Origin of the sequence: Herbiconiux sp. VKM Ac-2851 (assembly GCF_013205105.1) — a bacterium.
Classification (GTDB): domain Bacteria; phylum Actinomycetota; class Actinomycetes; order Actinomycetales; family Microbacteriaceae; genus Herbiconiux; species Herbiconiux flava.
On the sequence record NZ_JABMLJ010000002.1, the window covers coordinates 226,072 to 283,742 of the forward strand.

At 70.0% G+C, this 57,671-nt stretch carries 51 protein-coding genes (2 of these 51 only partly in view); 35 read left to right on the forward strand and 16 right to left on the reverse strand.

All coding sequences use genetic code 11. From position 1 onward, the window contains the following. Positions 1-304 carry the end of an L-rhamnose isomerase gene (rhaI, locus tag HQQ85_RS07725; protein WP_173181962.1) on the forward strand. Its footprint begins 863 nt before the window's first position, so 304 of the gene's 1,167 nt are visible here — the last part of the coding sequence; its start codon lies off the left edge, out of view; it ends in the stop codon at positions 302-304. A 224-nt stretch (positions 305-528) separates the two neighbouring features. After that, complete coding sequence (locus HQQ85_RS07730; protein ID WP_173181963.1) at positions 529-1,434, forward strand: EamA family transporter; 906 nt, start codon at positions 529-531, stop codon at positions 1,432-1,434. A gap of 15 nt (positions 1,435-1,449) precedes the next feature. Here HQQ85_RS07730 and HQQ85_RS07735 read toward each other — a convergent pair whose 3' ends face one another. The 3 genes from HQQ85_RS07735 to HQQ85_RS07745 are packed head-to-tail and all read right to left on the reverse strand — an operon-like array spanning position 1,450 to position 4,423. Continuing rightward, a complete protein-coding gene (locus HQQ85_RS07735) occupies positions 1,450-2,643 on the reverse strand; it encodes an ABC transporter substrate-binding protein (RefSeq protein ID WP_173181964.1) in 1,194 nt (397 codons plus the stop codon). Between the two features lie 51 nt (positions 2,644-2,694). Continuing rightward, a complete protein-coding gene (locus tag HQQ85_RS07740; RefSeq protein WP_216851584.1) occupies positions 2,695-3,321 on the reverse strand; it encodes a flavin reductase family protein in 627 nt (208 codons plus the stop codon). Then, the gene (locus HQQ85_RS07745; protein ID WP_173181966.1) at positions 3,314-4,423 is read right to left on the reverse strand and encodes a DUF1989 domain-containing protein; all 1,110 of its coding nucleotides are present in this window, start codon (positions 4,421-4,423) and stop codon (positions 3,314-3,316) included. The genes HQQ85_RS07740 and HQQ85_RS07745 overlap by 8 nt, the downstream gene beginning before the upstream one ends. A 99-nt stretch (positions 4,424-4,522) precedes the next feature. Here HQQ85_RS07745 and HQQ85_RS07750 point away from each other — a divergent pair, with 99 nt between their 5' ends. Beyond that, a complete protein-coding gene (locus HQQ85_RS07750) occupies positions 4,523-5,197 on the forward strand; it encodes a GntR family transcriptional regulator (RefSeq protein WP_173181967.1) in 675 nt (224 codons plus the stop codon). A gap of 23 nt (positions 5,198-5,220) precedes the next feature. On the opposite strand, the gene HQQ85_RS07755 is transcribed toward HQQ85_RS07750, so the two are convergent. Then, complete coding sequence (locus HQQ85_RS07755) at positions 5,221-6,789, reverse strand: PucR family transcriptional regulator (protein ID WP_173181968.1); 1,569 nt, start codon at positions 6,787-6,789, stop codon at positions 5,221-5,223. Between the two features lie 136 nt (positions 6,790-6,925). Here HQQ85_RS07755 and HQQ85_RS07760 point away from each other — a divergent pair, with 136 nt between their 5' ends. Genes HQQ85_RS07760 through HQQ85_RS07780 form a run of 5 tightly spaced genes read left to right on the forward strand, consistent with a single transcriptional unit; the run spans position 6,926 to position 12,110 of the window. Then, the gene (locus HQQ85_RS07760) at positions 6,926-8,053 is read left to right on the forward strand and encodes a BMP family protein (RefSeq protein WP_173181969.1); all 1,128 of its coding nucleotides are present in this window, start codon (positions 6,926-6,928) and stop codon (positions 8,051-8,053) included. Positions 8,054-8,059: 6 nt separating this feature from the next. After that, the gene (locus HQQ85_RS07765) at positions 8,060-9,631 is read left to right on the forward strand and encodes an ABC transporter ATP-binding protein (RefSeq protein WP_173181970.1); all 1,572 of its coding nucleotides are present in this window, start codon (positions 8,060-8,062) and stop codon (positions 9,629-9,631) included. Beyond that, positions 9,628-10,704, forward strand: a complete 1,077-nt coding sequence (locus HQQ85_RS07770) for an ABC transporter permease (RefSeq protein ID WP_173181971.1) — start codon at positions 9,628-9,630, stop codon at positions 10,702-10,704. Before HQQ85_RS07765 ends, HQQ85_RS07770 begins: the two co-directional genes overlap by 4 nt. Next, positions 10,704-11,603, forward strand: coding sequence for an ABC transporter permease (locus HQQ85_RS07775; protein ID WP_173181972.1), 900 nt, complete (start codon positions 10,704-10,706; stop codon positions 11,601-11,603). Before HQQ85_RS07770 ends, HQQ85_RS07775 begins: the two co-directional genes overlap by 1 nt. Positions 11,604-11,654: 51 nt before the next feature. After that, positions 11,655-12,110: a nucleoside deaminase gene (locus HQQ85_RS07780; RefSeq protein ID WP_173181973.1), complete on the forward strand. Its 456-nt coding sequence runs from the start codon at positions 11,655-11,657 to the stop codon at positions 12,108-12,110. A 44-nt stretch (positions 12,111-12,154) separates the two neighbouring features. Here HQQ85_RS07780 and xylA read toward each other — a convergent pair whose 3' ends face one another. Further along, positions 12,155-13,348 (reverse strand): xylose isomerase, encoded by a 1,194-nt coding sequence (gene xylA, locus HQQ85_RS07785; protein ID WP_173181974.1) that lies wholly within the window; start codon positions 13,346-13,348, stop codon positions 12,155-12,157. Positions 13,349-13,617: 269 nt separating this feature from the next. Here xylA and chvE point away from each other — a divergent pair, with 269 nt between their 5' ends. The 8 genes from chvE to HQQ85_RS07825 all read left to right on the forward strand — a co-directional run bounded on the left by chvE (position 13,618) and on the right by HQQ85_RS07825 (position 24,058). After that, positions 13,618-14,742, forward strand: coding sequence for a multiple monosaccharide ABC transporter substrate-binding protein (chvE, locus tag HQQ85_RS07790; RefSeq protein WP_173181975.1), 1,125 nt, complete (start codon positions 13,618-13,620; stop codon positions 14,740-14,742). A 98-nt stretch (positions 14,743-14,840) separates the two neighbouring features. Beyond that, positions 14,841-16,370, forward strand: coding sequence for a multiple monosaccharide ABC transporter ATP-binding protein (gene mmsA, locus HQQ85_RS07795; protein ID WP_173181976.1), 1,530 nt, complete (start codon positions 14,841-14,843; stop codon positions 16,368-16,370). Positions 16,371-16,375: 5 nt separating this feature from the next. Beyond that, on the forward strand, positions 16,376-17,596 hold the full coding sequence (gene mmsB / locus HQQ85_RS07800; RefSeq protein ID WP_173181977.1) for a multiple monosaccharide ABC transporter permease: 1,221 nt from the start codon (positions 16,376-16,378) through the stop codon (positions 17,594-17,596). A 129-nt stretch (positions 17,597-17,725) separates the two neighbouring features. After that, complete coding sequence (locus HQQ85_RS07805) at positions 17,726-18,928, forward strand: ROK family protein (protein ID WP_371741811.1); 1,203 nt, start codon at positions 17,726-17,728, stop codon at positions 18,926-18,928. A gap of 7 nt (positions 18,929-18,935) precedes the next feature. Next, positions 18,936-19,688: a DeoR/GlpR family DNA-binding transcription regulator gene (locus tag HQQ85_RS07810; RefSeq protein ID WP_173181978.1), complete on the forward strand. Its 753-nt coding sequence runs from the start codon at positions 18,936-18,938 to the stop codon at positions 19,686-19,688. 105 nt (positions 19,689-19,793) lie between these two features. After that, positions 19,794-21,830, forward strand: a complete 2,037-nt coding sequence (locus HQQ85_RS07815; RefSeq protein WP_173181979.1) for a bifunctional aldolase/short-chain dehydrogenase — start codon at positions 19,794-19,796, stop codon at positions 21,828-21,830. A 9-nt stretch (positions 21,831-21,839) separates the two neighbouring features. Then, on the forward strand, positions 21,840-23,279 hold the full coding sequence (locus tag HQQ85_RS07820) for a rhamnulokinase family protein (RefSeq protein ID WP_173181980.1): 1,440 nt from the start codon (positions 21,840-21,842) through the stop codon (positions 23,277-23,279). 95 nt (positions 23,280-23,374) lie between these two features. Further along, positions 23,375-24,058: an endonuclease/exonuclease/phosphatase family protein gene (locus HQQ85_RS07825; protein WP_254069293.1), complete on the forward strand. Its 684-nt coding sequence runs from the start codon at positions 23,375-23,377 to the stop codon at positions 24,056-24,058. A 21-nt stretch (positions 24,059-24,079) separates the two neighbouring features. Here the strand turns inward: HQQ85_RS07825 and HQQ85_RS07830 are convergent, their stop codons facing one another. Together HQQ85_RS07830 and HQQ85_RS20735 are read right to left on the reverse strand one after the other, a co-directional pair. Then, on the reverse strand, positions 24,080-25,021 hold the full coding sequence (locus tag HQQ85_RS07830; protein ID WP_173181981.1) for an NAD(+)/NADH kinase: 942 nt from the start codon (positions 25,019-25,021) through the stop codon (positions 24,080-24,082). 103 nt (positions 25,022-25,124) lie between these two features. Next, the gene (locus tag HQQ85_RS20735) at positions 25,125-25,712 is read right to left on the reverse strand and encodes a DUF1707 domain-containing protein (protein ID WP_216851585.1); all 588 of its coding nucleotides are present in this window, start codon (positions 25,710-25,712) and stop codon (positions 25,125-25,127) included. Positions 25,713-25,812: 100 nt separating this feature from the next. On the opposite strand from HQQ85_RS20735, the gene HQQ85_RS07840 reads away from it, so the two are divergent. From HQQ85_RS07840 to HQQ85_RS07870, 7 genes are all read left to right on the forward strand, one after another. Next, positions 25,813-26,718, forward strand: coding sequence for an aldo/keto reductase (locus HQQ85_RS07840; protein ID WP_173181982.1), 906 nt, complete (start codon positions 25,813-25,815; stop codon positions 26,716-26,718). Positions 26,719-26,777: 59 nt separating this feature from the next. Further along, positions 26,778-26,981 (forward strand): hypothetical protein, encoded by a 204-nt coding sequence (locus HQQ85_RS07845; RefSeq protein ID WP_173181983.1) that lies wholly within the window; start codon positions 26,778-26,780, stop codon positions 26,979-26,981. A 160-nt stretch (positions 26,982-27,141) separates the two neighbouring features. Continuing rightward, positions 27,142-29,679: a cell wall-binding repeat-containing protein gene (locus tag HQQ85_RS07850; RefSeq protein ID WP_173181984.1), complete on the forward strand. Its 2,538-nt coding sequence runs from the start codon at positions 27,142-27,144 to the stop codon at positions 29,677-29,679. A 124-nt stretch (positions 29,680-29,803) separates the two neighbouring features. After that, on the forward strand, positions 29,804-30,607 hold the full coding sequence (locus HQQ85_RS07855; RefSeq protein WP_173181985.1) for an SGNH/GDSL hydrolase family protein: 804 nt from the start codon (positions 29,804-29,806) through the stop codon (positions 30,605-30,607). Positions 30,608-30,718: 111 nt separating this feature from the next. Further along, entirely contained in the window at positions 30,719-31,471 is a 753-nt protein-coding gene (locus HQQ85_RS07860; protein ID WP_371741812.1) for a FadR/GntR family transcriptional regulator, read from the forward strand. A 31-nt stretch (positions 31,472-31,502) separates the two neighbouring features. Beyond that, positions 31,503-32,906, forward strand: coding sequence for an alpha-hydroxy acid oxidase (locus HQQ85_RS07865; protein WP_173181986.1), 1,404 nt, complete (start codon positions 31,503-31,505; stop codon positions 32,904-32,906). 89 nt (positions 32,907-32,995) lie between these two features. Further along, positions 32,996-34,330, forward strand: coding sequence for a glycerate kinase (locus HQQ85_RS07870; RefSeq protein ID WP_254069357.1), 1,335 nt, complete (start codon positions 32,996-32,998; stop codon positions 34,328-34,330). Positions 34,331-34,547: 217 nt separating this feature from the next. Here the strand turns inward: HQQ85_RS07870 and HQQ85_RS07875 are convergent, their stop codons facing one another. Beyond that, positions 34,548-35,828, reverse strand: coding sequence for an MFS transporter (locus HQQ85_RS07875; protein WP_371741813.1), 1,281 nt, complete (start codon positions 35,826-35,828; stop codon positions 34,548-34,550). 119 nt (positions 35,829-35,947) lie between these two features. Between HQQ85_RS07875 and HQQ85_RS07880 the strand changes: the two genes are divergently transcribed. Continuing rightward, on the forward strand, positions 35,948-36,817 hold the full coding sequence (locus tag HQQ85_RS07880; protein ID WP_173182867.1) for a LysR substrate-binding domain-containing protein: 870 nt from the start codon (positions 35,948-35,950) through the stop codon (positions 36,815-36,817). Positions 36,818-37,080: 263 nt separating this feature from the next. Here the strand turns inward: HQQ85_RS07880 and HQQ85_RS07885 are convergent, their stop codons facing one another. Beyond that, the gene (locus tag HQQ85_RS07885) at positions 37,081-38,115 is read right to left on the reverse strand and encodes a carbohydrate kinase (RefSeq protein WP_173181989.1); all 1,035 of its coding nucleotides are present in this window, start codon (positions 38,113-38,115) and stop codon (positions 37,081-37,083) included. A 102-nt stretch (positions 38,116-38,217) separates the two neighbouring features. On the opposite strand from HQQ85_RS07885, the gene HQQ85_RS21610 reads away from it, so the two are divergent. The 5 genes from HQQ85_RS21610 to HQQ85_RS07910 all read left to right on the forward strand — a co-directional run bounded on the left by HQQ85_RS21610 (position 38,218) and on the right by HQQ85_RS07910 (position 42,739). After that, positions 38,218-38,493, forward strand: coding sequence for a DivIVA domain-containing protein (locus HQQ85_RS21610; protein WP_173181990.1), 276 nt, complete (start codon positions 38,218-38,220; stop codon positions 38,491-38,493). Between the two features lie 75 nt (positions 38,494-38,568). Continuing rightward, on the forward strand, positions 38,569-39,417 hold the full coding sequence (locus HQQ85_RS07895; protein WP_173181991.1) for a DUF3097 domain-containing protein: 849 nt from the start codon (positions 38,569-38,571) through the stop codon (positions 39,415-39,417). A 168-nt stretch (positions 39,418-39,585) separates the two neighbouring features. Next, complete coding sequence (locus HQQ85_RS07900) at positions 39,586-40,488, forward strand: hypothetical protein (RefSeq protein ID WP_173181992.1); 903 nt, start codon at positions 39,586-39,588, stop codon at positions 40,486-40,488. Then, positions 40,400-42,211, forward strand: a complete 1,812-nt coding sequence (locus tag HQQ85_RS07905) for a hypothetical protein (protein ID WP_173181993.1) — start codon at positions 40,400-40,402, stop codon at positions 42,209-42,211. Before HQQ85_RS07900 ends, HQQ85_RS07905 begins: the two co-directional genes overlap by 89 nt. A 30-nt stretch (positions 42,212-42,241) precedes the next feature. Next, positions 42,242-42,739 (forward strand): hypothetical protein, encoded by a 498-nt coding sequence (locus HQQ85_RS07910; RefSeq protein ID WP_173181994.1) that lies wholly within the window; start codon positions 42,242-42,244, stop codon positions 42,737-42,739. A 227-nt stretch (positions 42,740-42,966) separates the two neighbouring features. Here the strand turns inward: HQQ85_RS07910 and HQQ85_RS07915 are convergent, their stop codons facing one another. Beyond that, entirely contained in the window at positions 42,967-43,566 is a 600-nt protein-coding gene (locus tag HQQ85_RS07915; RefSeq protein ID WP_173181995.1) for a hypothetical protein, read from the reverse strand. A gap of 193 nt (positions 43,567-43,759) precedes the next feature. Here HQQ85_RS07915 and HQQ85_RS07920 point away from each other — a divergent pair, with 193 nt between their 5' ends. From HQQ85_RS07920 to HQQ85_RS07940, 5 genes are all read left to right on the forward strand, one after another. After that, positions 43,760-46,261, forward strand: a complete 2,502-nt coding sequence (locus HQQ85_RS07920) for a penicillin-binding transpeptidase domain-containing protein (RefSeq protein WP_173181996.1) — start codon at positions 43,760-43,762, stop codon at positions 46,259-46,261. Continuing rightward, positions 46,258-47,217, forward strand: coding sequence for a hypothetical protein (locus HQQ85_RS07925; RefSeq protein ID WP_173181997.1), 960 nt, complete (start codon positions 46,258-46,260; stop codon positions 47,215-47,217). Before HQQ85_RS07920 ends, HQQ85_RS07925 begins: the two co-directional genes overlap by 4 nt. A gap of 74 nt (positions 47,218-47,291) precedes the next feature. Next, positions 47,292-48,020 carry a PP2C family serine/threonine-protein phosphatase gene (locus HQQ85_RS07930; protein WP_173181998.1) on the forward strand — a complete coding sequence of 243 codons (729 nt, stop codon included), beginning with the start codon at positions 47,292-47,294 and terminating at the stop codon, positions 48,018-48,020. Continuing rightward, on the forward strand, positions 48,017-52,345 hold the full coding sequence (locus HQQ85_RS07935; RefSeq protein WP_173181999.1) for a protein kinase family protein: 4,329 nt from the start codon (positions 48,017-48,019) through the stop codon (positions 52,343-52,345). Before HQQ85_RS07930 ends, HQQ85_RS07935 begins: the two co-directional genes overlap by 4 nt. A gap of 73 nt (positions 52,346-52,418) precedes the next feature. Further along, positions 52,419-53,585: an FHA domain-containing protein gene (locus tag HQQ85_RS07940; RefSeq protein WP_173182000.1), complete on the forward strand. Its 1,167-nt coding sequence runs from the start codon at positions 52,419-52,421 to the stop codon at positions 53,583-53,585. Positions 53,586-53,736: 151 nt separating this feature from the next. Here HQQ85_RS07940 and HQQ85_RS07945 read toward each other — a convergent pair whose 3' ends face one another. Both HQQ85_RS07945 and HQQ85_RS07950 read right to left on the reverse strand, forming a co-directional pair. Then, entirely contained in the window at positions 53,737-54,438 is a 702-nt protein-coding gene (locus tag HQQ85_RS07945) for a hypothetical protein (protein WP_173182001.1), read from the reverse strand. Between the two features lie 116 nt (positions 54,439-54,554). Next, entirely contained in the window at positions 54,555-54,866 is a 312-nt protein-coding gene (locus HQQ85_RS07950) for a hypothetical protein (protein WP_173182002.1), read from the reverse strand. Between the two features lie 50 nt (positions 54,867-54,916). Here HQQ85_RS07950 and HQQ85_RS07955 point away from each other — a divergent pair, with 50 nt between their 5' ends. Beyond that, complete coding sequence (locus HQQ85_RS07955) at positions 54,917-55,114, forward strand: hypothetical protein (protein WP_173182003.1); 198 nt, start codon at positions 54,917-54,919, stop codon at positions 55,112-55,114. A 109-nt stretch (positions 55,115-55,223) separates the two neighbouring features. Here the strand turns inward: HQQ85_RS07955 and HQQ85_RS07960 are convergent, their stop codons facing one another. The 4 genes from HQQ85_RS07960 to HQQ85_RS07975 form a co-directional block, all read right to left on the reverse strand. After that, entirely contained in the window at positions 55,224-56,129 is a 906-nt protein-coding gene (locus HQQ85_RS07960; protein WP_173182004.1) for a hypothetical protein, read from the reverse strand. A gap of 40 nt (positions 56,130-56,169) precedes the next feature. Beyond that, the gene (locus HQQ85_RS07965; RefSeq protein ID WP_173182005.1) at positions 56,170-56,508 is read right to left on the reverse strand and encodes a hypothetical protein; all 339 of its coding nucleotides are present in this window, start codon (positions 56,506-56,508) and stop codon (positions 56,170-56,172) included. 14 nt (positions 56,509-56,522) lie between these two features. Beyond that, complete coding sequence (locus HQQ85_RS07970) at positions 56,523-56,756, reverse strand: glutaredoxin domain-containing protein (RefSeq protein WP_173182006.1); 234 nt, start codon at positions 56,754-56,756, stop codon at positions 56,523-56,525. Positions 56,757-57,115: 359 nt separating this feature from the next. After that, positions 57,116-57,671: the 3' portion of a zeta toxin family protein gene (locus HQQ85_RS07975; RefSeq protein ID WP_173182007.1), read on the reverse strand. Its footprint extends 353 nt past the window's final position; the window shows 556 of its 909 coding nt (coding positions 354-909); the start codon falls outside the window, past its right edge — the gene reads right to left on this strand; its stop codon occupies positions 57,116-57,118.

A 57,671-nucleotide genomic window follows, 5' to 3' on the forward strand; every position in this document is an offset into this window, starting at 1 on the left:
CCACAACGTCGAGGAGAAGATCGTGGGCCAGATGCGCTCGGTGCTGAACGTGCAGGAGATGACGGCGCGCGCGCTGCTCGTCGACCGGGCGGCGCTGCTCGAGGCGCAGAACGCGAACGACGTGCTGGGGGCGAACGCCATCCTGATGGACGCGTTCTACACCGACGTGCGCCCCTCCCTCGCCGCCTGGCGCGAGTCCCGCGGCCTCGCGGGTGACCCGATCGCGGCCTTCAAGGCCTCGGGCTACCAGGAGCGCATCGTCGCCGAGCGCGTCGGCGGCGCCCAGGCCAGCTGGGGCGCCTAGCCCCGGTCCTCCGCGGCGCTCCGGCGCCGCACCCGCGGTCGCTTCGGCGCCCGCGCCCCCGAGCGGCGGCCCGGGTCTCCGGTGGTGGGAGACCCGGGCCGCTTTCGTGTCTCCTCACGATCGAGCCGTCACGAACCGCCCCCTGAAGGCCCGGAGAGGGCGTTCTGAGACGGTTCGATCGGAGCGGGCGCGGGCGCGGGGCGGCGAGGCCGTAGGGTCGGAGGGTGACGGACGAGGGGGGCGCGGCGGGGACGCGGGGGCGGACCGCCGTCGGGGCCGCGACGCAGCTCGGCACCGAGGTGAGCATCAACCTGGGGTCGGCGCTCGCGGGGCTCGTCATCCCCGTGGTGGGCGCGTTCGTCGTGGTGGCCGCGCGGCAGCTCGTGATGGCGGCCGTCGTGCTGCCGTTCTACCGGCCGAAGCGCGCCGGGCTGAGCTGGGCGCGGCTGTGGCCCGCTCTCGCCCTCGGCGTCGCCCTCGCGGTGATGAACGTCTCGTTCTACCAGTCGGTTCACCTTCTCGGCCTCGGCATCGCGGCGACGATCGAGTTCCTCGGGCCACTGACGCTCGCTCTGGTGACGAGCCGGCGGCTGCTCGACGTCGTCTGCGCGGTGGCCGCGGGTATCGGCGTGGTGATGCTGACGGGCCTCGACGGCACGATCGACGGCTGGGGCGTGCTGCTGGCGCTGACGGCGGCGGCGGCCTGGGCCGCGTACATCGTGCTGACGCGGCGGGTGGCCGTCGGCCTCCCGGGTCTGGAGGGGCTGAGCGTGGCGGGCATCGTCAGCCTCGTGCTCCTGCTGCCGTTCGCAATCGCCACGTTCGACCCGGCGGCGTTCGACTGGAACGTCGTCGCCCTACTGGTCGGGGTGGGCATCCTGTCGTCGGCCCTGCCCTACAGCCTCGACACGTTCATCCTGCGCCGGCTCACCCCGCGGCTCTACGCGATCATCACCGCGTTCGGCCCCGTGGTGGCGGCGGTGTTCGGCTGGCTCATCCTGAACGAGCGGTTCACCGTGCTGGAGGTGATCGCGATCACGATCGTCTGCGTCGCGGCGGGGACGGCGATCGCGACGCAGCGCGACCGCCCCCGCCCGCCGCTCGAGCGCGTGGCCGAGATCACCCCCTAGCGCGCGACGTCTAACTCAGAACCCGATCGACGGGTCGATGAACTCGTTCGTCACGATCGTCTCCGGCGCCACGTCGGGCGCGGTCGTCGCCCCCTGCTTCTCGAACAGCGGCGTCGTGATGTCGATGATCTCCTGCACCCGGTCGAGGTCGAAGTTGCCGACCGTGTCGTCGTCGCCGTTGCCCACGAGCCCGAGCGAGACCTGCGTCGCCGCCGAGTAGTCCGCCACGCCCTGGGTGTAGACCCACCCGTTGTCGAACTCGTCGACCGCCTTCAGGATGAGCGCGTTCGTCGCCGTCGGGTCGGCGTAGTAGTCGACCGTCGCCTGCTGGATCACCGGCACCAGCTTCGTCAGGCACGGCGAGAGCGACTCGAGGTCGCCGCTCCGCACCGAGAGCGCCGAGGCGTAGATCGGGTAGCCCGCGTCGTGGATCAGCTGGTACGCCACCGGCTTCCGCCAGTCCTCGAGCTCGTTCTCGTAGACGTAGGGCTCCACCGTGGCGAAGCCCTGCTGCGCGTCGGCGCCGTCGGCCGCCACGAAGCTCGCGGGCGTGCCGTCGTAGCCCCCGTCGACGTTATCCAGCGGCAGGATGCCCGACCCGGTCAGGTAGTCCATGTACGTCGCCCCGCCGAAGTACCGCACCACCGCATCCGTCTTGCCGAGCTCGGCGATGGTCTTCACGTCGGGGTAAGTCGCCGGATCCCACATGATGATCTGCGGCCCGACCTCGAACGGCGCGAAGACCGCCGTGGTGGGCATGTCGGCCGAGAGCTGCACGGCCTCGTCGGTGTTGGCGTAGCCGAGCGTGATGCTCGGGTCGGAGTACTGCTGGCTGGTCACGCTCTGGAAGCCGATCGCCGGGCCGCCCGAGCGCACCTCGACGTCGACGCCGGTGTACTCGCCCGAGGCGAACAGGGGGCCCGAGACCGACTTGGCCCCGGCGTCGACGCGGGCATCCGGGCCGATCAGCTGGTAGAGGTCGCCCTGCTCGGCCTCGGGGTTCCAGTCGGTCTGGATCACGACCGTCGCGGGGCAGTCGGCCGAGAGGTCGATCGATCCGATGGTGAACGAGGGGTCGGGGCTCGCCGAGTCGGTTCCGGATGCGGTGGCCGAGCAGGCGGTCAGTGCGGCCACCGAGACGACGAGCGCGCCGGCGGCGAGGGCGGTGCGGGCGGTTCTGGTGGGGCGGGTGGTGCGGATGCGGGACATGGGTTCTCCTGGGGGTGGGTGGAGCGCGAGGTGGAGCAGGGAGCGGAGGGGTCAGAGCTCGTCGACCGGGGTCGACGTCGCGGCGCCGCCGACCGTGAAGCGGTCGCGGGTGGTCGTGTAGAAGCTGGCGCCGAACCGCGCGACGGGCGCGTAGCCGGCGAGCCGCACCCGCCAGGTCTCGGTGTCGATCAGGTCGTCGCGGGTGTGCAGCGAGACGATCCGCCCGAAGAACACCTCGCGGCTCGCGGTCTCGAGCTTCTCGTGCAGCACGCACTCGAGCGCGACCGGGGCGGCCTGGATGGTCGGCGGCGCTACCACGAGCGACGGCGTCGTGGCGAGCCCCACCGCGGTCAGCTCGCTCACGCCGTGCGGCAGGTTCTCGCCGCAGCGGTCCGCGGCCTCGGTGAGCGGCTCGTCGACGAGGTGCACGACGAACTCCCCGCTCGCGTCGATGTTGCGCGCGGTGTCGCGGCGGCCGGTGGGGCTCGTGCGATTCAGGCTCAGCATCACGAGCGGGGGCTCCTCGCCGATCATCCCGAACATGCTGAAGGGGGCGGCGTTCACCACCCCGCCCGCGTCGACCGTGGTGACGAGGGCGATCGGGCGCGGCACGATCAGGCTCGCCATCAGCTTGTAGCGCTCGTACTCGCCGAGCACCGTGAAGTCGACGTCAGGCACGGTGCGCCGCCGCCCACCAGGCGAGCAGCACGTCGCGCAGGGCGTCGCCGGCCGAGGTGTAGAGGTCGCGCCGCCAGAGCCGCTCGAGCAGCTCGGCCGAGACATCCGAGAGCACGACGGGCACCGGCTCGTAGCGGATCGGCGTGTTCACGAACGCCGGCACGTAGGCCGGGTCGCGCGCCAGCGCCCGCTCGGTGCGGATGACCGGCTGCCGGAACTGCGCCACCGTGCGCTGCGTGTCGTAGGCCTTCAGCTCGGGCACGGCGGCGAGGTCGGCGGCCGAGGCCCGCCAGCGCGTGACCCGCACCGGCTTGATCGCGAAGTTGCTCGTCTTCATCACGTCGGCACCGCAGATGTTCGGCACCGCGAGCACGTCCATCACCGCGAGCAGCTCGACGTGGTCGCCCGGCTTCGACGACTGGTGGTGGATGGCGGGCATCCCCTCGTCGACCGTCGTGCTCATGAACAGGTTGAAGGAGTCGTGCACGTCGTCGGGGGTGAGCCCGTACTCACGCTGCGCCTCGGCCTGGATGTCGGCGCAGTTGGTGTGCACTGCGAAGCCGTAGGCCGTCTCGTAGAGGTTGGCGCTGCAGCGCGGGAACACCACGTCGTTGACGTGCACCGTGTCGGTGAGGATGAACATCATCGCCCGCTCGCGCGGTGGCGACGACCAGAGGAAGTCGCCCGGCCCGGGGTTGATGCCGTGCAGCGTGCGGGTGCGGCCGGTGTGGAAGAACTCGCGGTAGTCGTGCAGGTTGAACACGTTGAAGTCGACGCACTGGGCTCCGTCGAGCTGCTCGACGCGCAGCAGCTCGCCGGCCCGCACCTCGACCGCCTTGCCGGTTCCGGGCTCGAGCACGAACTCCTCGAGCAGCTCGCGCTCGTCGGTGACCGGATGCGCGATCCGGCTCGTCCAGTCGTCGACCCGCCCCGACACGGCCGGCACCGGCAGCGGCGCGATCGCGTCGTCGGCGCTCTCGCGCAGCGCCCGTGCCACCAGGCCGGACAGGTCGTCGGCCTCCCCGGCGGAGAGGCTGCGGTCGAGCAGCTCGCGCTGCTGCTGATTGAGGCTGAGCTCGAGGCGGGTGAGGAGATCGGTCATGACTTCAGTATGCGGTACTTAGCGTTTCGGTATACGTAAACTCTGTGTTTCGTGCACGTTACGCCCGGGGCACGCCTCCTCCCGCCGTATACTCGCTGCATGCCCCGTGCCGAGAACGCCTATGCCGCTCTGCGCGAGGCGATCATGGAGAACGCCCTGAAGCCCGGGACGAAGCTGCCCGAGAGCGACCTCGGCGAGCACTTCGGGGTCAGCCGCACGCTCATCCGCGCCGCCCTCGCACGGCTGGCCGGCGAGGGTCTGGTCGACATCGGCAAGACCAAGTCGGCGACGGTCGCGCAGCCGAGCCGGGAAGAGGCGCTCGACGCCTTCGAGGTGCGCCGCGCCTTGGAGCGGGAGGTGGTGCGACTCGTCGCCCTGCGCTGGAGCGACGAGGGCGAGCGCATCCTGAGCACGCAGATCGACCAGGAGCGGCTCGCCGCCGACGAGGGCGACCACAAGCGCTCGGTGCGGCTCGGGGCGGAGTTCCACATGCTGCTCGCGGGGCTGACGGGCAACGCACTGCTGCGCCGCTACCTCGAGGAGGTGGTGGGGCGCACGACGCTGATCCTCGCGGTGTACGGGCAGGCGCATCCGCAGCACGACAGCCTCGCCGAGCACGTGGCCCTCGTCGACGCACTGCGGGCGGGCGACGGCGACGAGGCCCAGCGGCTGGTCGACGGGCACATCGCCGCGGTCGAGCAGCGGGCCCTCACGCAGGACGCCGCCGAGCCCGACGACCTCGCGGGCATCCTGAGCCGTTTCACCCAGCGCTGACGCCGTGACCGACCCCGGCCGCCTCAGGCGCGGGTCGCCGAGAGCCGCAGCCGCCAGCTGACCAGGGCCAGGTCGAGGGCCAAACGGCGCTCGCGGTCGTCGAGGTCGAGACCGCCGAGCAGTGTCTCGATGCGCTCGAGCCGGCCGTAGAGGGTCTGCCGCCTGATGCCGAGCGCCTCGGCCGTGCGGGTCTTCGAGAGGCCGGCGGCGAGGAACGCGTCGAGGGTCATCACGAGCCCGGCGCCGGTGCGGGCATCGTGCTCGAGCAGCGGCCCGAGCTGTCCGGCCACGAATCCCTCCAGCGCCTCGTCGTCGACGAGCGAGACGAGCAGCTGGTAGAGCGCGAAGTCCGCGGCGAGCACCACGACGGCCGAGGGCGTCAGCCGCGCGGCCAGCCGGGCGGTCTCGCGCGCGCTCGGGAAGGCGCTGACGAGGGCCGGCACGTCGTCGACGGGCGGGCCGGCGCTCACCAGCACGCCGCCGCCGACGGTCGACCGCAGCTCGCGGCCGAGGTCGTCGGCGAAGCGGGCGAGCACGCTGCGCAGCTCGCGGGGCCGCAGCAGGGCACCGATCAGCACGTCACCCTCGTGCTCGGCGACGAGCGCGGCGCCGAGCAGGCGACCGGCCACGGCCCGGGCGGCGATCAGCACGTCGGCCGCACTCGCGCCGGCCGACCGGGCGCGCACGCAGAGGGCGACCGCGACCTGCCCCGGGCGGATGCGCAGACCGACCCCGATGGCCCGCGCCACCAGCTCCTCGGTCGACACGTAGCGGCCGGTGACCATGTCGCGGAGGAGCTCGGCCCCCGCCTGGCGCCGGCTCACCGGCGCCTCCCCCGAGCGGGCGACCTCGAGCGCGACGAGCGGAGCCGCCACGCCGAGCACGAGCCGCATCTGCTGCTGCACCGAGTCGGGGCCGTCGCCCTCCGCGGCCGACGCCGTCTCGCGGAGCACGAGCCGCCCCCAGGCCTCACCGCCGACGAGCACGGGTGCCTCCACCTCGACCGCGGCCCGGTCATCCGCCTCGGCCGGGTCGACGCCGGCCACCAGCTCACCGGCCGCCGAGTGCAGCGATGCCGCGAACCCCGACCCGGTGCTGATCGCACCGACGAACGCCACGAGTCCGCGATCGTCGCCGAGCGCCAGGGTGAGGCGCTCCTGGAGGCGCGCCGCGAAGCGCAGGCCGGTCAGCTCCCCGCCGAGGATCCGCGCGTGCGCGACCTCCGTCACCTCGATGAACGGTACGACCCCGTGCAGCAGCACGAGGGGCAGTCCGGCGCGCTCCGCCTCGTCGACGATCTCGGGCGGCACCGTCGGGAACGTGCGGCCGAGTTCGAAGAGCAGGGCGGCCACGCCCACGCGGGCGAGGTCGGCGATGTAGCTCCGCCGGGCATCAGCCGACACGGCGACGAGCCCGAGGCCGGTCGTCAGCAGCACCTCGCCGCCTCGGAGCAGCGGGGCGATCTCGAAGATCTCCGAGGTGTGCACCCAGCGCACCGGCCGCCGACCGAAGCCCTCGCCCCCGGCCGCCACCTCGGGCCGGGCGCGCACCACGGCGGGCAGCGCCATCAACTCGGCGACGGTGAAGATCATGCGACCACCGTACAGACCGTCCAGTGTTTACGGCGTCGAAATAACGGTCTGTCCCTGGAGCGCGACGAGCGGATGCCCGTAACCTCGGGTGAATCCTGCACCACCCGGCACCGACGACCCCCTTGAGAGGCACCCGATGACTCGCGGCCCCAGCACCCGAACCACCGGTCCCACCCCCGGATCCGCCGACCGCACCGCCCGCGGACGGCGCCGCCGTTCAGCGACCGGCTTCGCCGCACTCGGTCTCGCCGCCGCCCTGATCGTCGGCCTCAGCGGCTGCGGCGGCGCCACCGGTGACGAGCCGGCCGGCGACGCGGCCACCGCCGATTCCGGCCTCCCGCTGGTGTTCGGCGCGTTCGCGACCCCGCTCGAGGAGCCGTGGGACGGCGCGATCCACGCCGCGCTCGAGAGTGCAGCCGAGGACGGGCTGATCGAGTACCAGCACGTCGACAACCTCGCCACGGCCGACGAGATGGAGAGCGGCCTGCGCGACATCATCGCCAACCAGGAGCCCGACATCATCATCGGCGACGCCTTCGCCGCCGAGGACGCGGTGCGCGCCGTGGCCGCCGACTTCCCCGACATCGCCTTCGCGTTCGGCTCGGGCGGCGAGGAGCAGGCACCGAACTTCAGCGTCTTCGACAACTGGATGCAGGACCCGGCCTACCTCGCCGGCATGATGGCCGGCGGCCTCACGAAGAGCGGCACCATCGGCGTCGTGGCGGCCATGCCGATCCCCGAGGTCAACCGGATCGTGAACGGCTTCATCGCGGGCGCCCAGGAGACCAACCCCTCGGCGACCGTGACGGTCTCGTTCATCAACTCTTTCTTCGACCCGGCCACCGCGAAGCAGGCCGCCGAGGCCGCGATCGCCGGAGGCGCCGACGTGCTCTTCGCCGAGCGGGCCGGGGTGATCGCGGCCGCGTCCGAGAACAGCCTCCCGGTGTTCGGCATGATGGTCGACCAGCAGTCCGAGGCGCCCGAGTACGTCGTGTCCTCGCTGCTCTGGGACATGCGTCCCACCGTCGAGGCCGTCGTCTCCGCCGTCGAGGACGGCAGCTACGAGGCCGCGAACCTCGGCGAGTACTCCTTCATGGTGAACGGCGGCAGCGCGCTCGCGCCCGTCAACACCGGCACGGCCTTCGAGATCCCGTCCACGCTCACCACGGCGGTCGAGGCCCGGCAGGCCGAGATCCTCGACGGGAGCTTCGAGACCCCGATCGACGAAGAGGCGCCCGCGGGCTCCACCACCGTCGGGGAGTAGCTCCGCGTGACCGTCTCCGCACCACTGGCCGAACTGAGGGGCATCACCAAGCGGTTCGGCACCCTCACCGCCAACGACGCCATCGATCTCGCCGTGCAGCCGGGCGAAGTGCTCGCGCTGCTCGGCGAGAACGGGGCCGGCAAGTCGACCCTCACCCGCATCCTCTACGGCCTCAGCCAGGCCGACGAGGGCGACATCCTCGTGAACGGCGAGGTGGTGCGGATGAACGGACCGGCGGCCGCGATGGCGGCAGGTATCGGCATGGTCACCCAGGAGTTCTCGCTGATCGACACGATGACCGTGACCGAGAACCTGATGCTGGCGGGCTCCGGTCTCGGCCGGGTCAGCCGGCCGGCGGCCCGGGCGCGCGTGCTCGAGGCGGCCGGGCGCATCGGCGTGGCCATCCAGCCGGATGCGGTGGTCGGCGGGCTCTCCGTCGGCGAGCGCCAGCGGGTCGAGATCGTGAAGGCGCTCTTCCACGACTGCCGTCTGCTGATCCTCGACGAGCCGACCGCCGTGCTCACCCCGCAGGACGTCGAGGTGCTCTTCGCCACCGTGCGCCGGCTGACCGCCGAGGGGATGGGAGTCATCTTCATCTCGCACAAGCTGCACGAGGTCGTCGAGATCGCCGACCGGGTGAGCATCCTCCGCCGGGGCCGGATCGTCGCCGACGTGCCGGCCGCCGGGCTCGTGCCGGCGCGGATCGCCGAGCTGATGGTCGGCGGGTCGACGGCGGCGGTGCCGACGGCGCCTCTGGGCCTGACGCCGACCGAGCCCACCACTGCGCCCCTCGGGGTTCCGGATGCCCGCCCGAACGCTCCGGCATCCGCCGCCCCGGCGGCGCTCGGCATCACCGCCCTCTCCCTCGCGGGCCGGGGTCGGCCGCTCCTCGACGCGGTCACCCTGACCGTCGCCGAGGGCGAGATCGTCGGAGTCGCCGGCGTCTCGGGCAACGGCCAGACCGAGCTCGTCTCGGTGCTCTGCGGCATGACGGAGCCGTCCTCCGGCAGGGTGCACGTCGGCGGCACCGACATCACGGCCCTCGACGTGACCGCCCGCATCCGCGCCGGGCTCGGGCGCCTCACCGAGGACCGCCGGGGCAGCGTCGTGCTGAACCTGTCCGTCGAGCAGAACCTCGTGCTCGAGGACCTCGACCGATTCCGCGTCGGCCCGTTCACCTCGCGGCGCCGCGTGCGCGCCCACGTCGCCGCCCTGATCGAGCGCTTCGACATCCGAGCGTCGGCCGGCGACCCCATCCGCAGCCTGTCGGGCGGCAACATGCAGAAGGTGCTGCTCGCCCGCGCCATCGCCCGCGACCCGCGCGCGCTCGTGGCGTCGCAGCCGACGCGCGGCCTCGACGTGGGAGCCTGCGCCTACGTCTACGAGCAGCTGCGCGCGCTCCGGGCCGGCGGCGCCGGCGTGCTCGTCGTCTCGGAGGACCTCGACGAGCTGCTCGGCCTCTGCGACCGCATCGTCGTGATGGTCTCCGGCCGGATCGTGGGTGACGTGCCGGCGGCACGCACCACCCGCGCCGAGCTCGGACTGCTGATGACCGGATCGGCGGTGGAGGCCGCGTGAAGATCGTCCTGCGCGCGAGCGAGTCGCGCTGGCTCGCCCCCGCGGCCGTGCTGGCCGCCGTCGTGCTCACGCTGCTGCTGACGGCGGGGCCCATCCGCCTCGCCGGCGCGAACCCGATCGCGGCCTATCAGCGCTACCTCGTCACCCCCCTCACCACGCCGTCGGGCATCGGCGAGGTGCTGCTCTCGGCCACACCCCTCATCTTCACCGGGCTCGCCGTCGCCATCGCCTTCCGCGTCGGCTACTACAACATCGGCGCGGAGGGCCAGTTCCTGGCCGGCGCGATCGCGGCCACCGTCCCGGGGCTCGCCCTGCCGGGTCTCCCCCCGCTCGTCGCCCTGCCGCTCGCGCTCGGTGCAGGCGCTCTCGGCGGGCTCCTCTGGGCGCTCGTGCCGGCCCTGCTGAAACGGCACGCGAACATCGACGAGGTCGTGACGACGCTGCTGCTGAATCCGGTCGCGCTCCTGCTCGTGCAGGGACTCCTGAACGGGCCCTGGCGGAACTCGGAGACGGGCTTCCCCGACTCCGACCGCTACGGCGCCGGCTACACGCTGCCCACCCTGGTGGACGGGTCCCGGGTGCACTGGGGGCTGGTCGTCGCCCTGCTGCTCGTCGTCGCCGCCTTCGTCGTGATGTCGTTCACCCCGCTCGGGCTGCGCCTGCGGGCCGCGGGGCAGTCGCCGGCCGCGGCGCGCTTCTCGGGCATCCGGGTGTCGTCGCTGCAGTTCCGCTCGGCCCTCGTGTCGGGCGGGATCGCCGGCCTCGGCGGCGCCTCGCAGGTGCTCGGCGTGCAGCACCAGCTCACCGCCAGCATCTCGAACGGCTACGGCTACACCGGCGTCGTGGTCGCCACGCTCGGCGCACTGACCGCCGGCGGCGTGCTGCTGGTCGCGCTGCTGCTCGGCGACATCGCGGTGGGGGCTCAGAACGCGTCGATCACGCTGCAGCTGCCCACCCAGATGGGCGCGATCGTCAGCTCGACGCTGCTCCTCGCGGTCGTGGCCCTGCTGGCCGCACGCCGCTACCGCATCGCATTCACCAGGCGCACCGGCTCCCGAGGGGACGGCAGCTGATGGACTTCCCCGTGCTCGCCGTGCTCGCGGCGACCCTCACCATCGCCACCCCGCTCGTCTGGGCGGCACTCGGTGCCCTGATCAACGAGCGGGCGGGCATCCTGAACCTCGGCATCGAGGGCACGATGTACGCCGGCGCCTTCGTCGGCTTCCTCACGGCGGTTATGACGGGCAACCCGTACCTCGGCATCGGCACCGCGATCGTCGCCGGACTGGCGGCGGGCGCCCTGATGGGCCTGCTCACCGTGACCCTCGGGGTGAACCAGCACGTCGCCGGTCTCGGCACCACGCTGCTGCTCGTCGCCGCCTGCGACTTCACCAACCGCCTGCTGTTCTCGACCGGCACGCAGTCGGTGACCGAGAAGTTCGACCGCTGGTTCCCCGGGCTCGGGATGCTCGCGCAGTACCCGATGACGTTCGTGGCGTTCCTCGTGCTCGCGCCGGCGCTCTGGTGGGTGCTCCGCTCGACCGGGTTCGGCCTGCGCCTGCACGCCGTGGGCGAGAACCCCGAGGCGGCGGACGCGGCCGGCATCCCCGTGGCCCGTACCCGCTACGCCGCGCTGATGCTCGGCAGCGTGCTGATGGCGGTGGGCGGGTCGTTCCTGACGCTGTCGCTGCTCGGCAGCTTCACGCTCGACATCGTGTCGGGCCGAGGCTGGATCTGCATCGCCCTGGTGATCTTCGGCCGCTGGCGCGTCTGGCCGGTGGTCGCGGGCGCGCTGCTGTTCGGGTTCACGGATGCGCTGCAGCTGCAGCTCGCCATCACCCCGCTGTTCAGCGCCGTGCCCAACGAGCTGCTGATCGCGCTGCCGTACCTCGTCGTCATCGCGGCCCTCGCCGTGTGGGGACGACGGGTGCGGTACCCCGGCGCGTACCTGACGCCGTACCGGCGCGCGTAGACCTTCCGAGCCCCCGACCCACCCACGACCGATCTTCACAAGGAGCGAACGATGGCCCCCACCGACACCGAACTGCTGAGCCATGCGATCGCCGAGGCGCGCGCCGGGCGGGCGACCGGCGGCATCCCGATCGGCGCCGCGCTGATCGTCGACGGCGAGGTGCTCGCCACCGGCCACAACAAGCGGGTGCAGCTCGACTCGCCGATCCTGCACGGCGAGACCGACTGCCTGGCGGCCGCCGGACGGCTGCCCGCCTCGGTCTATGCCCGGGCCACGATGGTGACGACGCTCTCGCCGTGCGACATGTGCACGGGCGCGATCCTGCTGTACGGCATCCCGCGGGTGATCATCGGGGAGAACACCACGTTCTACGGCGGGGAGGACTACCTCCGCGAGCGGGGCGTCGAGGTGACCGTGCTCGACGACGCCGAGTGCATCGAGCTGATGCGCGAGTTCATCGCGGCCGAACCGGCCCTCTGGAACGAGGACATCGGCGAGGACGCCTGACCCCCCCCTCCTCCCAGGGAGGAGAGGGGATCAGAGGGTGCGCGCTAGGAGCGGGCGCCCGTGAGGTGCTCGAGCGCGAGCTGCTGCAGGCGCACGAAGCCGAAGCCCTTGCCGTTGAAGTACGCGTCGGCGTCGAACTCCTCGTAGGCCGAGGTGTCGGCCAGGAAGGCGTCGTACGACTCGCCCTCGCCGAGGGTCGGCACCGAGAGCTCGGGCACGCGGGCGGCGGTGAGCGCCTCCTGCACCTCGGGGTCGGCGCGGAAGGCCGCGGCGCGCTCCTTCAGGATGAGGTAGGTGCGCATGTTGGCCTTCGCCGACTCCCAGACGCCGGTCTCGTCCTCGGTGCGCGAGGGCTTGTAGTCGAAGTGGCGCGGGCCCTCGTAGGACGGGCCGCCGTTCGGGCCGCCGTTCTCGAGCAGGTCGACCAGGGCGAAGGCGTTGTGCAGGTCGCCGTGGCCGAACACGAGGTCCTGGTCGTACTTGATGCCGCGCTGCCCGTTGAGGTCGATGTGGTAGAGCTTGCCCTGGTAGAGGGCCTGGGCGATGCCGGCCGCGAAGTTCAGGCCCGCCATCTGCTCGTGGCCGACCTCGGGGTTGACGCCGACGAGCTCGGGGCGCTCGAGGGTCTCGATGAACGCCAGCGCGTGGCCGACGGTCGGCAGCAGGATGTCGCCGCGGGGCTCGTTCGGCTTCGGCTCGATGGCGAAGCGGATGTCGTAGCCCTTGTCGGTGACGTAGTCGCCGAGCAGGTTCACGGCCTCGCGGTAGCGCTCGAGGGCCGAGCGGATGTCCTTCGCGGCGTCGTACTCGGCGCCCTCGCGGCCGCCCCACATGACGAAGGTCTTCGCGCCGAGCTCGGCGGCCAGGTCGAGGTTCCGCAGCACCTTGCGGAGCGCGAAGCGGCGCACGGCGCGGTCGTTGGAGGTGAAGCCGCCGTCCTTGAAGACGGGGGCCGAGAACAGGTTGGTGGTGACCATCGGCACGATCACGCCGGTATCGGCGAGCACCTGCTTGAGGCGGTCGATCTGGGTCTGGCGCTCCGCATCCGTCGAGCCGAAGGCGAACAGGTCGTCGTCGTGGAAGGTGAGGCCGTAGGCGCCGAGCTCGGAGAGCTTCTCGACGGCGTGCACCACGTCGAGGGGAGCGCGGGTGGGGCCGCCGAAGGGGTCGGCGCCGTTGTAGCCGACGGTCCACAGACCGAAGGAGAACTTGTCGTCGCGGGTGGGGGTGTAGGACATGGCGGAGCTCCAGTTCAACGTCTTTGGTGAGTCGCTCCGGCGAGGAGCGCGCGCAAAAGTTATCGGTCCCAACATATTCGGACGTCGGTCGGTCTGTCAAAGATCACGATTCGGAAACAGGATGATCGCGCTCCATCAAAGCTTTGCGTTGCGCTCGACAGGGGTATATGTTTCGTGAGTCAACAAAGATGCACCAAGAGTTGACGCCTTACAAGGGAGTAATGGCTACATGCCTTCCCCTTCACATCACGAAAGGGACTGACACCACCATGTCAATGACGAAGAAAATGATGGCGCTCGCTGTCGTCGGCGGTCTCGCCGCCAGCCTCGCCGCCTGCAGCTCGGGCGGATCGACCGATGCCGGCAGCACCGACGGCGCCCAGGTCGCCGACTGCAACGTCGGCATCTCGATGCCCACGCGCAGCCTCGAGCGCTGGATCAACGACGGCGAAGGCCTGCAGAAGAAGCTCGAGGACGCCGGCTGCACCGTCGACCTGCAGTACGCGGACAACAAGACCGAGCAGCAGATCTCGCAGATCCAGAACCAGGTCGCCGGCGGATCGAAGATCCTCGTGGTCGCCGCCATCGACGGCGAGACCCTCGGCCCGGTGCTCGCCGACGCCAAGAAGCAGGACATCACGGTCATCGCCTACGACCGCCTGATCAACGGCACCCCCGACGTCGACTACTACGCGACCTTCGACAACTACAAGGTGGGCCAGCTCCAGGGCCAGTACATCGAGGAGCAGCTGGGCCTGAAGGACGGCAAGGGTCCGTTCAACCTCGAGCCCTTCGCCGGAAGCCCCGACGACAACAACGCCGGCTTCTTCTTCCACGGCGCGTGGGACGTGCTGCAGCCGTACGTCGAGAGCGGCAAGCTGGTCATCCCCTCCGGCAAGAACCCCGAGGGTGAGGACGGCTGGAAGGCCATCGGCATCCTCGGCTGGGGCTCGGACGACGCCCAGGCCGAGATGGACAACCGCCTCTCCTCCTTCTACACGGGCGGCGAGAAGGTCAACGTGGTGCTCTCCCCGAACGACAGCCTGGCCCTCGGCATCGAGGCCTCGCTGAAGTCGGCCGGTTACAGCGCCGGCGCCGACTACCCGGTGATCACCGGTCAGGACGCCGACAAGGCGAACGTCGAGGCCATCCTCAACGACCTGCAGTCGATGACCGTCTGGAAGGACACCCGTGCCCTGGGTGACCGCGTCTTCGACATGGTCCAGTCCATCGCGGCCGGCGAAGAGGTCGAGGTCAACGACACCGAGACGTACGACAACGGCGAGAAGGTCGTCCCGGCCTACCTGCTCGACCCCGAGGTGGTCGTGAAGGACGACGTGCAGACCAAGCTCGTCGACTCCGGCTTCCTGAAGGCCTCGGACATCGGTCTCTGACCTGCGCTGAAGCGCTGACACCATCGGCGGCGGCCTCCCTGAGGCCGCCGCCGATCATCCTGTTCAACCCCCTTTGCTTGAAGAGAGCGACGCGACCCATGAGCAACGCGATTCTGTGGATGCGCGACATCACCAAGGACTTCAACGGTGTGAAGGCGCTCGACGGCGTCTCGATCGTCGTGGAGCGCGGTGAGGTGCACGCCATCTGCGGTGAGAACGGCGCCGGCAAGTCGACCCTGATGAAGGTCCTGTCCGGCGTGTACCCGCACGGCAGCTACGGCGGATCCATCGAGTTCGAAGGCCACCCGACCGCCTACAAGACAATCAACGACAGCGAGCACGACGGCATCGTTATCATCCACCAGGAGCTCGCCCTGAGCCCCTACCTGTCGATCGCCGAGAACATCTTCCTCGGCAACGAGAACGCCAGCCGCGGCATCATCGACTGGAACAAGACCAACCGCGAAGCGGCCGTGCTGCTCGCCCGGGTCGGCCTGAACGAGAACCCGGCCACCCCGGTGCTCGAGCTCGGCGTCGGCAAGCAGCAGCTGGTCGAGATCGCCAAGGCGCTGTCCAAGCGCGTGAAGCTGCTGATCCTCGACGAGCCGACCGCCGCGCTGAACGACGACGACTCCGAGCACCTGCTGACGCTGATCAACCACCTGCGCGAGCAGGGCATCACCTGCATCATCATCAGCCACAAGCTGAAGGAGATCCGCAAGATCGCCGACACCGTCACGATCATCCGCGACGGCAAGACGATCGAGTCCTTCTCGATGAAGGAGGCGGATGCGACCGAGTCGCGGATCATCCGCTCGATGGTCGGCCGCCCTCTCGACAACCAGTTCCCGCCCCGCACGCCGAACATCGGCGAGGAGTACTTCCGGGTCGAGAACTGGACGGCGTACCACCCGGTCGACACCGAGCGGAAGGTCGTCGACGACGCCTCCTTCACGGTGAAGGCGGGCGAGATCGTCGGCTTCGCCGGCCTGATGGGCGCCGGCCGCACCGAGCTCGCGATGAGCATCTTCGGCCGCTCCTACGGCACGAACATCTCGGGCAAGGTCTTCAAGGCGGGCAAGGAGATCCAGACCCGCACGGTGAGCGAGGCCATCCAGAACGGCCTGGCCTACGCCACGGAGGACCGCAAGAAGTTCGGTCTCAACCTGATCGGCGACATCTCCGAGAACATCTCGGCCGCCGCGCTGAACAAGCTCGCCAAGGGCGGGGTGGTCGACCGCAACCAGGAGAACAAGGTGGCCGACGGCTACCGCGCCTCGATGAACATCAAGGCGCCCTCGGTGTCCTCCATCGTGGGCAAGCTCTCGGGCGGCAACCAGCAGAAGGTCGTGCTGTCGAAGTGGATGTTCACCGGGCCCGACGTGCTCATCCTCGACGAGCCCACCCGCGGCATCGACGTGGGCGCGAAGTACGAGATCTACGGCATCATCAACCAGCTCGCGTCCGAGGGCAAGGCGGTCATCGTCATCTCCTCGGAGCTTCCCGAGCTGATCGGTCTCTCCGACCGCATCTACACCATCTCCGAAGGCCGGATCACCGGCGAGGTCGTCCGTGAGGACGCGACGCAGGAAACACTCATGCACTACATGACCGCGGGAAGGGACTGACCCCGATGACGAACACAGCCACCGAAGCACCGACCGAGCCCTCGGGCCCGGCCCCGGTGAAGTCGCCCCGCCGCATGCGGGTCGACCTCCGTCAGTACGGCATCCTCGCCGCGCTGGCGATCATCATCCTGCTGTTCGAGGTGCTCACCAACGGGCGCCTGCTGATGCCCGGCAACATCAACAACCTGATCCAGCAGAACTCCTACGTGCTGATCCTCGCGATCGGCATGGTGATCGTCATCATCGCCGGCCACATCGACCTCTCGGTCGGCTCGGTCGTCGCGCTGGTGGGAGCGGTCGCGGCCCTCGCGATGAACAGCTGGGGCCTGCCGTGGTGGGCCGCCGTGCTGCTCGCCCTCGTCGTCGGCGCCGTGATCGGCGCCTGGCAGGGCTTCTGGGTCGCCTTCGTCGGCATCCCGGCGTTCATCGTGACCCTCGCGGGCATGCTGATCTTCCGCGGCCTGACCCTCGTGCTGCTCACCGGCGGCACGATCTCCGGCCTGCCGGACGAGTTCACCGCGATCGGCGCCGGCTGGCTGCCGCCGTTCCTCGGTGAGGCTCTCGACGGCCGCGACACGCTCACCCTCGTGCTCGGCGTGCTGGCCTCCGCGGCCTTCGTCGTGCAGCAGGTGCGCACCCGTGCCACGCTCCGCAAGCTGGAGCTGCCGCGCGAGCCCGCCGTGTCGGCCATCATCAAGAGCGCCATCCTGGTCATCGCCGTGATGGCGCTGGCCTGGCAGCTGAGCGCCTACTCGGGCACCCCGATCATCCTGATCATCCTCGCCGTGCTCATCCTGCTGTACACCTTCGTGCTCAACCGCACGGTGTTCGGCCGGCACGTCTACGCGATGGGCGGCAACCTGTTCGCCGCGCAGATGAGCGGTGTGAAGACCCAGTGGGTGAACTTCTTCATCTTCGTGAACATGGGCGTGCTCGCCGCCCTCGCCGGTGTGGTCGCCACCGCCCGCGCGGGGTCGGCCGTCGCGAGCGCCGGCCAGAGCTACGAGCTCGACGCCATCGCCGCCGTGTTCATCGGTGGAGCGGCCGTGCAGGGCGGTGTCGGAACCGTCGTCGGCGCCGTGATCGGTGGTCTCGTGATGGGCGTGCTGAACATGGGCCTGTCGATCCTCTCGGTCGACGCCGCCTGGCAGCAGGCCATCAAGGGCATGGTGCTGCTGCTCGCCGTGGCGTTCGACATCATCAACAAGCGGCGGTCCGGCCGCTGACACGCGCGCCGGTCACCCGGCGTTAAGCTTCGGGGGCGGTCGTCGCGTGCGGCCGCCCCCTTCGCATCCCGTCCCGCGGCCGTCTGCCGCCCGTCCCCCGCTCATCCGCCGCCGTCCGAGGAGGTCGCCGTGTCCGTCCTCGGTACCCCTCGCCCGGTGAGCGCCGGCGTCGGCAACAGCAACGACCAGACCCGTCGGCACAACCTGTCGACCATCCTGACCACCCTGCACCACGGCGGTGCGCAGACCCGGGCCGACCTGACGCGGCGCCTGGGCCTCAACCGCTCCACCATCGCCGCCCTCGTCGGCGAGCTCGTCGACCTCGGTCTCGCGCACGAGACCGCCAGCACCGAGCACGGCGGCGTCGGCAGGCCGAGCCCCACCGTGACGCCCTCCGAGCAGGTCGCGGCCATCGCGATCAACCCCGACACCGACGCCATCATCATCGGCCTGGTGGGGCTCGGCGGCGTCGTGCACAAGCGCATCCGCTACGAGACCGCGGGCGTGCCGACGGTGCGCGAGACGGTCAACATCGTCAAGGCCGTGATCGACGGGATGCGCAGCGAGCTCGACACCTCCTTCCGCATCGCAGGCGTCGGCATCGCCGTGCCCGGCCTGGTGCGCGCCGGCACCGGCGTGGTCACCCTGGCACCGCACCTCGACTGGCACGACGAGCCGCTCGCCGAGCTGGTGACCGAGGCGCTGGGCTACCCCGCCACGGTCGCCAACGACGCGAAGGCGGGCATCATCGCCGAGAGCGTCTACGGTGCCGGGCGCGGCATCGACGACCTGGTCTACGTCAACGGCAGTGCCAGCGGCATCGGCGGCGGCGTGCTCGTCGGCGGGGTGCCGTTGCGCGGAGCCCAGGGCTACGCGGCCGAGCTCGGCCACATCAGCGTGGCGGGCGGCGGCATCGACTGCCACTGCGGTCGCGTCGGCTGCCTCGAGACCGAGGTGCACCTCGCGGGGCTGCTCGCCGCCATGGGCCGCGACCACCTCGACGCCGACGAGTTCGACCAGCTGCTGCTGACCAGCTCCGACCCGGCCGTCGAGGCCGAGATCACCCGGCAGCTCGACGTGCTGACGCTCGCGCTGGCCGACTTCGTGAGCGTGTTCAACCCCTCGCGCATCCTGCTGGGGGGCTTCCTCGGGTCGCTGTTCGCCGCGCATCCGGAGCGCATCGTCGAGGGCGTGCGCGCCGCCTCGTTCGCCCAGCTCGCCGACGAGCTCACCATCGAGCGCGCCCAGCTGCGCTCGCGCCTGCTCGTCGTGGGCGCGGCCGAGATCGCCTTCGAGCAGCTGCTCGCCGACCCCGCGGGCATGTGGACGTGAGCGCCGGGTGGTCGCGGTGATCGGGGCCGAGCGCCGCGAGCTGCTGCTGGCCCGGCTCGAGGAGCACGGCATCATCCGGCTGGAGGAGTCGGCCTCGGCGCTCGGCGTGTCGACCATGACGGTGCGCCGCGACCTCGAGGCGCTCGAGCACGAGGGCATCGTGAGCCGGGTGCGCGGGGGCGCCGTCGCGACCGTGAAGGCCCGCTCGTTCACCGAGCGGCAGGGCACGGGCGACGCCGCCAAGACCACGATCGCGCAGAAGGCACTCGACCTCGTCCCCGCCACCGGGTCGATCGCGGTCGACGCCTCCTCCACCTCGGGCCACCTGCTCGCGCAGCTGCGCCCGGCCACCGATCTCGTGGTGGCCACCAACTCGGCGCACAACCACGCCCGGGCCCGGGCCGTGCGGGGCGTGCGCGCCGTGCTGCTCGGCGGTGAGCTGGAGCCCCGCACCGAGAGCTTCGTCGGCCCGATCGCCTGCGCGGCGGCCGGCATGCTCACCTACGACCGCTTCTTCACCAGCGCGAGCGCCGTCGACGCCGAGCACGGCACCACCGAGACGATCATCGAGGAGGCGCAGGTCAAGCGGGAGCTCGTGCGCGCCGCCCGCGAGACCGTGCTGCTGCTCGACTCGTCCAAGCTCTCGCGGCGGGCGATGGCCGTCGCCATCCCGTGGGCGAACATCTCCCTGCTCGTCACCGAGCTCGATGCGGCGGATGCGCGGCTCGACCCCTTCCGCGACCTCGTCGAGGTGCGCTGAGCCGACCGCCGCTTCGACCGTTCCCGGCGCGCGCCCGTTGACCCCCGCGCGCCCCGGTGTTATGTTTTGTGAAGTTCACACGCCATGACATCCGATGGAGCATCCATGACCTCGCAGGCCGCCGCCGATCTGATCGCGCGCTCGAACCGACTCGGTTCCGACCCGAAGAACACCAACTACGCCGGCGGCAACACCTCCGCCAAGGGCCTCGAGGTCGACCCCGTCACGGGCGAGGATGTCGAACTGATGTGGGTCAAGGGCTCGGGCGGCGATCTCGGCACCCTGACCGAGTCGGGCCTCGCCGTGCTCCGCGTCGACCGCCTGCGCGCGCTCGTCAACGTCTACCCCGGCGTCGACCGTGAGGACGAGATGGTCGCCGCCTTCGACTACACGCTGCACGGCAAGGGCGGCGCGGCCCCCTCGATCGACACGGCGATGCACGGCCTGGTCGACGCCGCGCACGTCGACCACCTGCACCCCGACTCCGGCATCGCGATCGCCACGGCGGCCGACGGCGAGGAGCTCACCCGCACGATCTTCGGCGACAAGGTGGTCTGGGTGCCGTGGCGCCGCCCCGGCTTCCAGCTCGGCCTCGACATCGCCGCCATCAAGGCCGAGAATCCCGAGGCGATCGGCTGCATCCTCGGCGGCCACGGCATCACCGCCTGGGGCGACACCAGCGAGGAGAGCGAGCGCAACTCGCTCTGGATCATCGACACCGCCGCCGAGTACATCGCGGCGAACGGCAGGCCCGAGCCCTTCGGCCCCGCCCTCGACGGCTACGGCGCCCTCGAGCCCGCCGAGCGTCGCGCCAAGGCCGCCGCCCTCGCCCCGACCATCCGCGGTCTCGCCTCGACCGACAAGGCGCAGGTCGGCTCCTTCACCGACGCCGACGTCGTGCTCGACTTCCTGGCGAGCGCCGAGCACCCGCGCCTCGCCGCGCTCGGCACGAGCTGCCCCGACCACTTCCTGCGCACCAAGGTGAAGCCCCTCGTGCTCGACCTGCCGGCCGACGCGAGCGTCGAGGACTCGATCGCCCGCCTCAAGGAGCTGCACGCCGCCTACCGCGAGGACTACGCCGCCTACTACGACCGCAACGCCGTCGAAGGCTCCCCCGCCATGCGCGGCGCCGACCCCGCGATCGTGCTCGTGCCGGGCGTCGGCATGTTCAGCTACGGCGCCAACAAGCAGACCGCCCGCGTCGCCGGCGAGTTCTACATCAACGCGATCAACGTCATGCGCGGCGCCGAGGCGCTCAGCACCTACGCCCCCATCGACGAGGCCGAGAAGTTCCGCATCGAGTACTGGGCGCTCGAGGAGGCCAAGCTCCAGCGCCTGCCGAAGCCGAAGTCGCACGCCACCCGCGTGGCCCTCGTGACCGGTGCCGCATCCGGGATCGGCAAGGCCATCGCCACCCGTCTCGCCGCCGAGGGCGCCTGCGTCGTGATCGCCGACCTCGATCTGGCCAAGGCCGAAGCGGCGGCCGCCGAGCTCGGCGGCACCGACGTCGCGATCGGCGTGCAGGCGAACGTCACCAGCGAGGCCGAGATCCGGGCCGGCATCGAGGCGGCGCTGCTGCAGTTCGGCGGGCTCGACCTCGTCGTGAACAACGCCGGCCTGTCGATCTCGAAGCCGCTGCTCGAGACCACCGAGAAGGACTGGGACCTGCAGCACGACGTGATGGCCAAGGGCTCCTTCCTCGTCTCGAAGGCGGCCGCGAAGGTGCTGATCGAGCAGGAGATGGGCGGCGACATCATCTACATCTCGTCGAAGAACTCCGTCTTCGCCGGCCCGAACAACATCGCCTACTCCGCGACGAAGGCCGACCAGGCCCACCAGGTGCGGCTGCTCGCGGCCGAGCTCGGCGAGTACGGCGTGAAGGTCAACGGCATCAACCCCGACGGCGTCGTGCGCGGCTCCGGCATCTTCGCCGGCGGCTGGGGCGCCAAGCGCGCCGCAGTCTACGGCGTGCCCGAGGAGGAGCTCGGCGCCTACTACGCCCAGCGCACGCTGCTGAAGCGCGAGGTGCTCCCCGAGAACGTGGCCAACGCGGTCGCGGTGCTCACGGGCAGCGACCTCACGCACACCACGGGCCTGCACATCCCGGTCGACGCGGGCGTCGCCGCGGCCTTCCTCCGTTAGGCTCCGGGCATGACGGCAGCGGTGGCCGCGGTCGACCTCGGGGCGACCAGCGGGCGGGTGATGCTCGGCTACGTCGGGCACGACGAGCTGCGGCTCGTGCCCGTCGCGCGCCTCCCGAACACCCCCGTGCGGGTGATCGACGGCCTGCACTGGAACATCCTCGAGCTCTACCGCAGCGTCACCGCCGGCCTCGCGTCGGCGGTGCGCGAAGAGCCCGACATCCGCAGCATCGCGGTCGACTCCTGGGCGGTCGACTACGCGCTGCTGCGCGGTGAGCGGATGCTCGGCACCCCCTACCACTACCGCGACGACCGCACGGCCGAAGGTGTCGAGAACACCCATGCCCTCGTCTCCCCCGCAGAGCTGTACACCGCGAACGGCCTGCAGTTCCTCGCCTTCAACACGCTGTACCAGCTGGCCGCCGACCGCGCATCCGGAACCCTCGATCTCGCCGACGGGATGCTGCTCGTGCCCGACCTGGTGAACTTCTGGCTCACCGGGCAGCGGCGGGCCGAGGTCACGAACGCGTCGACGACCGGGCTGCTGAACGTGCACTCGGGAGCATGGGACGGGCAGCTCGTCGAGCGCCTCGGGCTGCCGGCGGGCATCCTGCCGCCGCTCGTGTCACCCGGCTCCACCGTCGGCACGCTGCTGCCCGCGGTGGCCGCCGAGCTGGGCGCCCCGGCGTCGCTCCCGGTGAGCGCGGTCGGTTCGCACGACACCGCGTCGGCGGTGGTCGCCGTGCCGTCGACGGCCGAGGACATCGCGTACATCTCCAGCGGCACGTGGTCGCTCGTGGGGGTGGAGCTCGAGCATCCGGTGGTCTCGGAGGAGGGGCGCCTCGCCGGGTTCACCAACGAGGGCGGGGTGGACGGGCGCATCCGCTACCTGCAGAACGTCTCGGGGCTCTGGCTGCTGTCGGAGTCGGTGCGCACCTGGGAGCGCGACGGCGCGCAGATCGACCTGCCGACGCTGATCGCCGAGGCGGCAGCCGTGACGACGTCGGTGCCCGTGTTCGACGCCGGCGACGCCGTGTTCGTGGCGCCGGGCGACATGCCCGCACGGATCGCCGACTGGTTCGGCTCACGGGGGATGCCCGCACCGCAGTCCCGAGCGGAGGTCGTGCGCAGCATCCTGGAGAGCCTCGCCGCCGCCTACGCGCAGTCGATCGAGGCGGCCACCGCCCTGTCGGGGCGCACGGTCTCGGCCATCCACGTGGTGGGCGGCGGGTCGCAAAACACCCTGCTCTGCCAGCTGACCGCCGACCGCACCGGGCGGCCGGTGCTCGCCGGGCCGGTCGAGGCGACCGCGATCGGCAACGTGCTCGTGCAGGCGCGCGCCCAGGGCCTCGTCGCCGGGGACTCCTCGCTCGAGGCGCTGCGGTCCCTGGTGGCACGCACCTTCCGCCCGGTGCGCTACGAGCCCGCTCGGGGGCGGCACTCAGGCTAGAGGTCGTCCGGCCGTGACAGAATCGTGACCACAGCCGGGCGACCCGTTCGCCGATCCGATCGGCTGAGGCGACAGAAGGTGCGTGCCCGACGACCATGCGACGTGAACTGAACATCATCAGTTACAACCTCCGCAAGCACCACGCGAGCGGAGAGCTGATCGACCTCTCGAAGCTCTACGACGTCGACATCCTCTGCCTGCAGGAGTGCGACACCGAGGACATGCCCCCGGTGATCGAGCATCTCGTGCTGGCCGATTCGACCAAGACGAACCGGCTCGGGCTCGCGATCTACTTCCGCGCCGACCGCTTCGAGCTGCGCGCCACCCGCGTCTTCGCGCTGCGCAAGTCGATGCACGACCGCGTGATGGCGCCGGCGCACGAGCGGCTGCTCGCCGCGAAGCTCTACGACCACTCGCTCGGCAAGGAGATCCTCGTGGGCTCGTTCCACGCGGCGCCCCTCACCGCCACCAACTCGCTGCGGCGCAAGCAGATCGCGGCCGCCCACGGCGCGCTGCGCGTGATGGGGCCGGGTCTGCCGACCGTCATGGTGGGCGACTACAACTACCCGTGGTTCCGCAGCAACCTCAGCGAGCGCATGGAGGAGTCGGGCTACCTGCTCTCCTTCAGCGACAAGCCGACCTACGCGCGGTACAAGTACTTCAAGGGGCACTTCGACTTCGTGACCTCGGCGCACACCCGCATCGACTCGATCGACACGCTGCCCCAGGGCGAGTCCGACCACCTCCCGATCCTGCTCGTGGCGGGCGTCGAGGACTAGCCGCTCGGCCCTTCCGATCGCTCAGCGGCGGCGACGGGCCGCTTCCGCGCGCACGGCCTCGGGCACGAGCTGCAGCAGCTGGTCCTGCCTGAGGGGCAGGTCGAGCAGGCTCAGCTTCACCCGCCCGCGGCTCGCGTGCCGCTCGGCGTCGAAGCGGATGACCGTGGCCGCGTCGGCCCGCAGCCGCACCTGAACCAGATCACCCGCCGACACCTCGGCCGCCACCCTCCCGTCGATCTCCACCGCGGCTCCGCGGGTGCCGTCGCCCAGCTCGAACTCCATCGGCTCCCGCGCGCTCAGCACCACGGCGCGGTCGATGCCGGTCATCGGAGCCACCGGGCTGATCACCGCCGCCACGAGCGACGGCGACATCACGGGCCCGCCGGCCGCGTAGTTGTAGGCGGTGGAGCCGGCACTGGTCGCGACCACCACGGCGTCGCCTCGGTAGTACCCGTAGGGGCGGCCGTCGACACGGAGGTCGGCCGTCACGACGCCGGACCCGGGCATCCGGGCCACCGCCACGTCGTTGAAGGCGAGCGACTCGGCGCGCACCGACCCGTCGGCACCCCGCACCACGACCTCGAGCGCGTGATGGCCCTCGAGCTGGAAGTCGTCGGCCGCCAGCCGGTCGAGCGCCTCGGGCAGCTCGACCGGCTCGACCTCGACGAGGAAGCCGAGGTTGCCGTAGTTCACGCCGAGCACCGGGATGGCAGGCTCCCGCCCCGCGACCAGCCGCATCGCGCCGAGCATCGTGCCGTCGCCGCCCAGGGCGACCACCGCCTCGGCGCGATCGAGGAACGCCGCCTCGGTCACGAGCTCGATGCCGTCGCCGACCCGGCCGGCGTCGCTCTCGAGCGCGATCAGGGTGGCCGGATGCGCGGCATCCCACTCCCGCAGCAGGCCGATCGAGCGCGTGACGTCCTTGCTCGGGTGCGGGATGAGACCGATCGTCGCGAGGGGCATGCGGCGAGGGTAGCGGATGCGCGTGGGCGACGCTCCGGCCGTCGGTTCTCCCGAGGCTACCGGGGTCGTGGCCGCGGCCGGCCGGGCCCGTCAGCCGGGGTCATCAGCGGTGGTCGTGGCCGCGGCCGGCCGGGCCCCAGACGACGATGCCGACGATCGGCACGAACAGCCAGAAGACCCACGACCAGGCGAAGCCGCCCGGGATGAGGAAGCCGCAGGCCAGGAACAGGCCGAGCGCGATCAGCGGCGTGACGCTCACGGCGACGACGCCGGCCGCGCCGCCGAGGGGAGCGGGACCGGTGCTGCGGCCGGAGTAGTCGTAGCCGGCGCCGTAACCCGGGCCGCCGTAGCCGGGTGCGCCGTAGCCCGGGCCGCCGTAGCCGGGCGCCTGGGCGAAGGCGGGGTTCGCCGGCGGGCCGGCGGGCGCGGAATCGACACCGGGAGCGGAAGCGGGGGGTGCCGCCGGGGCGGCCGGGTCGGCGAGAGGGCCGGCGTCGGTGTCGGGGAGGTCAGTGAAGAGCGGGGCGAGGTCGCCGCGCACGACCGCCCGGCCCGCGGCGGCGGTGCGCTCGGCGAGTTCGTCGGCGGTCAGGCGGCCCTCCGCCTCGGCGCGGGCGAGGGCGGCGATCGCGGCGTCGCGGTCGGCGTGGCTCAGGCGGAGGTGGGAGGTGCGGGTGTCGTCATAGCTCATGCAGCCACCCTGCCCGACGCCGCACCCTGAGCGGTAGCCCCGAACCAGGGGAGGGCCGCGGGCGTAGCGTGGAAGGACTGCTCCCCCTCGAAAGGACACCATGACCTCGCTCGACTTCGGCCCCCTCGTGCTCGGCGGCAACACCTTCGGCTGGACGTCGAGTCGCGAGGAGTCCTTCGCCGTGCTCGACGCCTTCGTCGATGCCGGCGGGCGCTCCGTCGACACCGCCGACGTCTACTCGGCCTGGGTACCGGGCAACTCGGGCGGCGAGTCCGAAACGGTGATCGGCGAGTGGTTCGCGAGTCGCGGCCGGCGCGACGACGTCGTCGTCGCCACCAAGGTCTTCTCGCTCGCCGAGCGCCCGGGCCTCTCGGCCGCCAACGTGCGCGCCGCCGTCGAGGACTCCCTGCGCCGCCTGCAGACCGACCGCATCGACCTCTACTACGCCCACCGCGACGACGAGTCCGTCGAGCAGGAGGAGTACGTCGCCGTGTTCGACGAGCTCGTGCAGGCCGGCAAGATCGTCGAGGCAGGCGCCTCCAACTTCTCGGCCGAGCGGCTCCGCTCGGCCGTGTCGATCGCGAACGAGGCCGGGCTCGCCGCCTTCACGGTCGCGCAGGACCAGTACAACCTCGTCGACCGCTCCTTCGAGACGGCGCTGCAGGCCACCCTGAAGGACCTCGGCATCGTCGAGCTGCCCTACTCGGGCCTCGCGAGCGGGTTCCTCACCGGAAAGTACCGGCCGGGCCAGGTCGTCGACTCGGCGCGGGCCGGCGGAGCATCCGCGTATCTCGACGACCCCCGCAACGTCGAGCTGCTCGCCACCCTCGACGCCATCGCGGCCGAGCGCTCCGTGCCGGTCGCGGCCGTGGCGCTCGCCTGGCTGCGCCAGCAGCCGACGGTCGCGGCGCCGATCGCGAGCGCCCGCACGGTCGAGCAGCTGCCGGCCCTCGTGCAGTCGTTCGCCCTCGAGCTCGACGACGAGGAGCTCGCACGCCTGGCCTGACGGTCGCGGCCGGCGGGCGCCTTCACCGGCGGTTAACCTCGGCGGGCTACGGTCACCGGGTGAACGACACGAGCTGGACGCGGGAGGCGCTGATCGCGCGCACCGACGTCGCCTTCGCCCTCGACCATGTGCGCCGACCGGTGACGCCCGAGCGGGCGCGGCTGCGGCTGGAGTACTTCCGCGTCGTCTCGGCGGTGACGAGCGGCAGCATGACCTCGCAGGCCGCGACGGTACGATTCGAGCAGATGCTCACCGAGATCTGAGCGGATGCCGCGAGGCGGCCGGTCTGGCGCCGCCGCGCGGGCGGGCCCGCTGCGGGCGCACTCTGGTGCCGTCGGGCGGGCGGGCCATAGGATGCGGGTCAGCCCGCAGCGCCGACGCCGCGAGGCCGTGCCGCGCACCCGTCCCTCCGGGAGATCGCCCATGAGAACGTCGCTCCGCTCGCTCGCCCTCGGCACGGCCCTCGCGCTCGGCCTGTCCCTCGCGGCGACCACGGCCGCCGGCCCGGCAGCGGCGACTTCCGCCCTGCCGGACGGATCGCTCTCCGTCACCGTCGAGGGCCTCGTGCGGGTGGTGCCGAAGGAGGCGCCGCCGTTCGTCACCGACGACCCCGCGGCGGTCCCGCCGTCGGCGCCGACGGGATTCGACTACGCGATCCTCACCGACGGCGGCGTCGCGGTGCCGCTGCCCGACGCTCCCACCGGCACGAGCACCGGCGACCGGGCGCAGGTCGAGCTGGCGCTGCCCGACGCCCTCGCCGAGCAGCTCTCGGCGAGGGCGCACGACGAGCTCGACTCCGCCGGCACCGCGCCCTCCCCCGAGCTGCTCGGCGAGGTGGCGGCGGCCACCCGCGACGGCGCTCCGGCCCCGGCGATCGCCGAGTGGACAGCGCTGGCAGCCGAGGCCCAGCCCCAGGCACAGGAGCAGGCGGCGGCCTCCCCCAAGGCGCACGTGCTGAACGTCGCCGTCGTCACCCAGCCCGGCGAGAGCTCGTCCGGGGTCTTCCCCGACTCCGTCGTGAACCGCATCGTGAGCAACCTCGGCGCCTTCTGGGTGCAGCAGTCGGGCGGACAGGTCGCCTCGCTCAGCGCCACCGGCGGCTACAAGCGCATCACCCAGAACGGCTGCGACAGCTCCGCGGCATGGTCGACGGCCGCCTCGGCGTTCGGCTCCTCCGAGCAGTCGTACTGGGACGGGAGCCGGTCGACGCCGACCCACCTCGTCGTGATCGCCAGCAAGGCCTGCGGTGCGGGCACGGGCTATGGCACGATCGGCAACGGGGTCGGCGAGGGGGGCGAGATCTGGGCGGTGGTCGACCCGGGCGTGGACGAGAACCAGGTCATGGCGCACGAGTTCGGCCACAACATCTCGCTCGGCCACTCGAACGACGTCGAGTGTCCCGGCTCCCCGGGGGTGCTCGAGACGTCCCCGCCCTGCTACGACGCGTCGTACGGCGACTACTACGACGTGATGTCCGGCGGCTTCCGCCTGGTCGACGGATCGGGAGCCGCCCTCGCGACGACCGAGGCCCTGGCCGCCCTCAACGTCACCCACCGCGTTCACCTCGGAGTGCTCGCCCCAGGAAAGGGGCTGCAGACGGTGACCCTGCCGAGTGGCCAGTCGACGGCGACCGTCACCGCGACCCTCGCCGCCGCGTCGGCGACCTCCGGCACCCGGGGCGTCGTCGTCACCGACCCCAGGACGGGCGGCCGCTACTACCTCGAGTACCGCTCGGGCACGGGCACCTCGGTCGCGAACGGACGTGACGCCCAGGCCTTCTACAGCACCGTCGGGGCGTACTACCCCGACTACGGCACCGGCGTGCGCGTGCTCCGGCTGCGGCTCGATCCGTACGAGGACTTCGACGGCACGCAGCGCTTCAGCGAGTCGTCGGCCGCGCTCCTCGACACGGCGGCGAGCGATTCCGAACGGCATCGCTTCCTCGCGTCCGGCGACAGTCTGACGACCGACCTCGGCGGGTTCACGGTGTCGGTGAAGTCGCTCACATCCTCGTCGGCGACGGTCTCGATCAGCCTCGGCGCGGTCGACGTGTCGGGCGTCACCACCCGCGACCGCCTCTCGGGCGCCGACCGCTACGGCACCGCCATCGCGCTGTCGAAGGCGGCCTTCCCCTCGGGCGCACCCGTCGTCTACCTGGCCACCGGCACCACGTACCCGGATGCCCTCGCCGCCGGCCCCGCCGCGGCGAAGCAGGGCGGCCCCCTGCTGCTCACCACCCCGACGGCACTGCCCGCCGCCGTGCGCACCGAGCTCCAGCGGCTCGATCCAGCGAAGATCGTCATCGTCGGAGGCCTGAACAGCGTCTCGGCCGCGGTCGCCGACGCGGCGAAGACCATCGCTCCCGTGACCCGCCTGGCCGGCGCCGACCGCTACGCCACGGGCCGGGCCATCGTCGCCAGCGCCTTCCCCTCCGCGCCGTCGGTGTTCCTGGCCACGGGCGCGAACTTCCCCGACGCCCTCTCGGCCGGGGCTGCGGGCGCCGGGTCGGCCATGCCGGTGGTGCTCGTGAACGGGCCGGCCGGCCTCGACGGCGCCACCGCGTCGCTCCTGACGAAGCTCGGCACGACCGACGCCGCGATCGTCGGCGGCCTGCTCACCGTCTCCTCCGAGACCGAGGGCCAGCTCTACCAGGTGCCGACGATGCAGCGCGTCACCCGCCTGGCCGGTGGCGACCGCTACGCCACGAGCTCGGCGATCAACGCGGCCTACTTCACCCCGCCGACGACGCGGGTGCTGCTGGCGAGCGGCTCCGGGTTCGCGGATGCCCTGGCCGGCGGCCCCGTCGCCGCCCGGTTCGGCGCCCCGCTGTACGTCGTGCCGCCCTCGTGCGTGCCGAACGACGTCCTGGCCGCCCTCGACGGCTTCGACACCGAGCACGTCACCCTCGTCGGAGGCACCGTCTCGCTCAGCGCGGAGGTGCAGGCCCTGAAGCGCTGCTGACCCGGATCGGTGCTGACCTGAAACGCTGCTGACCCGGATCGGTGCGATCGGCCGCCGGTGCCGCGCGGTCCGCTCCCGGGTGATTCCGCGCCGGTTCCCAGGCCCGGGGTCGAGACTTCGGGCTGTGCGGGTGCAGCGGGGTCGGGGTGGCCGACGGGCGAGCGGCCGGCCGCGCATCCGTCGCCTCGCCCTCGCCGGGGCGCTCACCTCGGCCCTGCTGCTGGCCGGATGCTCGGCCCCCGCCGCAGGCACGGCCGAGTTCGGGGCATCCGGCCCCGCCCCCGCCGCCCCCTGGGCCATCGACACGGGCACCGGCGCTCCGCCGCGCGGGCAGCGGCAGGAGGTCGTGACCATCGGCGACTCGATCATGTCGGGCAACGGGCTCGACGCCGAGCAGGCGTGGCCGGCCGTGCTCGCCCGGGCGAACGGCTGGCAGGTCACGAACCTGGCCGAGGACGGCGCGGGCTTCGTGCAGCCGGGCGACGACGACCACACCTTCGCGGAGCAGGTGGCGCAGGCGATCGCCGACGCCCACGACGACCCGGAGGCGCCCGCCCTGATCGTCGTGTCCGCCAGCAGCAACGACCTCGGCCGGGACCCCGAGAAGGTCGAGCACGCCGCGACGAAGGCGTTCACGGCGCTGCACCGGGCCTTCCCCGGCTCGGCGCTGGTCGGCCTCGGTGCGATCTGGGGCGACCAGGAGCCGCCGCCCGAGCTCGGCGAGATCAACGACGCGGTGCACTCGGCGGCCGAGGCGGAGGGCGCGAGCTGGGTCGACGTCGGCGAGCCGCTCTCCGGCCGGTTCGACCTGATGCAGTTCGACGACACGCATCCGACGGCCGCGGGACAGCGGGTGCTCGCGACGGCGGTCGACGAGCGGCTGCGGGCGCTCCTCGGCTCGGCGGGTTCGGCAGGCAGCGCGGGCTGACGGCGCGGGTCGGTACGCAGCTACACGGCGCCGGCTGACAGGTCCGGCGCTTTCTGGTACCGTGTGGTCTGACCACATGGTCTGACCACATGAGCCGTCGAGGAGGACAGCGTGAGCGCCGTCGCCGAGGTCACCCCCGCCGCCGACAGCGGGCGGGCGTGGGAGGTCGTGCTGCGTCGCATCGAGGGCGACCTCGTGGCGGGCATCCTGAAGCCGGGCGACCACCTGCCGGCCGAACGGGCCCTCGCCGCGGAGCTCGGGGTCGGGCGCTCGAGCGTGCGCGAGGCCATCCGGGTGCTGGAGGTGCTCGGGCTGATCAGCACGCGGGCGGGGTCGGGGCCGCAGTCGGGCGCCGTCATCATCGCCCGGCCGACCGGGGGCATGAGCGCGCTGGTGCGGCTGCAGGTCGCGGCGCAGGGCTTCGCCGTGCCCGACGTCGTGGCGACCCGAGTGGTGCTGGAGTCGGCCGTGGTCACCGAGCTGAGCACCGGGCGGCCGGCACTCACCGAGGCGCGCGAGCTGCTCGACGCGATGGAGCTGGCGGGAGCCGACGGAGCGCCGATCGGCCGCGACGAGTTCCTCACGCTCGACCAGGCGTTCCACCTCGCCCTCGCCGCCGCCTCGGGCAACGCGGTGATCGCCGCGATGATGTCGGGGCTCCGCGACTCGATCGAGCAGTACATCCGCGTCGGCGCCTCGGTGCTGCCCGACTGGGCGGCGACGCAGCAGCGGCTGGCCCGGGAGCACCGCGCCATCGTCGGCGCCATCGACGAGGGTGACGCCGAGGGGGCGCGGACGCGCATCCGGAACCACATCGAGACCTATCACGCCGAGACGAACGTCTCGAGCATCCACGACCACTGACACCCACCGAGAACGAAGGAAAGCGAAACCCATGGTCCAGCGCCGCATCCCCAAAGTCCGCGACCTCGCGCCGCTCATGCAGTTCAAGGCGCCCGACCTGCAGGCCAAGCGCCGCCGGCTGAACGCCGCGCTCACCATCGACGACCTGCGCACCATCGCGAAGCGCCGCACCCCGAAGGCCGCCTTCGACTACACCGAGGGCGCCGCCGAGGCGGAGATCAGCCTGCAGCGCGCGCGTCAGGCTTTTCAGGACATCCAGTTCAACCCCGCGATCCTGCGCGACGTGTCCACGGTCTCGACCGGGTGGGACGTGCTCGGGGCGCCGGTGTCGCTGCCGTTCGGCATCGCGCCCACCGGTTTCACGCGCATGATGCAGACCGAGGGCGAGATCGCGGGGGCCGGCGCGGCCGGGGCGGCGGGCATCCCGTTCTCGCTGTCGACCATGGGCACCACGGCCATCGAGGACGTGAAGAAGGCGAACCCGACCGGGCGCAACTGGTTCCAGCTGTACATGTGGAAGGACCGGCCGCGGTCGATGGCGCTCGTCGAGCGTGCCGCCGCCGCCGGGTTCGACACGCTGCTCGTGACGGTCGACGTGCCGGTGGCCGGCGCGCGCCTCCGCGACAAGCGGAACGGCTTCTCGATCCCGCCGCAGCTCACGCCCGGCACCGTGATCAACGCCCTGCCCCGCCCCGAATGGTGGATCAACTTCCTCACCACCGAGCCGCTCTCGTTCGCCTCTCTCGACCGCTGGTCGGGCACGGTCGGCGAGCTGCTCGACACCATGTTCGACCCGACGGTGACCTTCGAGGACCTCGAGTGGATCAAGGAGCAGTGGCCCGGCAAGATCGTCGTCAAGGGCGTGCAGTCGATGGGCGACGCGCAGCGCCTGGCCGAGCTCGGCGTCGACGCGATCACGCTGTCGAACCACGGCGGGCGTCAGCTCGACCGGGCGCCGATCCCGTTCCACCTGCTGCCCGACGTCGCCCGCGAGTTCGGCTCGGAGTACGAGGTGCACCTCGACACGGGCATCATGTCGGGCGCCGACATCGTGGCGTCGGTGGCGCTCGGGGCGCGGTTCACCCTCGTCGGGCGGGCCTACCTCTACGGGCTGATGGCCGGCGGGCGCGAGGGCGTCGACCGGATGATCGGCATCCTCGGCGAGCAGATCTCGCGCACCATGCGGCTGCTGGGTGTGAACTCGCTCGAGGAGCTGAACCCGTCGCACGTGACGCAGCTCGAGCGGCTGGCGCCTCGCGCGGTGTCGCCGGCGGTCGCGGCGGCGGCTTCGGCGGCGCCCGAGCGGGCGCGGGCCGTGAAGGCGCGGTCGGGTGCCGCGGGTGCCTCGAAGCCCGCCACCTCGACCACGAACACGGCGCGCAAGCCGGCCAAGCCCGTGACGGCCGCCGAGGCCGCGACCGGCGCCGACGCCTGATGAGGTCGGGGCCCGACGGGTCGGCGGGTGACGTGGTGTCGGCCCGTCAGGGCGACGCGCATCCGCACCCCGTTCCTGCCCGGGGCAGCCTGCGGGTCGTGATCGCCCCCGACTCCTTCAAGGGGTCGGCGAGCGCGGTCGCGGTCGCCTCGGCACTGGCCGCGGGCTGGCGCTCGGTGCGCCCGGCCGACGAGCTCGTGCTGCGCCCGATGGCCGACGGCGGCGAGGGCACGCTCGACGCCCTGGCGGTGGCGAACCCGACAGCCGAGCGTATGCCCGTCACCGTGCTCGGCCCCGCCGACGCCCCGGTGGCGGCGCACTGGCTCCTCGTCACGGCATCCGACGGCACGCGCACCGGCATCGTCGAGCTCGCGGGCACGAGTGGGATCGAGCTGCTCACGACCCTCCGCCCCCTCGACGCCCACACCCGCGGCTTCGGCGAGGCAATCGCGGCCGCCCTCGACGCGGGGGTCGACCGCCTGGTGCTCGCGATCGGCGGCAGCGCCTCGACCGACGGCGGCAGCGGGCTGCTCACCGCACTCGGCGCCCGGCTGACGGATGCCGCCGGCATCCCGATCCCCGCCGGCGCCCACGGTCTCGCGTCGCTCTCCCGGGCCGACCTCTCGGCCCTGCGCCCGCTGTCGCCCGGCGGCGCGGTCGTGCTCACCGACGTCACCTCGCCGCTCCTCGGCCCGGCCGGAGCCGTCGCGGTCTTCGGCCCCCAGAAGGGCCTCACCCCCGCCACCTCCCCCGCGGTCGAGGCCTCCCTCGCCCGCTACGCGGCGCTCCTCGCCCCCGCGCCCGCGCCCCTCGCGCCCGCCCTCTCGACCTCCCCCACTCCCGCCGGCGCTCACTCGCGGCAGACCGTCGCCGTGGACGCCGAGTCGCGGCGAAGCGTCGCCGTAGACGCCGAGTCGCGGCAAAGCGTCGCCGTAGACGCCGAGTCGCGGCAAAGCGTCGCCGTAGACGCCGAGTCGCGGCAAAGTGCGACCTATTGGCGCGACTCAGCGGCCGGCACCCACGCCGGGGCGGCGGACGTCCCCGGGAGCGGGGCCGCGGGCGGCGCCGGGTTCGGCCTGCTCGTGTGGGGCGCGACCCTCGAGCCCGGCGCCGCGGCCGTCGCCCGCGAGCTGGGGCTGTCCGACGCGATCGCGGGCGCCGACGTCGTGATCACGGGCGAGGGCCGCTTCGACGGACAGTCGGAGGCCGGCAAGGTACCCACCCACGTGCGGGATCTCGCCGCGGCGGCCGGCGCGCGCCCGGCTCTCGTCGCCGGTCTGATCGAGGCGGAGCCTGCGGGCTTCGCCGCATCCGCTGCTCTCGTCAACCCCGAGCTCGCGGGCAGCGCCGCCGTCTCGCTCGCCGACCCCCTGCGCTGGCTCACCGAGGCCGGTGCCCGCCTGGCGCAAACGCTCGCCCCCTGACCGGGGAGCAGGTCTGGCCGGCCATCGAGCCTGGCCGGACTCGCCCCTGACCCAGGAGCGGGTCCGGCCGCGCGTCGAGCCGGGCCATCGAGCCTGGCCGGACTCGCCCCCAACCCGGGAGCGGGTCGGGCTGGGCATCGAGCCTGACCGGATTCGCCTCTGACCGGGGAGCAGGTCCGGCTGGGCATCGAGCCGGGCCGAGCATCGAGCCGACGGGTCAGGCGGCGGGCGCGAGCAGGCCGCGGCGCCAGAGCAGCGCGGCGACGGCGAGCGCCACGAGCGCCGGCACCCCGCCCGAGACGAGCATGCCGAGCTGCGGCCCGACGTGCTCGACGAAGGCGCCCATCAGCGGCCCGCCCACGGCCTGGCCGCCCAGCAGCACGAGCATGTACAGCGCCATCACCCGTCCGCGTACGCCCATGTTCGTGGACATCTGCACCAGCGAGTTCGCCGCCGTGATGAACAGCAGCCAGCCGAATCCGAGCAGCACCAGCGCGATCGAGAACGGCAGCTGCCCGGGCATCAGCCCGCAGAGCGCCTGCACGACGCTGTACCCGATCGCCGCGACGACGACCGTGCGCAGCTGCACCGCCCGCCGCCGGGTCGACAGCAGCGCGCCCGTCAGCGCGCCCACCGCCACCAGCGAATTGAACAGCCCGTAGCCGCCCGCACCGGTCGCGAAGACGTCGTCGGCGTACGCGGCGAGCAGCACCGGCAGGTTCTGGGCGAACACCGCGAGCACGGCCAGCAGCACGAGCGTGTACAGGATGGCCGGCTTCCCGATCGCGTAGCGCACCCCCTCCCGCAGCTGCCCCTTGGCCCGGGGCGAGCGCGGGGCGCGGTGCAGCTCGGCCGGGTTCATGCGGGTCAGCGCCACCACCACCAGCGCGCAGGCGAGCGCGTTGATCGCGAATGACCAGCCCGCGCCGACGGCCACGAGCAGCGCCCCGCTCAGCGCCGGACCGATCAGCGCCCCGAGCTGGAACGTCGAGGAGTTGAGGCTGATGGCGTTCCGCAGCATCGACGGCCCGACCAGCTCGTTCGTGAACACCTGCCGCGCCGGATTGTCGACGACCGTGATCAGCCCGAGCACCACGGCGACGACGTAGACGTGCCACACCTCGATCCAGCCGGTGAGCGCGAGGATCGCGAGCGCCGCACTGGTCAGCACCGAGGCGCTCTGCGTGATCATCAGCAGCACGCGCTTGGGGTAGCGATCGACGATCAGCCCGCCGAAGAGGCCGAGCACCAGCATCGGCGCGAACTGCAGCGCCGTGGTGATGCCGACGGTGACGACGCTGCCCGAGAGCTGCAGCACGAGCCAGTCCTGGGCGATGCGCTGCATCCAGAGCGCGGTGAGGGCGACCAGCGAGGTGCCGGCGAAGATGCGGTAGTTGCGCACGCTCAGCGAGAGGAGCGTGTGGCGCCAGGGCGGAGGGGCGCTGAGGACGATGATGGGTTCGGTGGCGGGAGCGGGGGAAGCGAGCGTCGAAGTCACGTATGAAGATTCCTGTGGTCGTGGGTCTCCTTCGACGGTACGCTCGACCGAGTCATTGATCGAGCCGATCAGCGCTATGACTGCCATTGGTTCTTCGAATAGCCGTCGTCTGGAGCCCCGTGTTCGACCCCGCCCTGCTCGCCACCTTCCTCGCCGTCGCCGAGACCCGCAGCTTCACCCGCGCGGCCGAGCAGCTGGGGCTCAGCCAGCCCACGGTGAGCCAGCAGGTGCGCCGGCTCGAGACGGCGGCCGGGCGCATCCTGCTCTCGCGCGACACCCACGGCGTCTCGCTCACCGACAACGGCGACGCGATGGCGGGGTTCGCCCGCACGATCCTCGCGGCCGAGGCGGCGGCCACGAGCTACTTCTCCGGCTCCGCGATGCGGGGGCGCCTGCGGTTCGGCGCCGCCGACGACCTGGCCGCGACGCAGCTGCCGCGCATCCTGAGGCATTTCCGGCAGCTGCACCCTCAGGTCAACCTCGAGCTCACGGTGAACCAGAGCCTGCCGCTCTACCGGCGGCTGAAGTCGGGGCACCTCGACCTGATCTTCATCAAGAAGATCCCGGATGCGCGCGACGACCTCATCCCGGAGACGGGAACGATCGTGCGCCGAGACACCCTCGTCTGGCTCGCGGAGGAGCGCACGCTGATCGAACCGGGCGAGCCTGTGCCGCTGATCACGTACCAGACGCCGTCGATCAGCCGCCGCCTCGCGATCGAGGCGCTCGAGGCGGCAGGTCGCACCTGGCGCATCACCTGCAACACCCGCGAGGTGAACGGGATGCTCGCCGCCGTGCGTGCCGGGCTCGGGGTCGCCGCGCACCCGCACACCCTCATCCCCGACGACCTGGTGAAGGTGAGCAACCGGTTCTCGCTGCCCGACCTCGGCGAGGTGGACTTCACGCTGCTCTCGAACCCCTCGGCGCCGGCCGACGCGGTCGCGGCGCTGACCTCGGCGATCATGGGGCGGGCGCTGGCGCGCACCTGAGCCGTGCGCACGGCGGCATAACGTCGCGGCCCGCCGGGCAGTGGCGCGTGCAGCGGGCGGGGTGTGCCGGCCTCGGGGTGCGGGGCGGCCACTGTGGTGCGGCGGCTCGGGGGCGCAGTCTGCCCGTCGCGCCGAATAGGCCGGATGCCGGCCGGCGGGTCAGTCGGCGATGTCGGCGCAGGCCGGCGGGCTACGCGTCGGCACGGCGCCGGGGATGCCAGACGTCGCGCGGCGGGCGGGTCCACGTCGCACCGCGGGCGGGGTCAGTCGGCTATGTCGGCGCGGGTCGGGGGGTTCGCACCCGGGCGAGAGACCGTGATGGCGGCGCAGCGCACCGCGAAGTCGCCGAGGAGGCCGAGTCGGCCCGAGTCGAAGGCGTGGCCGTCGCGGAGCGACTCGAGCGGGACGCCCTCGTCGACGAGGCTCGCCAGACGGTCGATCAGCGCGCTCATGAAGGAGTCGCCCGCGCCGATGGTGTCCGCCACCTCGACCGCGACGCCCTCAACGGCGCGCCGGTGCTCGGCCGCCGCGAGCAGCGCGCCGTCACCGCCGCGGGTGACCGCGACGAGGCCGGGGCCGAGCTCCAGGATGCGGTCGGCGGCCTCGTCGGCGTCGGCACCCGGGTAGAGCCAGGCGGCGTCTTCATCGCTCAGCTTCAGCACGGTCGCGAGCGCCGCGAGCTCCTCGAAGCGGGCGAGCACCGCCGTGTGGTCGGGCACGATCGAGGGGCGGATGTTCGGGTCGAAGGTAATCAGCGGCGGCGTCTCACTCGCGGCGAGCGCGGCGAGCAGCGCCGCCACCTCGGAGCCGCCCGGCTCGAGGAACGCGGCGATCGAGCCGGCGTGCACGATGCCCGCGGCGGCCAGGGCGGGGTCGGCGACCGTGAGCCCGGCGGGGAGGGACCAGCGGAGGTCGAACGTGTAGGAGGCGGAGCCATCCACCCCCAGGTGGGCCGTCGCCGAGGACGTCGGCTCCTCGCGGATCGACCCGGGCGCGAGCGACACCCCGGCGGAGCGGAGGTGCTCCGCGATGGCGGCACCCCGGGCATCCGTGCCGATCTCGGTGACGAGCGTCACCGGACGCCCCAGGCGGGCCAGCCCGAAGGCGATGTTCATCGGCGAGCCGCCCGGATGCTCGACCGGCTCGGTGCCCGGGCGCGCGACGACGTCGACCAGGGCCTCGCCGATCGCCACGATCTCGGTCGAACCGGCGATCTGCTCGGTGGACGGTGGAGTCTCGGTGGACTGCGGAGTCTCAGTGGACAGCGGGGTCTCGTCGGAACGCGGGGTGTCGCTCATGCGGGCCTCTCTGACGGGCGGTCGCTCGCTCCGATCGCCGCCAGTCTAGGGCGGTGGCGCGGCACCCTGCGTGGGAGGATCGAGGCCTCGAGGAGGGATCGCATGAAGTCGCAGGATGTGCAGGAGAAGACGTTCCTGGGTACCAAGTGGCGTGAGGGGTACGAGATCGACCAGGTCGACTCGCTGCTCGCGCGGGTGCGGCAGACGCTGGTCGCCTACGAGGAGGGACGCGCGGCGACCGGCGAGGTGGTGACTACCGACGACGTGGTTCATGCGCGCTTCAATCAGACGAAGTTCCGGGCGGGTTACGACCAGAATCAAGTCGACGACTTCCTCGACAAGGTCGCCGTCACGCTGCGCGAATACGAAGCCCACTGAGGCCGGCGGCTCTGAGACCGGCGGCGCGCTGAGCGGATGCGCGGCGGCGGCCGACCCGCCACGTAGCCTTGGGCGGTGCCCGACTACGACCGCTACGGATCCGACGTTCTCGCCGACTACAAGCGCCGCGCGAAGCCCGTCGTGCTGCCCAAGGTGCCGGCCGAGTTCGACCTCGTCGTGGAGGAGGTCGCCACCGACTTCTGCGGCAGCGTGACCCGGGTGGAGGGCCGCACGGTCGAGCTCGAGGACCGGCACGGCAAGCGCCGCGTCTTCCCCCTCGGCGCCGGGTTCCTGCTCGAGGGGCGGGCGATCGAGCTGGTGCATCCGGTGGTCGCGAGCCGCGCATCCGCCCCGAAGCGCACGGCCTCGGGCAGCATCGCCGCGCCCGAGGAACGCGCGCGGGTGGCCCGGCCGAGCCGCATCTACGTCGAGGGCCGGCACGACGCCGAGCTCGTCGAGAAGGTCTGGGGCGACGACCTGCGGGGCGAGGGCGTGGTGGTGGAGTACCTCGAGGGCGTGGACGACCTCGACGCGATCGTGCGCGAGTTCGCGCCCAGCCGCGAGCGGCGCATCGGAGTTCTGGTCGACCACCTCGTGGAGGGCTCGAAGGAGAGCCGGATCGCCCAGGCGGTGCAGCGTGGGCCGTTCGGGAAGCACGTGCTCGTGGTCGGGCATCCGTTCGTCGACATCTGGCAGTCGGTGACGCCGAAAGCGATGGGCATCCGCGCGTGGCCGACGGTGCCGCGGTCGATCGAGTGGAAGCACGGCATCTGCGAGGCCTTCGGCTGGCCGCACGACTCGCAGGCGGACATCGCGCGGGCCTGGAAGCGCATCCTGTCGCGGGTGTCGACGTACACCGACCTCGAGCCGGTGCTGCTCGGGCGCGTCGAGCAGCTCATCGACTTCGTCACCGAGCCGCAGTAGCCCGCCCCGCCCTGCTCCCGCGCCTCACCTTCGCCGCGGCCCGGTGAGTCGCGCCAAACGGTCGCGATTCGGGCTCAGTCGCGGCAAAACGCAGCACTCTGCCGCGACTCAACAACGTGGGCTGGGGATAACCCTCTGAGCGGGCGAGCGGATGCGAGCATGTCGCCCATGAGTCAGGATGCGTCGCTCGGGCCCGAGTTCTCCGTCGCCCGGGCGCGGGCCTCCGGGGTCTCGGTCGGGCGGCTGCGCAATCCCGGATTGGCGCGGCCGTTCCACGGGGTGCGCGCACGCGTTCCGCCGGCCGAACTCGAGGCGCGGTGCCGCGCGTACGCGCAGGTCATGCCGGCCGACGCGGCCTTCAGTTACGTCACGGCGGCGCTGCTGCACGGGCTGCCGGTGCCCGCGGCGCTTCTGCCCGCCACGACTCTGCACGTCACCCGGCCCCGGCGTGCTCTCGAAGCGGCCGGGGTGTCGGGGCACCAGCAGCGGCTCGGGCCGTCCGACGTCGTGCACGCGAACGGGCTGCGGGTCACGAGCCCCGCCCGCACGCTGTGCGACCTCGGAGGGTCGGGACGGCTCGAGCTGCGGGACCTCGTGGCGGTGGCCGACGCGATCCTGGGGGCGGGCATCCGCTCGCCCTTCGACGACGACTGGGGGCGCGCCTCGCCGGTGGTCGACGCGAGGTCGGCGATGCGCATCCGCTCGCCCTTCGACGACGACTGGGGGCGCGCCTCGCCCGCCGACTCGAGCCCGGGGAGGCGCATCCGCTCGCCCTTCGACGATCGTGGGTCGGCCGCGCCCGTGGCTGGCCCCGTAGAGCTCGCCGGCGCGGTGGCCACATCCGTGGACGACGTCGGGGGCCGTGATACAACCAGCGCCCACCGGTGCGCGGTGTACACGTCAAGAGAACTGATCCGGGACAGTCGTGCGGCGCGGTTCATCCGTCGGTCTGATGAACCGCTATGTGCGTCAGAATTGCGGGATGTCCGTCGAACTCTTAGCTGTCAACGCGGTGACCGATCGCATCGTTGCGTGCCCTCGGCTTTCTCCGCAAATCCTCGTCGGCGATAGGACCCCTATCACGGACGGTCACATCGACTTCTACAGCTCCGGAGGGCACAGCAACAAGACGCTCGAGGGCCGCGTGCCGGTGCAGGTCAAGGGACGTGTTACTAAGGCAAATGTCAAAACCTCCCGCGATGGGCAATCCTTCGGTGTCGAGCGGGAAGTCTTGCGATTTTTCCGCAATCACGGCGGCGGTGTCTACTTTTACGTGCCGATGCGAGAAGGGGGCATCAACCGAGAAATCTTTTACTCCATCCTCCTTCCGTTCAAGATAGATCGTCTCTTGCAGGGGAGTCCCGCGAGCCAGAAGACGTTCTCGATCAAACTCACGCGGCTGCCCCGAAAAGCATCGGACATCGAGGCAATAGTTCAGCTTGCGTGGAGCGGGCGTTCTCAAAGCTCCGTCAGCGGCAAGGGTGATCATGTCCTAGGGCAGGCTGAAAGCTTGACAATTACCTCGCTCGTCGGCTTCAACGAGACCACCCCCACGAGGCTTGTTCTCTCCGAGACCGACTACGTCGTGATGGCACATTTGGCCGACGGCATCGAGATCGCCGTCGATATTGATCTGGAGATTCTGCCATTCACCTATATGGAACGAGAGATTGCGGTTCCGATCGCCTGCGGGGACGTCGAATTTGATCGTGTTCAAGGCCGCCAGATCGACGCGAACACAATCCTCCTACGTCTGTCCGAGGGCCTCCAGATTCGCCTCAACACCGATAACGGCAAGGTGAGCACGACCCTCAGCTTGGAGGCTACCGGCACCTGGCGGAAGCAAGCCAAGAACTTCGACTTCATGCTCGCGTCTGCGGCCGGGAACCCGCTCGTGATCGATGGCGTACCCGGCCAACCTCACGATGGTGATCCCGGTGTTGCGGACCGCGCGAAGGAAGCCCGCGCCGAGCTCGGTCAGTTCAGTGAACTCTTCGACGAGTTGGGCATCGATGACGACCTAACGTCGGCCATCATGATCGACGACGATATGAGACGTATGCTCCTCGCCCTGCACCAGGGGATAGTTCAAGACCGACCAGTGCGCGGGACCGCGGACGGAACGGGACGATACGACGTCACTATCGGCGACTTCCGGGTCATGGTGATGATATTGCCAGCCGAAGACGACCGCGACCGGACAATCGTCGATCCGTTTGATCCCGCCAAGCGGGGCCTGTATCGCATCTATGAGATCAGCGACGACGGAACACACGAGGCGGTCGAACTCGCGACTGTCTACGAGGCGGTATCACCCGAGGACATGGCGCTCATTCTGAACCTGAGACTGCGCCACGTAGTGGATGCGTACGCCAGCCTCGAAAATCGAACCGCGGCGACCAGTCGCGCCAACATGACGTTGCTTCGGCTCCTCTTGGCGGTGGACCTCGTGAGCGGGGAGTCCCATCGCGCCTATCTGCTCCGCGGGGCAACTGATCTGTGCACATGGTTGCTGGACGAGGACCCCGACTCCCTCATTCATCGCATCAACTGGTGGCAGATTCAATACCGCGAAGGAACTCTCACTGACGAGGACCGGCGCGACATCCGTGCAGCGCGGCGATCTCTCAACGTTAAAGATCCGCAAGCCGGCTTGCTGGAAGCCTGCCTACTGATCCTGGTTAGTGATCGTGAGGAGCTTGAACTCGTCCTGACGGAACTCAATACAACCGACCTAGCCAACTTGAAAACGTGGCCAGTGTGGACGCTCTCACCTCTCGAATGGGCTCGGTGAGATTCATTCCGCGACCATAGGATCAGGGCCATGGACCTCGCCGAGCTGATCCCAGGTGTCCTCGCGACCATAGCGTCGGCAGGCATCGTCGGACTAGTCGCGTTCATGATGCCTTCGGTGCGGTGGTCGCGTCAGCTCGGTCGCGAGGTCAGCATCCTGGGAGGGTTGCCAGCCGGAGACGAACGAGACGCCTGGGAGGCCCGCGTCGTCGCGCACGCGCAGCGATTGAGGCTCTTCAACGACGTGATGCCGCTGAGGTACAAAGTCACCCCGTGGGTGCCCGTGTTCCTCTTCGTAGGGTCTGTTATCTGGGCCATTCTTGACCCACGGCAAATCGAAGGGGTCATTGCCGAGGGGCCGATCATGATCCCCTTCTCCCTGATGGCGCTACTGAGCTTTGGCGTCTTCACGATGACGGGTGTTCTCGGACTCACGCCGAATGCCAGGTCCGCGGAGGATCTCGCTCGGCAACGCGGGCTGTTGACCGACGGAACGACACCTACGTCCTCTGCCAGTCCGAGCTCCTAAGCCGCCGACACCGGACGGGTGTGTGCTCTAGCGGCGTTGACGGCCCGGGCCAACGCACGGTGTTCGACCTATGTAAATGTGGTCACCCCGTTCCCTAGACGTGGTCCTGTCCGCGTCTAGGGTGACAGGCCGGTGCTACTTCACCGTATCCACTGCAGACCCGGGCCGCCCGACCACAAGCAGGCGTCCTGGTCGCTTGACCTGCTGACTATCAGGATGCGGACCTATCAGCCGTCGGCTGACACGCACTCCGCCGCCATAGTAAGTCTTGAGTATCCCCACGTACGCTCGCCATCGGCCGAGAGGGCGCGGGCCCACACGGTCGGCGCGGTGGAGCAGTCCAGCGTGGCGGAGATCTTGAGCCGATAGGTGACCTCGTAGCCCGCCCCCGGCTCCCAGTCGCCAGTCTGGGCTCCGTGCACCGTGTCGATGATGTCGTCGAGCGCCACCGCGTCCGACGCGGAGCCGATAGACACCGCGGCCACCGTTTCGGGCTGTGTCTCATAGACATCCGGCCGGTCCGTGGTGGAGCGCTCGGGCGCTGGCGACACCGCGACAGCTACGCGGTGCACAAGCTCGTCGCCGACGTTCTTGGTCACGACCCGCACCTCGACTATGTCACCCGGGAGCACCTCGATCGTGTCGGCGTAATCGTCGGCACCAAGAGCCCGCACTTGCACAGTGACTGACAGATCGGGGCTGTTGGGCACAACGGCTTCGCCCCAAGCCGCGCCCGCACGTGGCTGCGGCACCGTGCTCGAACACCCGGCGAGAAGCACGAGGAGAGCTACCGCCGAAGCGATGCCGATCGTCGTCAGTCTGCTCACCTGCTTATTCAAACGCATGCTGGCGGAGCCTGTTCGCACCGGGTGCGGAAAGTGCATTTGTCTGGCGCAGCACACTTGCCGCATGACCGCCACTCGTTATTTCTACCGCCCTCACCGACCCGGGCCCCCACCCCAGAGTCGTTCCGCGGCGCGTGTGCGCCTGACAGGGCCCGTCCTGGGCATCCTCATCCCGATGATCGTCGGAATCCTTGCCGTTTCGGAGCTGCGGGGCGGCGCGGCCGCGGTCGGTGCGTTGGTCGCCACGGTCGTGGGCTGTGGTGCCGGGATGCTGCTCGCCCGCAGCCTGGGCGATGCGGAGCTGAGGGGCAGCGGCCAGGTCTTCGTTATCGGCCTCTTCGCCGTCGGCGCAGGGACCCTGCTCCGCCTGCTGCCGCTGGCAACGGGTTTCGAGATCACCGTCGCGCTTCCGGGTCTGCCCCCGGTAGTCACTTCCCCACTTGCCTCCATCGCGATGATTGTGGGTGCCGGATGCCTCTTATCGGTCGCCGCCGAGGCGGGGAGAGGCTCGGCTGGGCGAGTGGCGCGGGGTTTGCTGTCTCGCCGTACAGTGGCGATCGCGGTGGCGCTGGGCAGTGTTCTGCCCTTCGCCCTGGCGAGTGCGCACGACCTCGGTCCCCTCGTGGTCGTCGCCGTCTCAATCGCGGTGATGACCGCGCGCGCCACAAGCGCTGTGCTCTCGCTGGTGTTCTCCGGCCTCGTGGCAATCTGGATTGCCCTGTTCGTCATCAACACGGTGCCGATCGCTCGCGATCGGCTCGCCGACGTGCTTGAGGGCACATTCCAGCTCGACATCGCCCGCCTCGCTGTCGCCTTTGGCGGATTGTTCTGGGGCGGAGGGATCGGGACGAACTCCTTCGCCGAGAACATCCCGCTCGCTGAGAACGACCACCTGGCCGCCTATCTCGCCGGGAGCATCGGCGTCGTGCCGTTCGCCGCGCTCGTGGCGGTGCTCCTGTGGTCGTTCGGCCGTCTCCTAGCACGCATGGACGACCGAGTAGCGCCCGGAACGGTCATCGCCACCGGCATCGTCGTCGCGTTCGCGATGCAGTCCTGCTGGGCGGTGGCAGGTTCACTCGGCATAGTGGTGCTGAGCGGCATCCCCCTCCCGTTCGTGGCATTGTCGGGGTCTGCCGGCGCCGCCTGGGGGTTCGGACTGGGCTTCGTCATCCGCTCAGGCACGTCCCAGCCACTGGGCTCGCACTCCTTCACCACCCACCGGCTCGTGCGCTCGGCCGTCACCAGCTCCTCGGTGGTGCTGCCGATCGCGGTGGTCGTCGCGGGAACAGTGCTAATTGCAAGCCCGCCGGTCTCGGGCGTAACCGGCGGCTACGCCTCATACGCGGCACGCGGCGCGCTCGTATCTAGCGACGGAGTGCTACTCGCCTCCACCGTCAACGGTGAGCGCGTGCTGGTGGGAGGCGAAGACTACGTCGAAACGATCGGACTCGTCGTGCCGGGAAACCAGTACGGCCTCGAGGCGGCCGTCTCCTCTTTGACAACCTGCGGCGGCGGCGGCGCAGCGGCAGTCTTCTTGTCGGGGGTCGCCGGACCGCGGTGCACGCCTGCGACGGTGGTGACCACACTCGACTCTCGGGTGCAGGCCGCCGTCGTGGCAGCCGTGGAGGCGAGCGCTCCGGCCTCGGCCCTCGTGCTCGATGGTTCGACGGGGAACATCCTCGCCGCCTACAGCAGCGACGGTACGCCTCGGCCCGAGACCTCCGGATTGATCACCGGAGCCCTCTCAATTGATCAGGTTTCGCCCCTGTTGGATGACAGCCCCTACTTTCCCGCTGTGCTCACCGACACCTTCGCCCCTGGTTCGGTGTTCAAGGTGCCTGTCCTCGCGGCCGCAGCTGAGCACGGAATCCTCGACGCGGAGCAGATAGGAGAAGTAGGCGCCGAGTACCCAGAGGCCGGCGGAGTCACCAACGTATCGGGTGAGCCGTGCCCGAGTTCCGACATCGTCACGGCGCTGGAGCTCTCGTGCAACACCGTTACGGCGGCGGCGGCGGCGGCCCTCGGCCAACCGGATTTGTTGGAGGAGTTGCGCGAGCACTTCGCCTTCGACACCGGGGACCCGATCATCATTGACGGCCTCGAGATTCCGGGCGGCACTACCGGATTGAAGCAGCAGCTCTCGCCCGAGGCGTTCGCTAGAACCAGCGTCGGGCTGGAGAGCGTGCGCACGACGCTGCCCCAACTCGCGCTCTCATACGCCATGCTGGTGAACGAGGGTGCGCCGGTGCAAGCCCACCTGGTTCAAGGTGTCTGCGACGACGGTGCGAGGGAGCCGTCTCGGATCGACCCCGAGTCGAGCGTGCTCGGCACCCCGCTGGCGGCGGAGACCGTCGCCGCCATCCGTGAGGGGATGCTCGCCGCCGCGCAGTCAGGCACGGCGGCCGCGATCGGGGACGGACTGACAATTGACGATGACCGGCCGCTGCTCGCCAAGACCGGTTCACCCGATCGCTCGGAGAACGGGGTGACCATCAGCGATTCGCTCGTGGTTGCTATTCTGGGCGACGTCGTCGTCGTCGTCCGGGTCGAGGGAACGCCGTCACGTCCAGCCCCCCAGCTCGATGCCCCCGCGACCGGCGTCGCGCACGACGTACTCGGGTTTTTGACCGAATTGCCGGAGGAGTCGTCGTCGCAGTGCGGGGGGAACCAGGGATGAGCACGTCGAACGTCATGAAGGCCACCGATCGCCTCGAGACCATGGCGGTCGAGTTGCGCACGTTCGCGGGCGGACGTGCGGTCGAGCTCGTCGAGCGGTTCGAACTCGCCGCCGATCAGCGCCGCACCCTCGGTGCTTTGAAGCCCGGTCACAACGAAGACGAGTCACGGTATTTTCGGTGGCGCCCTACGTACTTTGAGGGGGTCGACCCACTGAGGATCTCCTCGGAGATCGTGGTGATCAGCACTGAGCGGTTCGGGGCAATGATCCAGGTGCGGTCCAGGAGTGACAGGCTCTTCCACATCACCGTGGGCGCGGTGCCTCTGGTGGGACGGCAGGCGCAGGACGCCGCCGCCTACCCTGTCGACTTCCGGCTCACACCCGAAGCCGTAGTGCAGATCGTCGCGCGCAGCAGCCACAATCCCCGTGGGGTACAGATCACCCTCCGGCCGGGGCTCACGGTCGCGACGAAGGTGAAGACGCTCCCGCTCGAGCCCGTTGCGAACAGATCGACTGAACGTCTGCGCCAGGACTGGTGGCTAGTGGCGTTGGCAAAGCGGAGGGCATGGGTGGACGATTTTCGGCGTGCTGTGGCGATCGTGTCCATCACGATGGCGGATGAGGGAGCGAATCCTGACTTCAGGCCCGCGCTCGAGCAAGCTGGGATGTCTGGAAAACGCGTCAGCTACATGCTGCGCGAAATGCACGCTTCGCTGTATCTGTCAGCGTCGACTACCCCGGACAAGGCGCGGGCCAGGCAGCAACTCTTAGACGATCTCGGCATCGGCGAGTTGTTCCGAAGGAGTTCCGGTGGAGAGGCGGTGGGGATGCGAGAGTACCGCATCAGCTCGAGTCCGCGCGAGCTGTATCCGCTCATCAACGCCCTGCTGCAGGCACAGGTGATCGTTCCCGGCGACTTCGAGGAGTTCGCTCCCGGGGTGGAAAGTCGTTTCTGATGGCGCGCCGATCGATGCACATCGACGCGGCGTCGGCCACACGGCAAGGAGGTCGAACGAGCCAGGAGGACTTCGTGAGGTTCAGTACCGATCCCGGACTGACCTCGCGCTCACTGAGTTTCTACGCCACAGTGTGCGACGGCGTCGGCGGCGGACCGGACGGGGCGCGCTGCAGCGCCCTCGCTGGCCGGCTCGCCTTCGACTCGCTGGCGACGTCCGCACATCATCGCAAACGGCTCGTCGACCACCTCAGCGGGCTTCCGGCGGAGATCAGCCGAGCACTCTCTGCGGCGGCCGACGAGCCCATCAATCCTCTCGACCGGGCTGCGGCGACGACCTTTGCCGGGGCCGTCGTTGTCGACGGCATCGCGTGGGTGGCTACCGTTGGTGACTGTCAGGCCGTGGTTGTTCGCGGCGGTGAGGTCCTCGAGGCCTCCACTCCACACAATCTCTGGGCGCAGAGCCTTCTAACGAGGCACAACGATCTTCCCGCTTCTAATTCCGCCACCTACCTCGCAAGCACGCTCACCCGCCGACTCCGTGCCGACAACCGGTTCGCCGTCCCGACGGCATCCCTACTCGTCGTTCCACTCGCCGTCGGCGACTGGTTGATGGTGAGCACCGACGGAGTGCACGAGTCGTTGGGGTTGGCCCGAATGGCGCAGATCGTCGACGACGCGACTGCTGATGCGAGCGTCCAGGCGGTCGCCAATGCACTCGTGGACAGCGCGGTCAGCGTCGCAGGGCCAGAAGCCGATAACGCCACCGTGGTGGTCGCCGCCCTCGGAAGGGATCGCACATGACAGACAAGCCCCGTCCGACTGCATCTCCCGGCAGACGGGTGACATTCACCATGGCCGGGGTCGACCGCACCGTCATTGTCGGTCGGCCGCTCAACGACCAGAAAGAAGCCGGACCGTGGATCTTCGAGGCCCACGCGATCGACGCGCATGGCGATCGCGTCGACCCGGCGGAGTTCGTGGTCAAGGAGGGCCAGAAGCGCAACGATGCGAGCATCAATCGCATCACGGTCGAGAGAGCGGTTTACGAGTCGATCGAAACGGTGCGATCGGCTGGCGGCTTTCGCGATATCGCCGTGCTGCGGTACTACGGTTCCGAGAAGGGGAGCGACCCCGCAGATCCCTCGATGAACGAGCTCCTTCTACTGGAACGAGCTCTCTTCTCGCTCGACGAGCTCTCGACCTCGACCGCTGCCGAGGTGGAGACGCTGCTGGAGCGCACGGGTGCGCGCGATCGCGACGGCGAGCTGGGCACGGGCGCCGAACTCCTTGGTTCCGTCTGCCGGGACATCGGAACGCTCGCGGCCGCGGCCGTCGGCCGCACGCTGCTTGCCTTCGACCGAGCGCCGGAGAAGGCGTTCGAGTACCGGGCCCACCGCGACATCAAGATCGACAATCTGTTCGTGGTAGAGCGCGACGGCTCCTTCGAAGTCGTTCTCGGTGACTTCGCGCTCGCCTATCTGCCGAAGCACTTGGCCACGCCCGGCGATCGGCTGAGCAGGCACGTCGTGGCCCCCGAGCAGTACAGGAACCCTCCGCCCGAGCCGGGTACCCAGACCGATCTCTGGGGGCTCGGCATGGCGCTGTGGACGCTATTCCACGCCAATCTGACGCCCTACCGCCTGAACGGCGCGGAATGGCTCAGCCTGAACGGACTCTCACGGGAACAGCTCGGCGAGTCTTCACCGCTCGCGACCGACCTCTGTAAACATGATCGCCGTGCGGGGTGCGTTCTCAGCCTGGATGACGAGGGGCGCTCGCCCGCGCACGAGCTCGCGGCCGCGCTGATCAGCAGCCATCGCCACAACCGCTCACGCACCGCTGTGATGGCTGACGCGATGCCAGAGCTCGAGGAGTCGGCAACACAGATCATCGCCCGGGTCCGAGAGAGCGGCGTAGGAGCCGATGATCCCACTGCAGACCTCCTGGCGCGGTCGCTCCGAATCATCGCCCCCTCACTGCGCGAACGCGCACTCTCGTCGAAGGAGCAGGAGGCCGCGGAGTGGCGGCCCGAGGAGCGGCACGGCGGCCCCGCCGCCGCGGTCGTACAGAAGCGGTCAAAGGGGTCTAAGCGGGCGGTTCGAGACCCGGAGCGCCTGCAGAAGCGCCGCGCACTCCGGCGCCGGATCGTTACGGGAGCGGCTGAAGCCCTCGTCTCTAGCGGGCTGCATGCACTCACGATCATTGCGGTCGCCCTGCCCATGGTGGCGATCGTGCTCGCCGCAGGCTGGGCCGCGCCGCAGATGCCCCTTCCAAGTGCCGCGGTCGATGTGCTCCTACGCTCAGTCTTCGCGGGCGTATTCACGGTGCTGAGCGTCCTTCTTGCTCTGCTCTGCCTGCGGCGACGTCTGCGACTGGGGAGAAGTCAGCGGCGATATTTCCGGCGCTCTCGCCGCTCATCGCGGGATCTGCGACGTCGATGGGTGACGATGGTGACGACCGGGGTACTGACCGTGCTGGTGGCGGCCGGGTTTGTCGTCTTCGTGCTCGGCCTACCGCTCGGCGTGTTCGACTGGCTGCTGATCGCCTCAGGCGGCCTACTGGCCGCAGGCATCAACCGGGCCTCGCGGCTCGGTGATGCGCGCGGTGCGCCTGTATCGGATGGTTCGAGCGCACGTCCGATAGGCCAGTCACGTGGGGGGCTGCTTGTGACGGGAGCGGCCGCGATGATTGGAGCCGTGCTCGTGATCGGCTCTGCGGCGACCCCGGCCTATGCATCGGCCCTCCGCAACCACGTCGTGACTCCTACTCTCGTCGGATCCGTGCCGGGCATGCCGCTCAGCATCCCCGTCCTGATCAACCCGCATGCGATCGCGACGAACTCCGTCGGGGACATCGCGCTGGTCGATCGCGTGGGTGTGGGTCGCGACGTGATCTGGAATGTCCCGGCCGACGGCACACCAGCATGGAAGGTGCTGTCGACGTTCGGTTGGCGCAGCCCAACCCCCGACATGAAGGTGCCGGCCGCAACGGAGCTCAGCGACGTGCAAACGATGCTGAGCGACATCACGGGACCGTCGACCGGTGACCCCGTCCTGTCGGTGGAGAACCTCGCCTTCATCGACGACAGCTCGCTCGCGCTTGTCGGTGTAGACGGTGTGACCCGCGTCGACCTCGACCGCGACGGCGGGTCGAAGACGACGCGGTTGAATGATGCAGTCACGCTCGCCATGCCCGACGGCATCGATGCTGAGATCTCTATCGTCGGATCGACCATTCACCTGCTCGAAATGAAGGCGCCTTCGCTGGACCGCCAGGTTCCGTACTGTTTCTCAACTGGTTTGGCAGAGCGGGATGAGAACGGCGAAGCGATTTTTGAGTCACCTTCGGGGCCTTACGTGCGGCTCACCGGGTCACCGACGCATTGGACTATGACGCTCGCCGGCGACGACCTGCAACCGGTGCTCTCGACAGAGGACGGTGACGAGTGTCTCGATGCCGTGTACGCCTTCTACGAGTCGCAGGGCGGCGGGGGCACTGTAGTAAACCACCGGAGGTCCGACGACAACAATTCGTACGCAATGTTCTTGAAGCCCTTCCGTAGCGGCGACGAGCAGCAGGCCGACGCTCTCACTGTCGGCACCTACATCCGTGACATGGCAGTGATGGAGGACGGCCGGGTGCTCGTAAACACGGACAACTGCCTGGGGGCGTTCACGCTCAGCGAGTCGGCACCGCCCCGACCGACAATGGTTGAGGAGGGCCAGCTGCCTGCCCCGCTTGACCCCAACGCGGATCCACCGAGCCAAGAAATGCTTGACGCCAGAAAGGCTGCCAACGAGAGATGTGGCACGTCGGCTTCGCCACTGTTCAGCGGGCTGGCCGAGCCCAGGGAGCAGGAGTCGAGCGACGATTGCGTGCTGCAAGCGAGGAACACCGCGCAACTCGTGTACTCGGCCTCACAGTGGAAGCCGATGGCATTGAGTTCCGACGGTACCAGCGCGGTCGTGATTTCCTCGGTGGACAAAGGGTGTACCGCGATTCCCTGGAAGCTGCGCACTTCGGGCACCGTGATGTCATGGGATGCTGTCGGCGACATCGCCACCCAGTCACGGTACGCCTCCAACTGGACGCTCGGCACAACATCGGTCATGAGCGCCTCCGATCCCAGTGTCGGCAACTCCGTAGCTTGGTCGGCTCCCGCTTACGGCCGAATCCACTCCTCCTACCGTTCATCAACAGCGGACTCATTCAACGGCTTCCCACCGTTCTCGGACCGGCCCATCATCCAGCGCACGATCGGCGGATTGACCTGGACGCTCGGCACCACCCTGCCCGCGGATGCAAGCGATGACGCCATAACGGAGGAGACAGGGGAAATCACCCAGTTGATAGTCACTCGTCCCTCGGCCGACAAGTCGACATCAAGCACGGCGAGGTACACCATTCCCGGGCTCCAGGACATCACCGCCGACGGCGACCACGTGGTGGTGGCCCGATGCGGGCAGGTCTGGGACATCGACACCAACGCCGTGGTCGCGCATGATGCCGATGGCGACTACCCGCTCGACGACCTCGCACCCACCGTCATCGCCGGGGCCGCCGCCGACCCAAACGCCAGCTGCGGGGCACCGCTCGGTCCCGCGCTTGAAAGTCAGTCGACCTTGATTGGATCGTGGGTCGCTCCCCTCGCCGTCAGTGCCAACAGCGCACCGGCCGGACACTGTGGTGATTCCGAGTGCAAGTTCGCCTTGATCGCGATCGCCGAAGCCGCAATGTTCGACGGCGTGGCGACGAGTCGAGTGCGGATCATCGACCGCAACAAGGACGCCATCTCCACTGCCGGCATCCTCGATGGAGCCAAGCAGCGCAAGACCACCCCCGAATCCCCACTCGCTGGCGACCTTAGTCAGCTTGGGCTGGTTCCGACCGACGTGGCGCTCGACGACGCAGGTCGAATCGCCGTCTCCACGGCGACTGCTAAGGGCACGGGTCCGCTAATCGTGATCGATGGGGATCGGCGATCGATCGTGGACGCCGGAACCGGAGTGCAGGTGACGGGGGCCGCCTGGTCGGATACTTCGGCCGACGACGATCTGGTCGTAACCGACGGCACTCGCGGCGACCTGCTGATATTTGAGTTGTCAGCCTCGGCGACCTCGCACTAAGTGCGGAGAACCGGCTAGCGGGCTCATCGAGACTGAATCCGTCGGCGCAGATCGCGCCCACGGAGAGGGAGTCATGAGTTTTCGAGATGCAGGCTTGCTGGTTGAACAGGTGGCCGAGACGGATGGTCCCGCCAGCCTCGGGCTGGTTCTGGTGGGCCTGGCAATCGCGGTGTTCGCCGCGGTCGCCGTTATCGTCATGGTGAAGAAGGGAAAGGCGCCCGAGGTGGTCACCGGGCTCGGCAACGCCCTGGCGAACACTCGCGTCGGACGTTTTCTGCAGCTGAAAGGAGAGCCGGAAGTGGCGAACCTGGCCAAGCAGGCCGGCGTCGAAGCAAGTGACCAGCTGCGGCAGACGACCCTGCTCTACTCGCCGCTCTCTCTTGCGCTTCCGGGCCACCTGCTTGTGGTGGTTCCTCATCCGGTGTGGCCCCACTTCGTCGACAGCCACCGCCTGCTTGAGGGAGCAGTCGTCGAGGGTGCCCGCGCGGGATTTGTACAGGCCCGCGTCGAGCTCAAGCGACTCGACTACCCCAAGGCCACTGTCGCCGATCTGAACCGATTCGAGAAGATCGCAGGAGAGCTCGCGCTTACTCTGGTGACCCCGACCATCCGCTACACCCCCGCAGATTCGAACCGGGTGTGCGTGTTTCTGGCGGAGACGCCGCAGACGGCCCTCGGGATCGCCGCCCGCGAACTCGGGGTGGGCGTAGCCGAATTCGGGTCTCCGGTGGCCACACCGGCTGAATTCGTGCAGCCCTACGAAGACGCCGCCGCCTTCGACTGGCTCCTCCCTGATACGAAAATGGAGGTGCCGACCACGACGTTCTTTCGCCCCTCAGAGGTGCCTGAAACCCGTGCGGCGACCGGCGCCGGAGCCGCAACCGTTCCGCTGGTGATGACCGAGGCCCGCGTCCGGGCATCGAGCAGTACCGGCCAGGAACCCCTCATCGCCCGTCTCCTCAAGGGTGAATCGGTGCGCATCGGCCGGAGCACCCGGAATGATCTGGTGATCGTAGATGCCGAGCGATCGGTGAGCGCCGTGCACGCCGTGCTCACCCTGATCGACGAGAGCCACATCTCCATCGAGTCGCTCGGGCGCACGGGAACTTGGGTCACGAACGGGCCTCTCACGACCCGCATCACGCTTGGTTCCACTGAGGCCTTCGGGCTGCCAGCGATGGTCGTGCTGGGAAACGCCAGCACCTGCATCGTCGAGATCGACAGGGCCGGGAGCGCCTGAGTTCGGCATGGTCGTCGACGGTGTGATGGATGTAGGCGCGGCTGGCGCCCGAGCAGTTCTTCCACCACCGGTGTCATCGGCTTGCAACAAATCCACTCCGGAAACGGCTGCCCCGGGCCGCGCGTTCGGACTCGAGGCGGGCGCGGTCAACCTACTCCAGGGCCTCGGTCCTTGTCCGCGCCCGGGGTGGGGGCCGCTTCGCTCTCGAGGCGTCCGCGGCAGTACCGGGACGTTTGGACAGTGGATCACCTGACGCGCCGAAGCCGCCGTGGATGGCCCGCCAGGTGTGTTCGGAGATCCCGGCAGCGCGAGCCTCGTCTGTCATCTCGGGGATGACCGGGCGGCCACTCGCGCGGCGCGACGGTGCCGATTCCGCCGGCACTGTACCGTCGCCGCCGGCGTATTGAGGGAGCCGTGACTGAACATCCAGCAGGGGTCGAGCGGTGGCCGCGGACAGCTGCTCCACGCGCTGCGTGTGGCCCAGCTCAGCGTGCATGCCAGAGATCGCGTCGACCGCTTTCATCAGCTGCCGGACCAGCATCACCGTCTTGATCGGTGTGCTCGAGCTCGACGCTTGAGCAAGCAGCAGAGCGGCACCCATCATCGACCCGGAGTCCGCCGTCTTCGGCTTCGACCGGTTCGCGCGGATCTGGCCGCTGCGGGCAAGTTCCCGAGCCATGTCGGCCAGCGGGCCCGGTGTTGGCTCGACCTGACGTGACCACGCCGCGAACACTCCCGCCGTGTCGCGAGCGGCGTGCGCCCACGCTGCCTGATCGTTAAGCGGCACCTCGGACAGGCGCTGCACCGACCTGGTGAGATCCGCCGAGTACGCCTCCCACATCGGCTCCGGCATCGGCCGCTCGGCACGACGGGGACTGTCCTGGGGGCGGGTGCCACGGCGCCACTCGTCGGCGCTCTCCTGAGCGTCCGATACCGTGTCCGGCCACCCCTCGCGAAGCCTCGGCAGGGTCAGGTCGCGAGCAAGCCGGCCACCACCGTACCAAGCTGCCTGATCACCCGGGCCCGGCCGCATCGCCACCGAGTACCGACGACGACATCGGTGGTTCCGGTGGCGAAGCGGGGACGGATGAGTGCTCCTTCGGCGCGGACCGCGCGCACGAAATCTGCCTCGGAGCTGCTGCTGATCGCCGCGGCGCGCACGATGCGCTCGAGCTCACGACCCGCCGGCTCGACCCGCTTGGCCTTCTCCGCGATCGCCCGCCCAGCGGGAACCTCACCGCGTTCGCCGTGGCCGATCCCGCGCGAATCGAGGACCTTCAAACCGTGCTTCTGCTCAAGCTCCGCGCACACCGTCTGCGACCTACTCCGAGATGATCTCCGCGCCGGCCGCAGCCGCCCCAACACCCACCCTCAATCCGGCGCTGCAGCACATCGCCCATCTGAACAAGCTCAACTTCCCCACACACCCTTCACAGCTCGGACAGATCTCCGAGCCGCCAAAGGCAGCAGCCAACACCCGCCCGCCCGCCATGCTGAACCGCGACACCGACAAGAGCCGAGGGATGTAGCCCCACACCCGATGCCGGGCCACATCACATGCCGCCCGGCATCGAGTCGGCACGCACGAGAGGCCCGGACTGGGACAGCACGGATGCCGCCCGTGAGAGTGAGGCGCGGTCAGTGGGCCCGCCCAGTTTCCGGGTCCCGTATTCGGCGGCCATAGAGGTCGATTGCAGTCATGTAGTTGAGCACGGACGCTCTCACGGCTGTTGCGATGGTGTCGGTTTTGCTTGTCATGACAACGTTGATGGTTCCGTCGTCGTTGTCTGATTGTTGTTCGATTTTCATGGTCGACATGGCTCGCATGAGGGAGGGGTGTGTGAGACCGCTGACCTCCATCCATACGAGCTCGCCGTGGCTGGGTGGTAGCCCGACGGCAGCGGTCGCATCTGCGACAATTTCGCCATATCCCACGCGCCGGCTGTCCATTGGGTTGGGAATCCCGGCGCGTGCGGCGTGGTCTGCGACGCGGGAGTTGTGGCGTTTTTTCCACCGTTCGAATTCGCGCTCGGATTTGCCGAGGACCGCTCCACTGACCTTGAGTCGGTCTCGAGCTTCCGATGCCTGTTTGAGTGCGAACTTGCGGAGCACGGTCTCTTCGTAAAGTTCGCGTGCGTAGTTCCTCAGATGGTTGCGGATGCGGTCTTCACGCTCGTCTGGGTGGAGCACCCAGAGGGCGAGTGACGATGCTTCCAGAGCCGCACGCGCAAGTGGGTAGCTCGCGACGAATGGGGTGGGGTAGTCCGTATCACCGCTGTGTTGCTGGTGGAGTGCCCGGAGATTGTCTGAGGCGAAGTTCAGTGCGAAGTGGACTCCGCCGGTTAGGTGCCGGCCCTCCGTCGCCCTGTCGTCGAGTCGAAGGTCCGAGTTGGGATGAGGTTCGGTTTCGCTCAACACTTGCCATCGTTCCATCAGCTCTGGGATTTGACGCAGATGAACCCGGAACCGCTCTATCTCGTTCAACTCGGCTTCACCGACGACGGGTCTCGTTCGGAAGCCGTAGGTCCCTCCACTGCTGGTCACGGTCAGATTGTGTCACCCTCCGCCGGTGTGGGGTGATTAGTCAGGCTGCAGCGGGTCGGCGGGTGGGTGTGTCTTCCCAGGGTCGAAAGGTTGTGGCCTGGTTCTGGGCGTAGAGCTCGTCGCGCTGCTGCTCGAGCACTGCAAGAGGGACGCCCGACTTCTGGGCGGGGCGGGGGTTGTACGCTGCCCGGTAGTAGCGGTCTGCGTCAGCGTTGGCGCGCTCGAGGTCGTTTCGGAGCTGTGCGATGAGGCGGGCGTCCTGCTCGAGGTAGGTGTCGGCGAGGGCGAGTTCAGTGTTCTTGTCGGCGATGCCCTCGCAGTAGCCTGCGGCGTAGAGCTGGAGCTCGCGGGGGGTGAGGTCAGCGATGTTGATGTCCATGGTGTCTGCTCCCTTCAGGCGGTGAGTGCGTCGATGAGGTCGGGTCGAAATCCGGACCATGCGGCAGTGTCGGTGATGACGATCGGCGCCTGCATCCCGACCCGGGTCTTGAGGTCTTCGATGACCTCTGCCGGCTGCTCTTCGAGCGCGAGGATCTCGAACTCGATGCCCGCGTCGGTGAGGGCGCGCTTGGTGGCGAAGCAGGGGCCGCAGAATCCCTTTGTCTTGCTGTAGACGATGACGTTCATTGCTCTCTCCCTTTCCTCGTTTTTTTGCCGTGGAGGCACGTAGTGCTGACTAGGGTGATGGCCCGGAATGCAACCCGGAGGGCGGTGGGGGAGAGAATTTCGGCGCGAAATAAGGGAGCCGCAGGCGACCGCGTGCCGACAATCTCGGAGGAGCCGGCCGCGCAGCGGCTTGCGTGGAGGGACAGCGCCCGTACAATCGCCGCAGGCTTCACGGCAAAGAAACGCGGCCCCTGCGGGGCCGCGGGCAGCGCCAGCCGAAGGCTGGCTCCTCTTATGTGTTCAGTCGCCGGCCGTGGCCGGCGGGCCGCTCAGATCTCAGGTGCGCCGCCGAAGATGAATGGCAAGCGGGCGGAGATGAGTCAGCGGGTCGCGGTCGAAACCGAGTCTGTGAGCGGTTCGCTCGGGCTGCTGCGCATCATGTCGACGTCGACGGTGGGTTGCGCGTGCGGCTCGTGGGCTTGTTCCATCGTGGTGCGGAACACGCGGTAGTGGCTCACAGCGGGACAGGACACGGCGAGACTTCGAGCCGCGACTTCAGGCAGCGACGGATCATCAGGGCCAGCGAACACCGCGCGAGCGTACTCGCTCGGAACCCAGCGGCCCCCAAGTGCGCCGGCGCCGTTCAGCGCGTCCGCGTAGGCATGCTCCCAGCGGGCGCGAATGCGAGATTCAGACAGTTCGTAGGGCACCTCGACGTCGATGACCTGGACGTCGTAGCCTTCCGCGTGGAGGATCTCGCCGAGCCTGATCGCGTCAGCTTCTTTGCTAAGCACGGCGTCAATCACGAGGTTGTCGCCGGCATGGATCGCGTCGGCGCGAAGGGCCTTGGCGAGATACGAGGACTCCTCGTGGACGAGCGCAGCCAGCTCCAGGGGGTAGAACTGCTCGCCCTGCGCTTGGAGTTCACGGATAGCG

Excerpts from the sequence above, each read along its gene's own strand:
- HQQ85_RS07815 (WP_173181979.1), top strand. The coding sequence starts at position 19,794 with ATGACCTCGCAGGCCGCCGCCGATCTGATCGCGCGCTCGAACCGACTC.
- HQQ85_RS21610 (WP_173181990.1), top strand. The coding sequence starts at position 38,218 with ATGAAGTCGCAGGATGTGCAGGAGAAGACGTTCCTGGGTACCAAGTGG.
- HQQ85_RS07830 (WP_173181981.1), bottom strand. The coding sequence starts at position 25,021 with ATGCCCCTCGCGACGATCGGTCTCATCCCGCACCCGAGCAAGGACGTC.
- HQQ85_RS07775 (WP_173181972.1), top strand. The coding sequence starts at position 10,704 with ATGGACTTCCCCGTGCTCGCCGTGCTCGCGGCGACCCTCACCATCGCC.
- HQQ85_RS07780 (WP_173181973.1), top strand. The coding sequence starts at position 11,655 with ATGGCCCCCACCGACACCGAACTGCTGAGCCATGCGATCGCCGAGGCG.
- HQQ85_RS07900 (WP_173181992.1), top strand. The coding sequence starts at position 39,586 with ATGAGTCAGGATGCGTCGCTCGGGCCCGAGTTCTCCGTCGCCCGGGCG.
- HQQ85_RS07825 (WP_254069293.1), top strand. The coding sequence starts at position 23,375 with ATGCGACGTGAACTGAACATCATCAGTTACAACCTCCGCAAGCACCAC.
- HQQ85_RS07735 (WP_173181964.1), bottom strand. The coding sequence starts at position 2,643 with ATGTCCCGCATCCGCACCACCCGCCCCACCAGAACCGCCCGCACCGCC.
- HQQ85_RS07955 (WP_173182003.1), top strand. The coding sequence starts at position 54,917 with ATGATCTCCGCGCCGGCCGCAGCCGCCCCAACACCCACCCTCAATCCG.
- HQQ85_RS07910 (WP_173181994.1), top strand. The coding sequence starts at position 42,242 with ATGGACCTCGCCGAGCTGATCCCAGGTGTCCTCGCGACCATAGCGTCG.
- HQQ85_RS07750 (WP_173181967.1), top strand. The coding sequence starts at position 4,523 with ATGCCCCGTGCCGAGAACGCCTATGCCGCTCTGCGCGAGGCGATCATG.
- HQQ85_RS07965 (WP_173182005.1), bottom strand. The coding sequence starts at position 56,508 with ATGGACATCAACATCGCTGACCTCACCCCCCGCGAGCTCCAGCTCTAC.
- HQQ85_RS07760 (WP_173181969.1), top strand. The coding sequence starts at position 6,926 with ATGACTCGCGGCCCCAGCACCCGAACCACCGGTCCCACCCCCGGATCC.
- HQQ85_RS07970 (WP_173182006.1), bottom strand. The coding sequence starts at position 56,756 with ATGAACGTCATCGTCTACAGCAAGACAAAGGGATTCTGCGGCCCCTGC.
- chvE (WP_173181975.1), top strand. The coding sequence starts at position 13,618 with ATGTCAATGACGAAGAAAATGATGGCGCTCGCTGTCGTCGGCGGTCTC.
- HQQ85_RS20735 (WP_216851585.1), bottom strand. The coding sequence starts at position 25,712 with ATGAGCTATGACGACACCCGCACCTCCCACCTCCGCCTGAGCCACGCC.
- HQQ85_RS07850 (WP_173181984.1), top strand. The coding sequence starts at position 27,142 with ATGAGAACGTCGCTCCGCTCGCTCGCCCTCGGCACGGCCCTCGCGCTC.
- mmsB (WP_173181977.1), top strand. The coding sequence starts at position 16,376 with ATGACGAACACAGCCACCGAAGCACCGACCGAGCCCTCGGGCCCGGCC.
- HQQ85_RS07920 (WP_173181996.1), top strand. The coding sequence starts at position 43,760 with ATGATCGTCGGAATCCTTGCCGTTTCGGAGCTGCGGGGCGGCGCGGCC.
- HQQ85_RS07945 (WP_173182001.1), bottom strand. The coding sequence starts at position 54,438 with ATGCCGGAGCCGATGTGGGAGGCGTACTCGGCGGATCTCACCAGGTCG.
- HQQ85_RS07755 (WP_173181968.1), bottom strand. The coding sequence starts at position 6,789 with ATGATCTTCACCGTCGCCGAGTTGATGGCGCTGCCCGCCGTGGTGCGC.
- HQQ85_RS07940 (WP_173182000.1), top strand. The coding sequence starts at position 52,419 with ATGAGTTTTCGAGATGCAGGCTTGCTGGTTGAACAGGTGGCCGAGACG.
- HQQ85_RS07885 (WP_173181989.1), bottom strand. The coding sequence starts at position 38,115 with ATGAGCGACACCCCGCGTTCCGACGAGACCCCGCTGTCCACTGAGACT.
- HQQ85_RS07840 (WP_173181982.1), top strand. The coding sequence starts at position 25,813 with ATGACCTCGCTCGACTTCGGCCCCCTCGTGCTCGGCGGCAACACCTTC.
- HQQ85_RS07820 (WP_173181980.1), top strand. The coding sequence starts at position 21,840 with ATGACGGCAGCGGTGGCCGCGGTCGACCTCGGGGCGACCAGCGGGCGG.
- HQQ85_RS07925 (WP_173181997.1), top strand. The coding sequence starts at position 46,258 with ATGAGCACGTCGAACGTCATGAAGGCCACCGATCGCCTCGAGACCATG.
- HQQ85_RS07865 (WP_173181986.1), top strand. The coding sequence starts at position 31,503 with ATGGTCCAGCGCCGCATCCCCAAAGTCCGCGACCTCGCGCCGCTCATG.
- HQQ85_RS07905 (WP_173181993.1), top strand. The coding sequence starts at position 40,400 with ATGTCCGTCGAACTCTTAGCTGTCAACGCGGTGACCGATCGCATCGTT.
- mmsA (WP_173181976.1), top strand. The coding sequence starts at position 14,841 with ATGAGCAACGCGATTCTGTGGATGCGCGACATCACCAAGGACTTCAAC.
- HQQ85_RS07745 (WP_173181966.1), bottom strand. The coding sequence starts at position 4,423 with ATGACCGATCTCCTCACCCGCCTCGAGCTCAGCCTCAATCAGCAGCAG.
- xylA (WP_173181974.1), bottom strand. The coding sequence starts at position 13,348 with ATGTCCTACACCCCCACCCGCGACGACAAGTTCTCCTTCGGTCTGTGG.
- HQQ85_RS07935 (WP_173181999.1), top strand. The coding sequence starts at position 48,017 with ATGACAGACAAGCCCCGTCCGACTGCATCTCCCGGCAGACGGGTGACA.